We start from the raw sequence: 55,286 nt of genomic DNA on the forward strand, positions 1-55,286 counted from the left end.
CAAGGTGATCAAGCGGATGGCTTACGGCTACCGGGACAGCGAGTTCTTTTTCATGAAGATCAAGAATGACTTTCCCGGCAATCCGTGAAGAACCATAAAAAAACCCGCGTCCTTTCGGATGCGGGTTTTTTTCAGGTCGCCGATCAATTACTTGATCTTGGCTTCCTTGTACACCACGTGCTTGCGAACAACCGGATCATATTTCTTGATCTCGATTTTGTCCGGGGTGGTGCGCTTGTTCTTGTCGGTGGTGTAGAAGTGGCCGGTACCGGCACTCGAAACCAGACGGATCAATTCACGCATGATGTTCTCCCTTAAACCTTGGCGCCAGCTTTACGGATGTCAACCAGAACGGCGTCGATGCCGCGCTTGTCGATGATACGCATGCCTTTGGCGGAAACGCGCAGACGCACGAAACGCTTCTCGGATTCAACCCAGAAACGGTGGTGCTGCAGGTTCGGCAGGAAACGACGACGGGTTTTGTTGTTTGCGTGGGAAATGTTGTTCCCGGTTACTGGACCCTTACCAGTAACTTGACAGACTCTCGACATGACTCAGCCCTCTAAAACCACATGCCCAACCCGGCATGGGTTGGCCGCTTAATCTCTCAGTCTTTGGCGCCTGGGCGCCGTGATTCTGGAGGTCTTATCGACCGGATCCGCTTATGCGACAGGCCGAGCCCCTAGAAAAGAGCGCTGCTTTATACCAGAAAGACTTGGCTGCAACAACTGCGGATGCACATTGCCGCAAGCCAGAACGCGCCGGGCCAGCATAGCGGCAGGCCCCGCCAGCCGTCGACCGCTCGTCGCCAGTTTTGTAAAAAAGGGTGTGGTCATTTGCCGGCGGGCGCACTAGGGTAGGCCTTTTCCAGACTGCACTGGCAGATGGGCCACTGACAGCCAAGGAGCCACCATGCGTGTTGCCGCCCTTTCCTTATTGTTCAACTCTCTGTTCGCCGCCGGCGCCTTGTTCGCTGCCGGCGTTGCCCAGGCGGCGCCGCTGAGCGTTTGCAGCGAAGCCAGCCCTGAAGGCTTCGACGTGGTGCAGTACAACTCGCTGACCACCACCAACGCCACGGCTGACGTGCTGATGAACCGCCTGGTGGAGTTCGACGCAGCGCAAGGCAAGGTGGTGCCGAGCCTGGCGGCCAGCTGGACAGTGTCGGCCGACGGCCTGGTGTATGACTTCACCTTGCGCGATGACGTGAAATTCCACACCACCCCCTACTTCAAGCCAGGCCGCGAGCTGAACGCTGACGATGTGCTGTTCAGCTTCCAGCGCATGCTCTACCCCGCCCATGCCTGGCATAAGACAGCACCGGGCGGCTACCCGCATGCCCAGTCGCTGCAACTGGGCAGCCTGATCAAGGCAATCGAGGCCCCGGCGCCAAACACCGTGCGCTTTACCCTCAGCCACCCGGACGCCACGTTCCTGGCCACCCTGAGCATGGGCTTCGCCTCGATCTATTCCGCCGAATATGCCGACAAGTTGCTGAAGGCCGGCACGCCCGAGAAGCTCAACAGCCAGCCGATCGGCACCGGGCCGTTCGTGTTCCAGCGTTTCCAGAAGGACGCCGTGGTGCGTTATCGCGCCAACCCTGACTATTTCGCCGGCAAGCCAGCGGTCGACCCGTTGATCTTCGCCATCACCACCGATGCCAACGTGCGCCTGCAGAAGCTCAAGCGTGGCGAGTGCCAGGTGGCCCTGTCGCCCAAGCCGCTGGACATTGCCGAAGCGGGCAAGGATGGCAACCTGAAGGTAGCAACCACCCCGGCCTTCATGACCGCCTTCGTTGCCATCAACAGCCAGCACCCGCCGCTGGACAAGCCGGAAGTGCGCCAGGCCATCAACCTGGCCTTCGACAAGCAGGCCTACCTCAAGGCCGTGTTCGAAGATTCCGCAGTGGCCGCCAACGGCCCCTACCCGCCTAATACCTGGAGCTATGCCAAGGACCTGCCCGGCTACCCGCTGGACTTGAAGAAAGCCAAGGCGTTGCTGGCCAAGGCCGGTCTGGCAGAGGGTTTCAGCACCACCATCTGGACCCGCCCGTCGGGCAGCCTGCTCAACCCCAACCCCAGCCTTGGTGCACAGATGTTGCAAGCCGATCTGGCCAAGATCGGCGTAAAGGCCGAGATCCGCGTAATCGAATGGGGCGAGCTGATCCGCCGCGCCAAGGCCGGCGAGCATGACCTGCTGTTCATGGGCTGGGCAGGCGACAACGGCGACCCGGATAACTTCCTGAGCCCGCAGTTTTCCTGTGCGGCGGTAGAGTCGGGGACCAACTTCGCGCGTTTCTGCGACAACCGCCTGGACCAGCTGATCAGCGCCGGGCGCACTACCAACGACCAGAGCGTGCGCAGCCGGCTGTACCAGCAGGCGCAAGCGCTTATCCAGCAGCAGGCGCTGTGGGTGCCACTGGCGCACCCGACGGCTGCCACCCTGCTGCGCCAAGGGGTCGAAGGGTATCAGGTAAGCCCGTTCGGGCGGCTGGACTTCAGCAAGGTGTCGGTGACCAGGTAAACCTGCACCGGCCTCTTCGCGGGCTCGCCCGCTCCCACAGGGATAACACTGCCTTTGACGCTGTGGAGATCCTGTGGGAGCGGGTTTACCCGCGAAAGGGCCAGCACAGGTACACAACGACCTAAGCCACAATCCACCCCTGCTCAACCATCGACAAGGGCTCCCCTTCGCCAATGATGATGTGATCCAGCACCCGCACATCAATCAACGCCAACCCTCGTTTCAGCGACACAGTCAGATGCACATCATCCTGGCTCGGCTCACTGTTTCCCGAAGGATGGTTATGACACAGGATCAAGGCCGCAGCGTTATGCAGCAATGCGCGCCGCACCACCTCTCTCGGATACACACTGGTCCGGTCTATCGTGCCCCTGAACAGGATTTCGAACGCCAACGGCCTATGTTTGGTATCCAGAAACAGGCAGCCGAATACCTCACTGGCCTCATGTCGCAGCATCGCTTTCAAATAGCGCCTCACCGCTTCCGGGGTGTCCATGACTGATTCACGTTCAATCGAAGTTGCCAGGTGCCTACGCCCGATCTCCAGCAACGCCTGTAACTGACCATACCTTACCGGCCCCAAACCCAGTTCACCCATGAACGCTTCGCGGTCGGCCTCCAGCAACCGGCGCAAGCTACCGAATTTCACCAGCAAACCTCGTGACAGCTCCACGACATTGCACCCTCGTACACCTGAACCGAGAAATACCGCCAGTAACTCCGTATCGGTCAGGCTCCCGGCGCCTCGCTGCAACAGCTTCTCCCGCGGTCGTTCTTCAGCCGGCCACTCCCTGATATTCATCCCCGCCCCCTGCCCTTGCTGCGGCCTATTTCGACCCTGTGTTAATCTATTTCGCCTCGTACATGCGACGTTCTGCCGCAGGCATTTTCGAACGTCGCCGCCCGCTCTCACTGGAAAAAGGCAAGCCTATGCAGCGGCTGTATCGCAAGCGCATCGTTCTCGGCGTAGGGGGCGGCATTGCCGCCTACAAAAGCGCCGAGCTGATTCGCCGACTCCTGGAGCACGGCGCGCAGGTGCGCGTCGTCATGACCCGTGGTGGTGCCGAGTTCATCACCCCGCTGACCCTGCAGGCGCTGTCGGGCCACCCGGTGCACATGGACCTGCTGGACCCGGCCGCCGAAGCGGCCATGGGCCATATCGAACTGGCCAAGTGGGCCGACCTGGTGCTGATTGCCCCGGCTACCGCCGACCTGATGGCGCGCATGGCACAAGGCATGGCCGACGACCTGCTGACCACCCTGGTGCTGGCCACCGACGCCACCGTCGCCGTGGCCCCGGCCATGAACCAGGCCATGTGGCGCGACCCGGCCACCCAGGCCAACCTCGAACTGCTCAAGAGCCGTGGCATCCAGGTGTTCGGCCCGGCCTCCGGCAGCCAGGCCTGTGGCGACGTCGGCCTGGGCCGCATGCTCGAGGCCACCGACCTGGCCTGGTGCGCCGCAGAAAGCTTCAAGCGCCAGGCACTGACCGGCAAGCATGTGCTGATCACCGCCGGCCCGACCCAGGAAAACATCGACCCGGTGCGCTACATCACCAATCATAGCTCCGGCAAGATGGGCTTTGCGCTGGCCGAAGCGGCCGCCGAAGCCGGGGCTCGGGTAACCCTCGTCACCGGCCCTGTGCACCTGCCAACCCCCGACCGAGTCAGCCGCATCGACGTGGTCAGCGCGCGGGACATGCTCGCGGCCTGTGAAGCCGCCATGCCATGCGACCTGTTTATCGCCTCGGCGGCGGTTGCGGACTACCGCCCGGAAGTGGTTGCCGCACAAAAACTGAAGAAAGATCCTACGACCGGCGACGGCATGCTGCTGCAGATGGTGCGCAATCCCGATATCCTTGCCACCATCGCTGGCCGCGCCGACCGCCCGTTCAGCGTCGGCTTTGCCGCCGAAACCGAACACCTGCTCGATTACGCCACGCGCAAGCTCAAGGACAAGAACCTCGACCTGATCGTCGCCAATGATGTGGCCAACCCCAGCATCGGCTTCAACAGCGAAGAAAACGCCTTGACCGTGATCGACCGCCAGCAGCACCAGACTCTCTTCGCGCAGACCAGCAAGGGCAAGATTGCCCGGCAACTGGTCGCCTTCATCGCCGAACGGCTCAACCAGGTTCAATAAGTTACATGCACGCTCTTCAAGCCAAGATCCTCGACCCACGCCTGGGCAGCGAATTCCCGCTGCCAACGTACGCCACCCCCGGCTCCGCCGGCCTCGACCTGCGCGCCCTGCTCAAGGAGGACACTGTCCTTGAGCCAGGCCAGACCCTGCTGATCCCTACCGGCCTGTCGATCTACATCGGCGACCCGGGCCTTGCCGCAGTCATCCTGCCCCGCTCGGGCCTGGGCCATAAGCACGGCATCGTGCTGGGCAACCTGGTCGGCCTGATCGACTCGGACTACCAGGGCGAACTGATGGTGTCGTGCTGGAACCGCGGCAGCACCCCGTTCACCATCGCCGTTGGCGAGCGTATCGCCCAACTGGTGCTGGTACCGGTGGTACAGGCCCATTTCGACATTGTCGAAGCTTTCGATGAAAGCCAGCGTGGCGCTGGCGGCTTCGGTCACTCCGGCAACCACTGAGCCGGCAAATGACCGTTCAGGCCAAGGATGGCGAACTCTCTGGCGAAACCACCGTCCAAGCGTTCAGTTTGCGCCTGCCCAGAAAGCCTTTGACTAATGGAGCTTCCAGAGATGAACGACATGGCCCACCTGGTCCCCGCCGCATTGCCAGACAGCATTTTCCGCGCGTATGACATCCGCGGCGTGGTCGGCAAAACCCTTCACGCCGAAACCGCCTACTGGATCGGCCGCGCCATCGGCGCCCAGAGCCTGGCCCAGGGCGAACCGCAGGTTTCGGTAGGCCGTGATGGCCGCCTGTCCGGCCCGATGCTGGTCGAACAGCTGATCAAGGGCCTGGTCGATGCCGGCTGCCACGTCAGCGACGTCGGCCTGGTGCCCACCCCTGCACTGTATTACGCGGCCAACGTACTGGCCGGCAAGTCGGGCGTGATGCTGACTGGCAGCCACAACCCATCGGACTACAACGGTTTCAAGATCGTCATCGCGGGCGACACCCTGGCCAACGAACAGATCCAGGCCCTGCTGACCCGCCTGAAAACCAACGACCTGACCCTGGCCGAAGGCCGTGTGGAAAAAGTCGGGATCCTGGACCGCTACTTCCAGCAGATCGTCAGCGACGTGAAGCTGGCCAAGAAGCTCAAGGTGGTCGTTGACTGCGGCAACGGCGCTGCGGGTGTGATCGCACCGCAACTGATCGAAGCCCTGGGCTGCGAAGTGATCCCGCTGTTCTGTGAAGTCGACGGCAACTTCCCCAACCACCACCCGGACCCGGGCAAGCCGGAAAACCTCGAAGACCTGATCGCCAAGGTCAAGGAAACCGGTGCCGACATCGGCCTGGCCTTCGACGGTGACGGCGACCGTGTCGGCGTAGTGACCAACACCGGCAGCATCGTCTACCCCGACCGCCTGCTGATGCTGTTTGCCCAGGACGTACTGGCACGCAACCCGGGCGCCGAGATCATCTTCGACGTCAAGTGCACCCGCCGCCTGACCCCGCTGATCGAACAGCATGGTGGCCGCGCACTGATGTGGAAGACCGGTCATTCATTGATCAAGAAGAAGATGAAACAGACGGGTTCGCTGCTGGCCGGCGAGATGAGCGGTCATATCTTCATCAAGGAACGCTGGTACGGTTTTGACGATGGCATCTACAGCGCCGCGCGCCTCCTGGAGATCCTCAGCAAGGCCGGGCAGAGCGCCGAAAACCTGTTTGCTGCCTTCCCGAACGATATTTCCACGCCGGAAATCAATATTGATGTGACCGACGAGGGTAAATTCAGCATCATTGATGCACTGCAACGCGACGCCGACTGGGGCGAAGCCAACCTGACCACCATCGACGGTGTGCGGGTCGACTATCCCCACGGCTGGGGCCTGGTCCGCGCCTCCAACACCACCCCGGTGCTGGTGCTGCGCTTCGAAGCCGACAGCGATGCCGAATTGCAACGAATCAAGGATGTTTTCCGTACCCAGTTGCTGCGGGTTGAGCCTGAGCTGCAACTGCCGTTCTGACCGACTATCTGTTCCTTACAGGAGCCCTGCATGACCCTCGATCGCGATGCCGCTTCCCATGTAGCCGAGGTTTTGTCCGAAGCACTGCCTTACATCCGCCGCTTTGTCGGCAAGACCCTGGTGATCAAGTACGGCGGCAACGCGATGGAAAGCGAGGAGCTGAAAACCGGCTTCGCCCGTGACATCGTGCTGATGAAGGCTGTGGGCATCAACCCGGTGGTGGTCCACGGTGGTGGCCCGCAGATCGGCGACCTGCTCAAGCGCCTGTCGATCGAAAGCCACTTCATCGACGGCATGCGCGTCACCGACTCGGCGACAATGGACGTGGTAGAGATGGTGCTGGGTGGCCAGGTCAACAAGGACATCGTCAACCTGATCAACCGCCACGGCGGCAGCGCCATCGGCCTGACCGGCAAGGACGCAGAGCTGATCCGCGCCCGCAAGCTGACCGTCAGCCGCCAGACGCCCGAGATGACCACCCCGGAAATCATCGACATCGGCCACGTGGGCGAAGTGGTTAGCGTGAACACCGACCTGCTGAACATGCTGGTGAAAGGCGACTTCATTCCGGTTATCGCGCCGATCGGCGTGGGTGCCAACGGTGAGTCGTACAACATCAACGCCGACCTGGTAGCCGGCAAGGTGGCCGAAGCGCTGAAGGCCGAGAAGCTGATGCTGCTGACCAACATCGCCGGCCTGATGGACAAGCAGGGCCAGGTCCTGACCGGCCTGACCACCGAGCAGGTCAACGAGCTGATCGCCGATGGCACCATCTACGGCGGCATGCTGCCGAAGATCAAATGCGCGCTGGATGCGGTGCAGGGCGGCGTGAACAGCTCCCACATCATCGACGGCCGCGTGCCGAATGCCGTGCTGCTGGAAATCTTCACCGACAGCGGCGTGGGTACCCTGATTACCAACCGCAAGCCGCGCTGAGTCATCCGCCAGCCTGCACCGGCCTCTTCGCGGGCGCGCCCGCTCCCACAGGGATGGCGCCAAACCTGTGGGAGCGGGCATGCCCGCGAAGAGGCCCAAACAGGCGACACAAAAAAAGGCGACCTTCACACGAAGGTCGCCTTTTTCATTTCCAGGCCAGGATCAGATCCCGTACTGCGCCCGGTAAGCCTCGACAGCCGGCAGATGCTGCTTCAGCTGCGGGTCATCGGCCAGGAACTCCAGCACCTGGGTCAGCGAAACGATGCTGACCACCGGGATACCAAAGTCACGTTCCACTTCCTGGATTGCCGACAGCTCGCCATTGCCACGCTCTTCGCGGTTCAGCGCGATCAGCACGCCAGCAGCCTTGGCCTGCTGGGCATTGATGATCTGCATGACCTCACGAATGGCAGTACCGGCAGTGATCACGTCGTCGATGATCAGCACCTCACCGACCAGCGGTGCGCCAACCAGGCTGCCGCCTTCGCCGTGGTCCTTGGCTTCTTTGCGGTTGAAGCACCATGGCACGTCGAGCTGATGCTGGTCCGCCAAGGCCACGGCAGTAGTCGCCGCCAAAGGGATACCCTTGTAGGCCGGGCCAAACAGCACGTCGAACGGGATCTTGCTGTCGACGATGGCTGCAGCGTAGCAACGCCCCAGCTCGGCCAGTGCGGAACCGGTGTTGAACAGGCCGGCATTGAAGAAATACGGGCTGGTACGCCCCGATTTCAGGGTGAATTCACCGAAACGCAGTACCCCGCGATCGATGGCAAAACGGATAAAGTCGCGCTGATACGGCTGCATGAATAGTCCCGGACACCACGGATTTAGCTAAATGGGTTGAGCTCGGGTATCATACACGCACGAGATTTTTGGGGCCATTTATGCGGATCATCAGTGTGAACGTTAATGGCATTCAGGCTGCGGCCGAGCGTGGTTTGCTCAGCTGGCTACAAGCCCAGAATGCCGACGTCATCTGCCTTCAGGATACCCGCGCCTCGGCCTTTGAACTCGATGACCCAGCTTTCCAGCTCGATGGCTATTTCCTTTATGCCTGCGACGCGGAGGTGCCTGCCCAAGGTGGTGTGGCCCTTTACTCGCGCATGCAGCCCAAGGCAGTCATCACCGGCCTGGGCTTCGAGACAGCCGACCGTTACGGGCGTTACCTGCAAGCAGATTTCGACAAAGTCAGTATTGCCACCCTGCTGCTGCCTTCGGGCATGAACGGCGACGAAGACTTGAACCAGAAGTTCAAGTTGATGGACGACTTCGCCAAGTACCTGGACAAACAGCGTCGCAAGCGTCGCGAATACATCTATTGCGGCTCGTTCTACGTGGCGCAGCAGAAGCTCGACATCAAGAACTGGCGTGACAGCCAGCAGTCGCCGGGCTTCCTGGCGCCGGAACGCGCCTGGATGGATGCGATCACGGGCGAGATGGGTTACGTGGATGCCCTGCGCGAAGTCAGCCGTGAAGGTGACCAGTACAGCTGGTGGCCGGACAACGAGCAGGCCGAAATGCTCAACCTGGGCTACCGGTTCGACTACCAGATCCTCACCCCGGGCCTGCGCCGCTTCGTGCGTAACGCCCGCCTGCCGCGTCAGCCGCGCTTCTCGCAGCATGCGCCGCTGATCGTGGACTATGACTGGACGTTGACCATCTAAAAGCATGGGGCCGCTTCGCGCCCCTATCGCGACACAAGGCCGCTCCTACAAGGGTTATGCATTCCCCTGTAGGAGCGGCCTTGTGTCGCGATAGGGCTGCAAAGCAGCCCCAGCTTTATTTGATCGGCCGCCAGATCATCGGGTAGCGATACGGCTTGCCCTCATTGGCCCGCACCGCGGCAATGATGATCAGGATCAGCACCGCCACCGTCAGCATGGCGAACAGCACCAGCCCGATGACCACGAACATCAGCAAGAAGCAGATGAACCCGGCAATGGTCACGCTGATCTGAAAGTTCAGCGCCTCTTTGCCCTGGGCGTCGATGAAAGGGTCTTGCTCGCGCTTGAGGTGCCACAGCACCAGCGGGCCCAGCAGGTGCCCGAGCGGCACCACCAGGCCCAGCAGCGCGGAGAGGTGGCAGAACATTGCCCATTGCCGGATCTCGGCATTGGGCGGGGTGATCGACAGGTTCGAATCGCTCATGCCCCGCTCCTTCCTGGCTGGATCAGTCGGCCAGTGCGGCCTGCTGCAGTTCGAAGATCTCAGTCATGCCTTTCTGCGCCAGCGCCAGCATGGCGTTGAAGTCTTCCGGCTGGAACGGCGCACCTTCGGCAGTGCCCTGCACTTCGATGAAGCCACCGGCGCTGGTCATGACCACGTTCAGGTCGGTTTCGGCGGCGGAGTCTTCGAGGTAGTCCAGGTCGAGCACAGCTTCGCCCTGGTACATGCCCACCGACACGGCAGCGATCATGTGCTTTAGCGGGTTGCCGCCCTTCAGGCCGCCGCGCTTCTTGATCACCGCCAGGGCGTCGCACAGGGCGACCATGGCACCGGTGATGGATGCGGTACGGGTGCCGCCATCGGCCTGGATCACGTCGCAGTCGACGTACAGGGTGATGTCGCCCAGCTTGCTCATGTCCAGCGCAGCGCGCAGCGAGCGGCCAATCAGGCGCTGGATTTCCAGGGTGCGGCCACCCTGCTTGCCACGGCTGGCTTCGCGCTGGTTACGCTCACCGGTAGAACGCGGCAGCATGCCGTACTCGGCAGTCAGCCAGCCTTGGCCCTGGCCTTTGAGGAAGCGCGGCACACCGTTTTCCACACTGACCGTGCAGATGACCTTGGTGTCACCGAACTCGACCAGTACCGACCCTTCGGCGTGCTTGGTGTAGTTGCGGGTGATGCGGATCGAGCGGAGCTGATCGGCGGCGCGACCACTTGGACGTTTCATCTGGGATACCTGTACTGGGACTTTGAATCTGCCGAGCATTATAGAGCCCGCAGCGCAGGGAAGACATGCCTATTGTCGCGCCCTCCACAGCCCGTCGCCTTTTCCTACCCCGGCGTTCCCCCCTCTGTAACATAGGTGGATTGGGCGCCACGGCGCCACTGCGCTACAATCCTGCGCCTTGAAGCCGAGAGGCTCCCAACGTTCATTCAACTACGCGAGGTACTCCCCATGGTGCACAGCATGACCGCTTTTGCTCGTGTCGAGCGCGCCGGCAGCCAAGGCACCCTGGTCTGGGAACTGCGCTCGGTCAACCACCGCTACCTGGAACCCCACCTGCGTTTGCCCGAGGCCCTGCGCGACCTTGAAGGCGGCGTTCGTGAAGGCCTGCGCCAGGGCCTGTCGCGGGGCAAGGTGGAATGCACCTTGCGCCTCAACGAAGACAGCAACGGCAAGCCGCTGAAGGTAGACCGCGAGCGCGCCGCACAACTGGTCGCAGCCGCCGAGGAAGTGGCCGGGCTGATCAAGCAGCCGGCACCACTCAACCCGCTGGAGGTGCTGTCGTGGCCAGGCGTGCTGGTGGCCGACACCAGTGACCCGCAGGCGCTAAACGCCGAAGCCATGGCACTCTTCGACGAAGCACTGGCCGAACTCAAGGCCGGGCGCCAGCGCGAAGGCCAGGAACTGGCCCGGCTGATCAACGATCGCCTGGACAACATGACCAGCGAAGTCACCACCCTGCGCGCCCTGGTGCCGCAGATGCTGGCCGCGCAGCGGCAGAAGATTCTCGACCGCTTCGGCGACATGCAGGCCGAACTCGACCCACAGCGCCTGGAACAAGAGATGGTGCTGCTGGCACAAAAGAGCGACGTGGCCGAGGAGCTCGACCGCCTCAGCACCCACGTTACCGAAGTGCGCCGGGTACTCAAGGGCGGCGGCGCCGCAGGGCGTCGCCTGGACTTCCTGATGCAGGAACTCAACCGCGAAGCCAACACCCTCGGCTCCAAGGCCTTCGACCCACGCAGCACGCAAGCGGCGGTCAACCTGAAGGTATTGATCGAACAGATGCGTGAACAAGTACAGAACATCGAGTAAGGCCACCCCGACCATGAACCACAGCAGCGGCACCCTCTACATCGTTTCGGCCCCTTCGGGCGCCGGCAAGACCAGCCTGGTAACGGCCCTGACCAAGGACGACCGGCAGATCCGCGTTTCGGTCTCGCACACCACCCGCGCCATGCGCCCGGGCGAGGAACACGGGGTGAACTACCACTTCGTCGTCCACGAAGAATTCAAGGCGCTGATCGCGCAGGGCGACTTCCTGGAGCATGCCGAAGTGTTCGGCAACTTCTACGGCACCTCGCGCAGCGCGCTGCAGCAGACGCTGGATCAGGGCTACGACCTGATCCTGGAAATCGACTGGCAAGGCGCCCAGCAAGTGCGCAAGCTGATGCCCGAGGCGCGTTCGGTGTTCATCCTGCCACCGAGCCAGAAGGCCCTGCGCGAGCGTCTGGACGGCCGTGGCCAGGACAGCGAAGAGATCATCGCCGGGCGCATGAAGGAAGCGGTCAGCGAGATGGAGCATTACGACGAGTATGAGTACGTCATCATCAACGATGACTTCGACGTAGCGCTGGAAGACTTGAAGGCGGTGTTCCGCTCGAATCGCCTGGTGTTGAAGAAGCAGCAGCAGCGCAACAGCGAGTTGCTCAAAGAACTGCTCTCCTGAGGGACCGCATGGGGCTGCTTTGCAGCCCTTTCGCGACACAAGGCCGCTCCTACAGGGGATCGCGCAAGACTGACTGACGCGATCTTTTGTGGGAGCGGCCTTGTGTCGCGATAGGGGCGCAAAGCGCCCCCAGCTTTATTCCTGCAAAGGCAAGGTAGCCTGCTGACGCAGGGTAGCCCCCAGGAAGTAAGCCGGCGCGCGCATGCGCGATAGCATCATCAGCCCGATGCCCAGCACCGAGATGATCGCGGCAATCACGAATACCAGCCCCAGCCCGCCCACATGCGAGCCACTGCCGAAGTCCGGCGAGGCGCTGTCGATGGCGGTGCGCAAGAAGATCACCGACAAGATCACCCCCCCTACCAGCGGGCACAGGCCACGCATGATGAAGTGGCGCACGCTGTCGAACAGGCTGCCGCGGAAGTACCAGACGCAAGCAAACGCAGTCAGCGAATAGTAGAAGCAGATCATCATGCCCAGCGCGGTGATGGTATCGGCCAGCACGTTCTCGCTCAGGCTACGCATGGTCACGTAGAACAGGCCCGCTGCCACACCCGCACAGATGGTGGCATAGCGCGGGGTTTGCGAACGCGGGCAGACAGTGGCGAACTTCTGCGGTACGGCACCGTAGTACCCCATGGCCAACAAGGTACGCGCCGGCGCCACGAAGGTCGACTGCAGCGATGCCGCCGTGCTGGCCAGCACGGCGATGGACATCAGGATCGCCAACGGCCCCATCACCGGGCCGGCGAGGTGGGCAAAGACGTTCTCCTGGATGCGCGGGTTGTTCAGGCCCAGGCCCGTTTCGCTGATACCGGCAAACTGCAGGGTGGCGATGGCGGTAAACAGGTACAGGCCGAGGATCAGCATTACGGTCCAGGTGGCGGCCTTGCCGGGCACCTCTTCGCTGCCCACCGACTCTTCGCTCACGGTCAGGCACGTGTCCCAACCCCAGAAGATGAAGATCGACAGCGACAGCCCCGCGGCAAAGGCCGAAAACGACTCGACACCGAACGGGTTGAACCAGGCGAAGTCGAACTCCAGTGGCGGCGTCGCGGCGGTGCCGCCGAATGCGGCGACGGCAAAGCCGATCAACACCACCAACTGCAAGGCCACCAGGCCGTACTGCACGGTCATGGTGGTGGCAATGCCGCGACAGCAGATCCACACCGCCAGCGCAATGAACACGCAACAGGTGGTAATGTTGATCAGCAGGTTATCGGCCAATGCCGCCAGCTCATGCTGGCCGGTGATCTGGCCCAGGAACAGGTAGAAGAAGTCGACCGCCACCCCCGCCAGGTTCGACAGCACGATGGTGGTGGCCACCACCAACCCCCAGCCGCCAATCCAGCCGATCATCGGGCCGAAGGCCCGCGCAGACCAGGTAAACGAGGTGCCGCTGTCCGGCTCTGCCGAGTTCAGCTCACGGTAGCCCAGGGCCACCAGCAGCATCGGCAGGAAGCCGACGATGAACACGGCCGGCAGGTGGGCACCCACCTCGCGCACGGTCGGGCCAAGGGCGCCGGTCAGAGTGTAGACCGGAGCGATGGTGGAAATGCCCAGTACCACGGTAGCCAGCAAGCCCAGCCGGCCTTTGGCCAGACCCTTGCTGCTCTGGGTGTTACCCGCGTCGGCCACCACGTCGGGTGGGCGGCCGGCTTCTGTGTAATTGCTCATGAGTATTTGCCGTAAATTTTGGAATTGTTTTCGCAGGCCTTGCGCACAAGGCCTGCTTTCACTCATTGAAAGCTTGCTGCCGGGAACACGTCATCCAAGACCTTCGGCTGACGTCAGAATGCCTTCTGCCGTGCGCCCTCCCGCGCTGCGTAAGCAATGCAGGCCTCGCGAAACGCCTGGAACAGGCACAGCGAGACCGGGTTTTCGCTAAAGCGCCACTCCGGGTGCCACTGCACACCGAGCACAAAGCCCGGCGCATCGGGCATGGACACCGCTTCGATCAGGCCATCCGGGGCCCGTGCCTCGACGCGCAGGCCAGGGGCCAGGCGGTCGATGCCCTGGCTGTGCAGCGAGTTGACCTCGAACTGCGCCGCCAGGCCCAGGCGCTCGAACAACCCACCAGGCTCAATGCCGACAGGGTGACGAGGGCCGTATTGCACCTCCAGGGGTGCGTCCTCAGGTTCGCGGTGGTCGAGATAGCCGGGCAATTCCTGCACACGCTGATGCAGGCTGCCGCCAAGGGCCACGTTCAGTTCCTGGTAGCCACGGCAGATGCAGAACACCGGCACACCGGCGGCAATGGCCGCCTGCAGCAGCGGCAGGGTCAGCCGGTCACGCGCCAGGTCATGCCGGGTACCGGCCGCACTGGGGGCGCCATTGTAATGATGCGGTTCGATATTAGAAGGCGAGCCGGTAAAAACAATGCCGTGCAGACGGGCCAGCAGCGCTTGCGTATCGCTGCCCCCGTCACGGGCCGGCAAGATCAGCGGCAAGCCGGCAAAGCCGGCCGCCTCGACATACTTGTCGCCTACCGTGTGCGACGAGTTCTTCCCAACCTGCTGACGGCAGGCGCTGACACCGATCAAGGGGACCGCAGTTGCGCTCATGGGCTTACACCGTGTGCAGGTACCAGTTGTACTCAAGGTCGGAGATCGACACTTCGAACTCGGCCAGTTCGCTTTCCTTGCAAGCCACGAAGATATCGATGTAGTCCGGGCTGATGTATTGGTTGAGCACTTCGCTGTCATCCAGCGCGCGCAGGGCATCGCGCAGGTTGTTCGGCAGGCTTTGCTCCAGTTGTTCGTAGGAGTTGCCTTCGATAGGCGCATCCGGCTCGACCTTGTTGGTCAGCCCGTGATGCACGCCGGCCAGGATGGCCGCCAGCATCAGGTACGGGTTGGCATCGGCGCCGGCCACACGGTGTTCCAGGCGCACGTTGTCGCTGCTGTCGGTCGGCACACGTACGGCAACGGTGCGGTTGTCCAGGCCCCAGCTCGGTGCGTTGGGCACGTAGAACTGCGCGCCGAAGCGGCGATAGGAGTTGATGTTCGGGCACAGGAAAGCCATCGACGCCGGCATGGTCTCCAGCACGCCACCGATGGCGTGGCGCAGCGTGTCGCTTTGCAGCGGGTCGTCACTGGCGAAAATGTTCTTGCCGGTTTTCTTGTCCAGCAACGAAATGTGCACGTGCAGGCCGTTGCCTGCCTGGCCCGGGTAGGGCTTGGCCATGAAGGTGGTGTCCATTTCATGGTCGTAGGCCACGTTCTTGATCAGCCGCTTGAGCAGGATCGCGTAGTCGCAGGCCTTCAGCGGGTCTGCCACGTGGTGCAGGTTGACCTCGAACTGCGCCGGGGCGCTTTCCTTGACGATGGCGTCGGCAGGCAGGCCCTGCTCCTTGGCCGCTTCGAGCATGTCTTGCAGGCAGTCGGCGTATTCGTCGAGGTCGTCGATCAGGTACACCTGGGTCGACTGCGGGCGTTTGCCGGAAATGGGCGAACGCGGTGGCTGCGGGCGGCCGTTGAGGTTGTCCTGGTCGATCAGGTAGAACTCCAGCTCGAACGCAGCACAGATGGTCAGGCCCAGGTCGTCGAACTTGCTCACCACCTGACGCAGCACTTCACGAGGGTCGGCGAAGAACGGCGCGCCTTCGATCTCGTGCATGGTCATCAGCAGCTGGGCGGTGGGGCGTTTCTGCCACGGCTCGTCCGACAGCGTGCCAGGGATAGGGAAACAGATGCGGTCGGCATCGCCGATGTCCAGGCCAAGGCCGGTGCTTTCGACAGTGGAACCGTTGATGTCCAGGGCGAACAGCGAAGCCGGCAGGTTGATGCCTTTCTCGTACACCTTGTGCAGGCTGGCCCGCTCGATGCGCTTGCCACGTACCACGCCGTTCATGTCGGAGATCAGCAGGTCGACGTACTGCGTGTCCGGATGGGCCTGGAGGAAGTCATTCATCTCGCTGGAAGAACTGGCGCACGGGGTTACCGACGTCATGGCTGTACATCCTTTGATTTGCTGCGGCGATGTGGGGATACGGCTGGCGCCTCACGGGCGACGATGGTTGCAGCTGTTGTTCTTTTCACTTTCCCATCGTGGGGATTGGTTACCCGACCGGGCGCATTGATTCCGGGGGGCCGTTTCACTATAAAATGGCCCTGACGCAACAGACATTGGCAATTCGGCAAGCAGAGCGTGCACCAATGCAATATCAGATTACCCACGCCGACCTCTCCCTGGTCCTGGCACTGGAGCGTGGCCGCTCACTGGCCAAGGCCGCCGAGCTTCTGAAAGTCGACGTTTCGACCGTATTCCGCTCGATCCGCCGGCTCGAGTCAGCGCTGGGCACAGCCTTGTTCGTCAAGAGCCGCAAGGGCTACCTGCCCACCGACACCGCCCAGGCCCTGGCCGAACAGGCCGAGCGCGCCGAGCAGGCGCTGGAGGCGGCGCGCATCGCCATGACCAGCGGCGAGCAGGTGGTAAGCGGCACTGTGCGGCTGACCTGTACCGAAGCGGTGATGCACAGCCTGCTGCTGCCGGCGCTGGCCGAGTTCATGCCCAACTACCCGGCCCTGTCGCTGGAGATGGGCACCTCCAACACCTTCGCCAACCTCAGTCGCCGTGACGCCGACATTGCCCTGCGCCTGACCAACACGCCACCGGAACATCTGGTGGGGCGCAACCTGGGCTCTACCTCTTACGTTGTCTGCGGCCAGCCGCAGTGGCGCGATCGCCTGGCCGAGTCGCCCGTCAGCACACCGTGGATCGCCCCCGACGACTCGATGCAGGACCACCCCACGGTGGTCTGGCGCAACCAACAGTACCCAGGGCTGAGCCCTCGGTACCAGTGCAGCAGCATGTCGACCATCGCCCAGCTGGTGACTGCCGGGCTGGGCGTGGCGGCGCTGCCGGACTACATGGTGCATGCGCTGCCCGGTGTGGATGCGCTGAGCGGGCCGCTGGCCGGCTGCGACACCCAGCTGTGGCTGCTGACCCGGCCGGATTGCCGGGCGCTGCGCTCGGTGCAGACATTGTTCGAAGAGCTGACCCCGCGGTTGCGCGGCGCGATGCTCTGAGGTTATCGTCAGGTTCATGCAGTGAGGGTGTCTGTTCCGGCCCTTTCGCGGCTAAAGCCGCTCCCACGGGGTGCGGCGACAGGCCTAGGTATACAGCAGGCCGACAAAACAGCGCTTCCCTATTGGCTGGTGATTTTTTAAACTATCGAGTCCGCCTGCCCATTACTGGGCTGCACGCCCACCGCATTTGCTACTGAGGAAGACCATGGCCCGCGTAACTGTTGAAGACTGCCTGGAACACGTGGATAACCGCTTTGAGCTGGTCATGCTCTCGACCAAGCGCGCTCGCCAGCTGGCGACCGGCGGCAAAGAGCCACGCGTAGCGTGGGAAAACGACAAGCCAACCGTTGTTGCCCTGCGTGAAATCGCCGAAGGCATCGTCACCAACGAGTTCATCGCTGCTGAAGAGATCGTCACCGAGGATCCGGTCTTCGCCGCGTTCGAGGACGAGTCCAACGAGGCTGTCTGATTGATGCCAGGTCGACGTCGCACGGCGCAAGGCCCTCTTCCTCCGCAGGAGGTGAACCCATGCCGGGTATAGAAGCCTTGGCCGAACGGCTGTCGACCTACCTTGGCCCCGAACAGGTCAACCTGGTCCGGCGCGCCTATTTCTACGCCGAACAGGCCCACGACGGGCAGCGCCGCCGCAGCGGCGAGCCCTACGTGACCCATCCGCTGGCCGTGGCCAGCATCCTCGCCGACATGCACATGGACCATCAGAGCCTGATGGCGGCCATGCTGCACGACGTGATCGAAGACACCGGCATCGCCAAGGAAGCCCTCAGCCAGCAATTTGGCGAGACCGTGGCCGAACTGGTCGATGGGGTCAGCAAGCTGACTCAGATGAACTTCGAGACCAAGGCCGAGGCGCAAGCCGAAAACTTCCAGAAGATGGCCATGGCCATGGCCCGCGATATCCGCGTGATCCTGGTCAAGCTGGCCGACCGCCTGCACAACATGCGTACCCTGGAAGTGCTGTCTGGCGAAAAACGCCGGCGCATCGCCAAGGAAACCCTGGAAATCTACGCGCCCATCGCCAACCGCCTGGGCATGCACACCGTGCGCGTGGAGTTCGAAGACCTCGGCTTCAAGGCCATGCACCCGATGCGCTCGTCGCTGATTCACCGGGCGGTGAAAAGCGCACGCGGCAACCGCAAGGAGATCGTCGCCAAGATCGAGCAGTCGCTGGCGAACTGCCTGGCGGTCGACGGTATCCAGGGCGAGGTCAGCGGCCGACAGAAACACCTCTATGGCATCTACAAGAAGATGCGCGGCAAGCGCCGTGCCTTCAACGAGATCATGGACGTGTACGCCTTCCGCATCATCGTCGACAAGGTCGACACCTGCTACCGCGTGCTCGGCGCCGTGCACAACCTGTACAAACCGCTGCCAGGTCGCTTCAAGGACTACATCGCAATCCCCAAGGCCAACGGCTATCAGTCGTTGCACACCACGCTGTTCGGCATGCACGGCGTGCCCATCGAAATCCAGATCCGCACCCGCGAGATGGAAGAGATGGCCAACAACGGCATCGCCGCGCACTGGCTGTACAAGTCCAATGATGACGAGCAGCCCAAGGGCAGCCACGCCCGCGCCCGCCAGTGGGTCAAGGGCATCCTTGAACTGCAGCAACGTGCCGGCAACTCGCTGGAATTCATCGAAAGCGTGAAAATCGACCTGTTCCCGGACGAGGTCTACGTGTTCACGCCCAAGGGCCGCATCATGGAGCTGCCCAAAGGCTCCACGGCCGTCGATTTTGCCTATGCGGTGCACACCGACGTGGGCAACAGCTGCATCGCCTGCCGCATCAACCGCCGCCTGGCGCCGCTGTCCGAACCGCTGCAAAGCGGCTCGACGGTGGAAATCGTCAGCGCCCCGGGCGCACGGCCAAACCCGGCCTGGCTGAACTTCGTGGTGACCGGCAAGGCACGCACGCACATCCGCCACGCACTCAAGCAGCAGCGTCGCTCCGAGTCCATCAGCCTGGGTGAACGCCTGCTGAACAAGGTGCTCACCGGTTTCGACAGCAGCCTGGAGAAAATCCCGCAGGAACGTATCCAGGCGATCCTTGCCGAGTACCGCCAGGAACTGATCGAAGACCTGCTCGAAGACATCGGCCTGGGCAACCGCATGGCCTACGTGGTCGCACGCCGCCTGCTGTCGGCCGACGGCGAGCAGTTGCCCGCGCCGGAAGGCCCGCTGGCGATCCGTGGTACCGAAGGCCTGGTGCTGAGCTACGCCAAGTGCTGTACGCCCATCCCGGGTGACCCGATCGTCGGCCACCTGTCGGCTGGCAAAGGCATGGTCGTGCACCTTGAGAACTGCCGCAATATCAGTGAAATCCGCCACAACCCGGAGAAGTGCGTGCAGCTCTCCTGGGCCAAGGACATCACGGGCGAGTTCAATGTCGAATTGCGTGTCGAACTGGAGCACCAGCGCGGCCTGATCGCGCTGCTGGCCAGCAGCGTCAACGCCGCCGACGGCAACATCGAGAAGATCAGCATGGACGAACGCGACGGCCGTATCAGCGTGGTCCAACTGGTGGTCAGCGTGCACGACCGCGTGCACCTGGCGCGTGTGATCAAGAAGCTGCGTACCCTGACCGGTGTGGTCCGCATCACCCGCATGCGTACGTAGTCCGCCAACCGCAAGGAGTCATCATGAGCAAGACCGTCATCAACAGCGACAAGGCCCCAGCCGCTATCGGTACCTACTCGCAGGCGATCAAGGCCGGCAACACCGTGTACATGTCGGGCCAGATCCCACTGGACCCGAAGACCATGGAACTGGTCGAAGGCTTCGAAGCCCAGACCGTGCAGGTGTTCGAAAACCTCAAGGCCGTGGCTGAAGCCGCTGGTGGTTCGTTCAAGGACATCGTCAAGCTGAACATCTTCCTCACCGACCTGAGCCACTTCGCCAAGGTCAACGAAGTAATGGGCCGCTACTTCGAGCAGCCATACCCAGCCCGTGCCGCCATCGGCGTTGCCGCGCTGCCGAAAGGCGCCCAAGTCGAAATGGACGCCATCCTGGTCATCGAATGATGCCCCGGTGACGGGCGCCCTGCCCGTCACCCCTCCTCTGCAAGGTTACCCGTCATGCGTCAAGCATTGCCCCTCGCGCTGGCAGCCCTGCTACTGGGCGGCTGCGCCAGCCACAAACCTGAAGATTTCAACGGCACCTGGATCAACCAGGACGCCATCACTGCGGCTGTCAAAGGCGGCAGCTTGCGCCAGGCGCTGAATGAGCATGGCCCGGTGTTCGAGTGGAAGCTCGACGTCGCCAACCAGCAGGCCAGCTACAGCAATGGCTTCGAGGCCGCCGACGGCCAGCTGAGCGCCAATGAAAAGCAATGGCAAGCCAGTTTCGAAGGCGGCCAGACCGAACAGCTGTCGCTTGATGGTGACGAGCTGCTAACCGTCGATCAACGTGGTGCCAAGCAGGCCTTCGTACGCGCCAAGACGCCTGCGGCTGCCAATGCCCCGCTGGGTAGCAACTTCGAGAAGGCGTTGTACCAGGCCTACCTGGGTGGCAACTGGAAGATCACCGAAGGCCAAGGCAAAGGTGCCAGCGTGCGCTTCAGCGACACCGGCAACGTCACCGGCCTGCCCGGCCCGGACCGCTTCGCCCTGTGCCTGGCAGGCGACTGCGCGACCATGGGCGGCAGCAATGACAGCCTGTGGCTGGAGCGAAACCAGCGGGGTGCACCATTCATCATCAAGCGCGATGGCGACAAACTGGAGATTTTCCAGGCTGTGAACCGTGCACAGCCAGATGAAATGCCGGAGCTGGCGGCGGGCAAGCGTCAGTGGGTGCTGGAGCTCAACTGAAAACCCACGCGCACCCTGTAGGAGCGGCCTTGTGTCGCGATGGGGCGCGCAGCGGCCCCAAAATTTCAGCGTCGCCGCAAGGAATGCTGGGGCTGCTTCGCAGCCCTATCGCGACGCAAGGCCGCTCCTACAGGGACCGCATCAAGCCTGAGGCTGGTTTTTACCCTCCAGAATCGCGGCATACCCTTCCTTGTAACTCGGATACTCCGGCACCCAGCCCAAAGCCCGGGCCCGGGCATTGCTGCAGCGTTTGCTGCCAGTACGCCGCACCCGCTGCTCATCAGACCACTCGGTAACCCCTATGTACTCGCGTAGCCAGGCCACCACGTCGGCCAGCGGCGCCGGGTCGTCATCAACGCCAATGTAGTAGTCGTCCAGCACCTTGCCATCGGCATCGGCCTGCAGCAGGTGCGCCAGCAGGCTGGCGGCATCCTCGGCATGAATGCGGTTGCCGTACAGCGGCGGCTCCTCGGCCACGCGGTAACCTTGGCGCACCTGGCTCAGCAGCCATTCACGACCAGGGCCATAGATACCGGTCAGGCGCACCACGCTTGCCGGGATGCCGCTGCCCAGCGCCAGCTGTTCAGCCTCCAGCATCACCCGCCCGGAATAGCCCTCGGGCTCGGTGGCTGCACCTTCTTCGATCCATTCACCATCTTTTTGGGCATACACGCTGCTGCTGGAAACGAACAACAGGCGACGGGGGCGCTGGCCACGCTCGGCGAGCCAGGCCAGCACATGGCGCAGCCCTTCGACATAGGCGGCCTGGTAGCCCGCCTCGTCGTGCTGGCTGGCCGCCACGCAGTACACCAGGTAGTCCAGCGAACCCTGTGGCCAGGCTTGCGGAATCGACGGCTCGGCCAGATCGGCGGCAATCGGCGTAACCCCTGCAGGCAGTTGCCCGACCGACCGGCGCAGGCCGCTTACCTTCCAGCCTTTGGCCAGCATCTGCTTGGCAAAGCGCCCACCTACATCACCACATCCCACCACCATCACGGAAAGGTCTGACATCACAAAACTCCCTAGACCAATTGATAAGCCCGACCACGCTACACGATGGGTGGCTAGACCATAGGCGAAAAAAGCAACAAGATTACTTTTGTTAACAAGAATTACTTGCAATAATGGCTGCCAATTTGTTCTCGGCCTACTTCGAGGCCTTGGAGAACGTTCACTTTATTCTTCATCAGGTCCGGCCAGCATGACACGTACTCAACCTTCCGCTTCGCCAACCCCGTCGCGCGCCTGGCGCGCCATCGCCGCGCTGGCACTCAGCCTGGTGCTGGCCCCGGTGGCCATGGCCGATGAGCCAACCGCCCAGGCGGCCACGCCAGCCGCTGCTACCGCGCCGGCTGCTCCGGCTACCCCAGCGGCACCGGCCGCGGAAGGCCAGGCACCTGCTGGCGAAGCACAGGTTGCCGCCCCGGCAGATTCGCAGGTAGTGGTTGATCCCGCCACCGACGCACTGATTGAAGACACCTCGCTGGGCATGGCCCACGACCTGTCCCCATGGGGCATGTACAAGAACGCCGACATCGTGGTGAAGATCGTCATGATCGGCCTGGCGATTGCCTCCATCATCACCTGGACCATCTGGATTGCCAAAGGCTTCGAGCTGATGGGCGCCAAGCGTCGCCTGCGTGGTGAAATCGCCCAGCTGAAGAAATCCGCCAGCCTGAAAGAAGCCAGCGAAGTTTCCAACAAAGAAGGCACCCTGGCCCACACCCTGGTCCACGACGCCCTCGAAGAAATGCGCCTGTCGGCCAACGCCCGCGAAAAAGAAGGCATCAAGGAGCGCGTCAGCTTCCGCCTGGAGCGCCTGGTGCATGCCAGCGGTCGCACCATGAGCAACGGCACCGGCGTACTCGCAACCATCGGTTCCACTGCGCCTTTCGTCGGCCTGTTCGGTACCGTATGGGGCATCATGAACAGCTTCATCGGCATCGCCAAGACCCAGACCACCAACCTGGCCGTGGTTGCCCCTGGTATCGCCGAAGCCTTGCTGGCCACCGCCCTGGGCCTGGTCGCTGCAATCCCGGCTGTGGTCATCTACAACGTCTTCGCCCGCTCCATCGCTGGCTACAAGGCTCAGGTGTCCGACGCCTCCGCTCAGGTACTGCTGCTGGTCAGCCGTGACCTGGACCACCAGGGCAGCGATCGCGCCGCCCCGCACATGGTGAAAGTGGGGTAAGCCATGGGCCTGCATCTCAACGAAGGTGGCGACGACCTCGCCGAAAACCACGAAATCAACGTTACGCCGTTCATCGACGTAATGCTGGTGCTGCTGATCATCTTCATGGTGGCAGCCCCCTTGGCCACGGTCGACATCAAGGTCGACCTGCCGGCCTCCACCGCCAAACCGGCGCCGAGGCCCGAGAAACCGGTGTTCGTCAGCGTCAAGGCCGACCAGAAGCTGTACGTCGGCGACGATCAGGTTGCTGCACCCGACCAGCTTGGCCCGATGCTCGACGCCAAGACCAAGGGTGACAAGGAAACCACCATCTTCTTCCAGGCTGACAAAGGCGTGGATTACGGTGACCTGATGGAAGTGATGAACAACATGCGCGCGGCCGGCTACCTCAAGGTCGGTCTGGTAGGTCTCGAGACGGCAGCCAAGAAATGACGAAAACGCGCTCAAACATGGCGCGCTACGGTGGCAGCCTGCTGATCGTGCTGGGCGTGCACGTGGTCGCTGTGCTGCTGACGCTCAACTGGTCGGTGCCCCAGGCCATCGAGCTGCCCCCGGCAGCGATGATGGTCGAGCTGGCACCGTTGCCGGAGCCTGCGCCACCACCGCCACCGAAAGCGGCTCCACAGCCACCGGCACCGGTCGAAGAACTGCCGCTGCCAAAGCTGGTGGAAGCGCCCAAGCCCAAGATCGCCGTGCACAAGCCGCCTAAGCCGAAGGCCAAACCCCAGCCGCCAAAGCCGGAGAAAAAGCCTGAGCCGCCGACGGAAGCACCTCCAACCGAGCAAACGGTAGACGCACCGCCTAGCAACACGCCACCGCAGAAGTCCGCGGCACCGGCGCCGAGCATTGCGTCCAACAGCAACGCCTTGCCAACCTGGCAGAGCGACCTGCTGCGCCACCTGGCCAAGTACAAGCGTTACCCGGAAGACGCGCGCCGTCGCGGCCTGCAAGGCATCAACCGCCTGCGCTTCGTGGTCGACGCCGAAGGCAAGGTCGTGTCGTACGCCATGGCCGGTGGTTCGGGCAGTGCTGCACTGGACCGGGCGACCCTGGAAATGATCCGTCGGGCCGGCACGGTACCCAAGCCGCCACCTGAGTTGCTGAACAATGGCACGATCGAAGTCGTGGCACCGTTCGTCTACTCGCTGGACCGCCGCTGAGACTTTTGTTTCTGTCACAAATCGGCAAGTCTGATAACGTGCGTCTATCGATTGCAGCCGCTATGCTGGGCCCGCAACTTCATGGACGCACGTTATGACCCTCACAGAATTACGCTACATCGTCACACTCGCCCAGGAACAGCATTTCGGCCATGCCGCCGAACGCTGCCACGTGAGCCAGCCGACCCTGTCGGTCGGTGTGAAGAAGCTCGAGGATGAGCTTGGCGTTCTGATCTTCGAACGCAGCAAGAGCGCGGTGCGCCTGACCCCGGTCGGCGAAAGCATCGTCGCCCAGGCGCAGAAGGTACTGGAGCAGGCCCAAGGCATTCGCGAACTGGCCCAGGCCGGCAAGAACCAGCTCACTGCCCCGCTCAAGGTTGGCGCCATCTATACCGTCGGCCCGTACCTGTTCCCGCACCTGATCCCGCAACTGCACCGCGTGGCGCCGCAGATGCCGCTGTACATCGAAGAAAACTTCACCCATGTACTGCGCGAAAAATTGCGCAATGGTGAGCTGGACGCGGTGATCATCGCCCTGCCGTTCAACGAAGCCGATGTGCTGACCCTGCCGCTGTACGATGAGCCGTTCTGCGCCCTGATGCCGGCCGACCACCCGTGGACGGCAAAAAAGACCATCGATACCGCCATGCTCAACGACAAGAGCCTGCTGTTGCTGGGTGAAGGCCACTGCTTCCGCGACCAGGTACTGGAAGCCTGCCCGACCCTGAACAAGGGTGGCGAAGGCTCCAGGCACACCACGGTCGAGTCCAGTTCGCTGGAAACCATCCGCCATATGGTGGCCTCCGGCCTTGGCGTGTCGATCCTGCCGCTGTCTGCCGTGCACAGCCATCATTACGCCCCTGGCATCATCGAGGTTCGCCCGCTGACCGCCCCAGCACCGTTCCGCACCGTGGCCATTGCCTGGCGCGCCAGCTTCCCGCGGCCGAAGGCCATCGAGATCCTCGCCGACTCGATACGCCTGTGCTCGGTCGCCAAAGCCCCTGCGGAACAACCGGCCTGAGTCATGAGTGAGCTGTCGAAGGTCCCGGTCACGGTACTCAAGGGCGTTGGCGAAGCCATGGCGGAGAAGCTCGCCAAGGTGGGCCTGGAGAACCTGCAGGACGTGCTGTTCCACCTGCCCTTGCGCTACCAGGACCGCACCCGCGTGGTGCCGATTGGCCAATTGCGCCCAGGCCAGGATGCCGTGATCGAGGGTGTGGTCAGCGGTGCCGATGTGACCATGGGCAAGCGCCGCAGCCTGGTGGTACGCCTGGGTGACGGCACAGGTGTGCTGAGCCTGCGCTTCTATCACTTCAGCAACGCACAGAAAGAAGGCCTTAAACGTGGCACCCATCTGCGCTGCTACGGCGAAGCCCGCCCCGGCGCCTCGGGCCTGGAAATCTACCACCCGGAATACCGCGCGCTGAATGGTGACGAGCCACCGCCGCCGGTCGAGCAGACCCTGACGCCGATCTACCCGTCCACCGAAGGCCTTACCCAGCAACGCCTGCGCCTGTTGTGCCAACAGAGCCTGGGCCTGCTCGGCCCGCGCAGCCTGCCCGACTGGCTGCCTGACGAACTGGCCCGGGACTATCAGCTGGCGCCGCTGGACGATGCCATCCGCTACCTGCACAACCCGCCGGCCGACGCCGACCTCGACGAGCTTGCCGAAGGCCAGCACTGGGCCCAGCACCGCCTGGCCTTCGAAGAGCTGCTGACCCATCAGCTGTCGCAGCAACGCCTGCGCGAAAGCCTGCGCAGCCTGCGCGCGCCGGTGCTACCCAAGGCCACGCGCCTGCAGGCACAGTACCTGGCCAACCTGGGCTTCCAGCCAACCGGCGCGCAACAGCGGGTGGCCAACGAAATTGCCTACGACCTCAGCCAGCACGAGCCGATGATGCGCCTGGTGCAGGGCGATGTGGGGGCCGGCAAGACTGTGGTTGCCGCCCTGGCCGCGTTGCAGGCCCTGGAAGCGGGCTATCAGGTGGCGCTGATGGCACCCACCGAGATCCTCGCCGAACAGCATTACATCACCTTCAAGCGCTGGCTCGAGCCCTTGGGCATCGAAGTGGCCTGGCTGGCCGGCAAGCTCAAGGGCAAGGCACGGGCCGCTTCCCTTGAGCAGATTGCCAACGGTGCGCCGATGGTGGTCGGTACCCATGCGCTGTTCCAGGAAGAGGTGAAGTTCAAGCACTTGGCCCTGGCGATCATCGACGAACAGCACCGTTTTGGCGTGCAGCAACGCCTGGCCCTGCGCAAGAAGGGCGTGGCCGGCGAGCTGTGCCCGCACCAGCTGATCATGACCGCCACGCCTATTCCGCGCACCCTGGCCATGAGCGCCTACGCCGACCTGGATACCTCGGTACTCGACGAACTGCCACCCGGGCGCACGCCGGTCAACACCGTGCTGGTGGCTGACAGCCGCCGCTTCGAAGTGGTCGAGCGGGTTCGCGCTGCCTGCGCCGAGGGGCGTCAGGCTTACTGGGTGTGCACCCTGATCGAAGAGTCCGAAGAGCTGACCTGCCAGGCGGCCGAAAGCACGTACGAAGAGCTCGGCAGCGCCTTGGGCGAATTGCGTGTAGGGCTGATCCACGGCCGCATGAAGCCTGCGGAAAAAGCCGAGATCATGGCGCAGTTCAAAGCCGGTGAATTGCAACTGCTGGTCGCGACTACTGTCATCGAAGTTGGCGTGGACGTACCCAACGCCAGCCTGATGATCATCGAAAACCCCGAGCGCCTGGGCCTGGCCCAGTTGCACCAGCTGCGAGGCCGGGTTGGCCGGGGCAGTGCCGTCAGCCATTGCGTGCTGCTGTACCACCCGCCGCTGTCGCAGATCGGCCGCGAGCGCCTGGGGATCATGCGCGAGACCAACGACGGCTTCATCATCGCCGAAAAAGACCTGGAGCTGCGTGGCCCGGGCGAGATGCTGGGTACTCGGCAGACCGGCCTGCTACAGTTCAAGGTCGCCGACCTGATGCGCGACGCCGACCTGCTGCCAGCCGTGCGCGACGCCGCCCAGGCCCTGATCGCGCGCTGGCCGGAGCACGTCAGCCCGTTGCTCGACCGCTGGCTGCGTCATGGCCAACAATACGGGCAAGTGTGACGCCAGTCCCAGAATGGATCCAGATTTGCTCGCAGGCTGGTTATACTTCGCGTTTAAAAGAATCAGTGGATACGGACCATGACTGAAGTTGCCCTGGACACCGCAACCCCACACGCCCCCTCTGTTATCAGGCAGCTGCTGGATAAGGTTGGCGTCGCCTACCGAGAGGTGGTCGAACACTCGGAGCTGCCGGCCGCCTCGCGGGTGCAGGCAATCCTGCTTGACGATGAGATCGGCGCATTGATGGTGCTGTTCCCGCAGAGCAAGATGCTGGACCTCAACCGGCTGGAAGAACTGACCGGCCGCAAGCTCAAGGCGGTGCCACTGGCGCGCTTGAAACAGATGCTCGACAAGCACCAGCTGAAGAACTTGCCGGGTATTCCGGCACTGACCAGCTCACCTTGCCTCTACGAAGACAAGCTGCTGGCTGCCGAAAAATTGTATATCCAGTCTGGCGAAGCCGGGCTGTTGCTGGAAATCGAGCAGGAAGACTTCAAGCGCATGCTGAAAAAAGCCAGCGCTGGCAGTTTCGGCCAACCGGTCCGGGAAATCCGCCCCAACCTCAACCGCCCCGATGACGATACCCGGGAAATCACCACCGCCGTGCAGGCCTTCACGGCCCGGCGCATCCAGAAGCGCCTGGAAGAAACCATCGAGATCCCTCCACTGGCCGACACCGCGCAAAAGATCATCAAGCTGCGGGTAGACCCCAACGCCAGTATCGATGACATCACCGGCGTGGTCGAAACCGACCCGGCGCTGGCGGCACAGGTGGTGAGCTGGGCGGCATCGCCCTACTACGCTTCGCCGGGCAAGATCCGCTCGGTAGAGGATGCCATCGTGCGCGTGCTGGGCTTCGACCTGGTGATCAACCTGGCCCTGGGCCTGGCGCTGGGCAAGACGTTGAGCCTGCCGAAAGACCACCCGCAACAAGCCACGCCATACTGGCAGCAGTCGATCTACACCGCAGCGATCATCGAAGGCCTGACCCGCGCCATACCTCGGGCAGAACGCCCCGAGGCCGGCCTGACCTACCTGGCCGGGCTGCTGCACAACTTCGGCTACCTGCTGCTGGCGCACGTGTTCCCGCCACACTTCTCGCTGATTTGCCGCCACCTGGAGGTCAACCCGCACCTGAACCACACCTACGTGGAACAGCACCTGCTGGGCATCAGCCGCGAACAGATCGGCGCCTGGCTGATGAAGCTGTGGGACATGCCGGAAGAGCTCTCGACCGCACTGCGCTTCCAGCACGACCCGGCCTACGACGGCGAGTATTCGGCGTTCCCCAACCTGGTGTGCCTGGCCACCCGTTTGCTGCGTTCGCGGGGGATTGGTTCGGGGCCGCTGGAGGAGATTCCTGACGAGCTGCTGGAGCGCCTGGGGATTACCCGGGACAAGGCGGAGGATGTGGTGAACAAGGTGCTCGAGGCCGAGAACCTGTTGCGTGAACTGGCTTCGCAGTTCCACGCACCGCATTAAGCATCAACGCATAACCTGTGGGAGCGGGCAAGCCCGCGAACACCGGCGCAGCCGGTGCCAAGCACCGCGTCGCTTGATTCGCGGGCTCGCCCGCTCCCACAGGTTAAGCACCAGCACCTTTGCTGGTTTTCAGCCCTACTTCTTCTTCGGCTTCAGGTACTTCATCAACCCCTGGAACCACATCACCAACGCCGGATTGCCCTTGATCTGGATGTTCTTGTCCTGAATGCCCTGCATGAACGCCAACTGCTTGTTGCCCGCCTGCATCGTGGCAAAGCCATAGGCTGCGTCCTTGAAGGCAATGGCGAAGGCCGGCTGCGGGTGCGCGCCGCCCTTGCTGCTGATGCGCTCGTTATTGACGATGAAGTGCCGGGCGACATTACCGTCCAGGGTCTGCATCTGGAACACCAGGTCCTTGCCCTTGAGCTGTTGCTGGAACGCCGGATTGTTACGGCTGGCCCTGGCCATCAACAGCCCCATGGCCCAGAGAAGAAAGCGAAACTTCATCAACGCGCCTCGAATAAAAAGTGACTAAGCCGCGCAGTCTATACTTTTCAAGAACTATTTATGCAAGTTCGAAACATTTTGCCTGCACAAAGCACAACGGGCGCCCTGGGGCGCCCGCTTGGCTGACACTGGGGTTGTCAGAAGGCGATCACTTGCCTTTCTTGGCTGGCTTGACCGGGGCGTTGACGCTGTCGCGCAGGTTCTTGCCTGGCTTGAACGCCACGGTATTGCTGGCTTTGATCTTGACCGGCTCACCGGTTTGCGGGTTCTTGCCGGTACGCGCGCCGCGATGACGCTTTTCGAAGGTGCCGAAACCGACCAGGGTCACGGTGTCCTTGTCCAGGGCGCCGGTGATGCTGTCGAGAATCGCGTTCAAAACCTGATTGGCCTTTTCCTTGGTCAGATCGGCCTTATCGGCGATGACGGCGGCGAGTTCTGGTTTGCGCATAGTGAAGCCTCTTTGACGGAATTCTTGTTGTTATGCCGTGCTGCCTTTGGGAGCAGCGCTCAAGGCACCGCAGGCTCTAATCTGCGGCAGACGGAAGTGAGAATGGCACGTGCTCCGGGGCCGCGCCAGTATCTGGGCGGCCATTGTGCGGGCAACAACAGGATAAATCCGACAGAACGCCCTCTATTTAAGCCATTACCGCAGGTAACTGGCGATTCAGCGCCAGCTTCTCCATGACAGCGGCCCCGGTCAGGGCGTAGCCGAGCAACTGGCCGTCAGCGCCATGGCAGAGCACCTTGAGGTCACTGCCCTGCCCCTCCACTTGCCAATGGCCTTCCTGGCCCAAGGGTGGCGGCGAGACCACCAACGGGCAGGCCGGTGTTTTCACGGTGATCGGCATTGGCCCGTAGGCGACCGCGGTCGGCTTGCCGGCCAAGGTTTGCGCCAGCGCCCGGGCACAGCTCATCAGCGGCATCACGTAGAGCAGGTTGATGCCATCGACTTCGGCACAATCGCCGAGGGCGAAGATGTTGGCGTGGGACGTACGCAGCTCGCGGTCCACGCTGACGCCACGGTTGGTCTGCAAGCCGGCTGCGGCAGCCAGGTCGATGCGAGGGCGCAGACCGATGGCCGAAACAACCAGGTCGCAGGCGATGACGCTGCCATCGGACAGGTGTGCCTCCAGGCCGTTGGCTACTTGTTGTACACGGTTCAGCACCGGGCCCAGGTGGAAACGCACACCCAGGCCTTCCAGCCCGGCTTGCACGGCCGCCGCAGCGGCTGGGTGCAGCAGGGTCGGCATCACCTGTTCGCACGGCGCGACCACGTCCACCTGGAAGCCACCCACGCTCATGTCATTGGCAAATTCGCAACCGATAAGACCCGCGCCAAGAATCAGCACGCGTTGTTTGCCAGCGGCGGCGGCACGGAAGCGGGCATAGTCTTCCAGATCGTTGATCGGGAATACCCACTCACCCGCATCGCCTTCAATCGGCACCTGCACGGTCTGGGCGCCCCAGGCCAGCACCAGGTCGCGGTATTCAACGGCCTCTTCGCCGATCCACAGGCGTTTGTGGCCCGGGTCGATGCCGCTGATGCGGGTGTGGGTGCGGATCTCGGCGTTCAACTGCACGGCCATTGCGCCGGGTTCGGCCATGACCAGGCCATCGGCGCCTTTCTGCTTGGCAAAGCCCATGGAGAGCATGGGCTTGGAATAGGAACGACCGTCGTCGGCAGTGATCAGCAGCAGCGGCGTCTGCGCATCGAGTTTGCGAAATTCACGGGCCAGGTTGTAGCCCGCAAGGCCGGTACCGATGATTACCACAGGGGACGTCATGTCGTGCTTTCCTCGATTAGCCGATGGAGATCATTTCAAAGTCGCTTTTGCCGACACCGCAGTCGGGGCACAGCCAGTCTTCAGGCACGTCTTCCCAACGCGTGCCCGGGGCGATGCCGTCGTCTGGCCAGCCTTCGGCTTCGTCGTAGATCAGGCCGCAGACAATACACTGCCACTTTTTCATCAGGTCTTTTCCTCGGTGGAACTCAGGCTTTGTTTTATGGGCCTACGGCCCTGTTATAGGCATTATGCAAGCAGTCGGGGCAATCATGCTAAGCTCGCCGCCTCTCTGGTTGTAACAAGCAGACCGACGTGTCGTACGAATCCCCGCAAGCAGCCGCTGTGGCGTGGCTGCCGTATTCACAGCTGGCGACCGACATCGACCAGCCCACCCTTGACTGGCTGTTCGACGAGGGCTCGCTGACCCGCCGGCTGACCCGCCTGTCCTTTGATCACTTCTCTGTTACCCCGCTGTTCGAGGGCTGGCAGCCGCTGCGCGATGATGAATGCCAGGCGCTGGGCATTGCCACCGGCGCCGAAGGCTGGGTGCGTGAGGTGTACCTGCGCGGCCATGGCCAACCTTGGGTATTCGCCCGCAGCGTCGCCAGCCGCAGCGCCCTGGAGCGCGGCGGGCTGGACCTTGAAACCCTCGGCAGCCGCTCGCTGGGCGAGTTGCTGTTCTGCGACCAGGCGTTCATTCGCCACCCGATTGAAGTGTGCAGTTACCCACAGGCCTGGCTGCCAACCGAGGCCGCTCATGACGCACTGTGGGGGCGCCGCTCGCGCTTCGAGCGTGGCGGCCTGGAGCTGCTGGTGGCAGAAGTGTTCCTGCCGGCACTGTGGCAAGCGGCCAAGGAGGAGAACCGCTGATGTACCTGCAACTGCTCAAGTCGCTCAACCGCCTGCACCCGCGGGCCTGGGACTTCGTCCAGCTCAGCCGCATGGACCGGCCGATCGGTATCTACCTGCTGCTGTGGCCAACCCTGTCGGCGGTGTGGATCGCCGGCAACGGTTCACCGACCCTGGCCAATGTGCTGATCTTCGGCCTTGGCGTGGTGCTGATGCGTGCTGCAGGCTGCTGCATCAACGATTTTGCCGACCGCAAGGTGGACGGCCACGTCAAGCGCACCGCCGACCGGCCCTTGGCCAGTGGCCGGGTCCGGCCGCGCGAGGCACTGGCACTGTTCGCCATCCTGGTCGGGGTCAGCTTCCTGCTGGTGCTATGCACCAATAGCCGCACGGTGTGGCTGTCGTTTGGCGCGGTGGCGTTGGCGTTCTGCTACCCGTTCATGAAGCGCTATACCTATTACCCACAGGTGGTGCTGGGTGCTGCGTATTCCTGGGGCATTCCCATGGCCTTCACGGCGGCGGGTGGCGAACTGCCGGCCAGCGCCTGGCTGCTGTACATCGCCAACTTGCTGTGGACGGTGGGTTACGACACCTATTACGCCATGGTCGACCGTGACGACGACCTGAAGATTGGTGTGAAATCGACCGCGATCCTGTTCGGCGAGGCCGACCGCACCATCATCCTGACCTTGCAGCTGCTGTCACTGGGCTGCCTGCTGTTGGCGGGCAGCCGCTTCGAGCTCGGGGGCTGGTTCCACCTGGGGCTGCTGGGCGCTGCGGCGTGCTTTGCCTGGGAGTACTGGTCGACCCGCAAGCTGGACCGGGAGTCGTGCTTCAAGGCGTTTCTGCACAATCACTGGGCGGGGTTGCTGGTATTTATCGGGGTGGTGCTGGATTACGCGTTAAGCTGAATATTTTGGGGCTGCTTTGCAGCCCTTTCGCGACACAAGGCCGCTCCTACAGGAGTATGCGATCCCCTGTAGGAGCGGCCTTGTGTCGCGATGGGCCGCACAGCGGCCCCGGCAATCTCAGGGCTTGGCGATATGCCAGACGTCCTTCACGCCATCACCGGTCTTGTCCCCGGCCTTCTTGTCCTTGATGAAGGTATATAGCGGCTTGCCGTCGTAAGCCCACTGCATCGAACCGTCATCACGCTTGATCTGCGTCCACTTGCCGTCAGGCTTTTCACCATCCATGACCATCAACGGCGGCCAGTTGGTAGCGCAATCACCATTGCACATCGACTTACCACCCGCATCCTTGTCAAAGGTGTACAACGTCATGCCGGCATGATCGACCCACATGCCGTCCTTCTCCATGGCATGGTGGGCCGACGCCACCCCCGGGAGCGCCAGCGCAGCGAAAAGGGCCATCCAGCTCAGCGTTTGTCGTGTCATTGGATTCACCATTGTTTCGGGGGGAATTAGGTTCGGGTTGCCGCCGCTGCGGCCCTTTCAAGCCTAGTCCAGTCACGGAATGTCGCCAGAACGGCCAACACCCTGTCACACAGCTGCAATAATTCCGTTATCTAATGCGGGCCAAGACACCGAATCCAGGAGAGGTTTTGAGCATGGTTGGCAGAAACATTCTGATCGTCGACGACGAAGCGCCCATTCGCGAGATGATCGCCGTTGCCCTGGAAATGGCCGGCTATGACTGCCTGGAAGCGGAAAACTCCCAACAGGCCCACGCGATCATCGTCGACCGCAAACCGGACCTGATCCTGCTCGACTGGATGCTGCCAGGCACCTCCGGCATCGAGCTGGCCCGCCGCCTCAAGCGCGACGAGCTGACCGGTGACATTCCGATCATCATGCTCACCGCCAAGGGTGAAGAAGACAACAAGATCCAGGGCCTGGAAGTGGGCGCTGACGACTACATCACCAAGCCGTTCTCGCCGCGTGAGCTGGTAGCGCGCCTGAAAGCCGTGCTGCGCCGCACCGGCCCGAGCGACAGCGAAGCCCCGATCGAAGTCGGCGGCCTGCTGCTCGACCCGATCAGCCACCGCGTCACCATCGACGGCAAGCCGGCCGAGATGGGACCCACCGAATACCGCCTGCTGCAGTTCTTCATGACCCACCAGGAGCGCGCCTACACCCGTGGCCAGCTGCTGGACCAGGTGTGGGGTGGCAACGTGTATGTCGAGGAACGCACGGTTGACGTGCACATCCGCCGCCTGCGCAAGGCGCTGGGTGAAGCTTATGAAAATCTGGTACAAACCGTCCGGGGCACTGGCTACCGCTTCTCGACCAAGAGCTGATCGAGTTTAAAAGCGCCACGCTGCACGTTGTTGTACAAGGACCGTCAATTGAACCAGAACTGGCACGCGACCCTGATTCGCCACCTGCTGTTGCTGATTACTGTCTGCCTGATCGGTGGGCTGGTCAGTGGTTACTATGGCTGGAGCCTGGCCATCGGCCTGGCGCTCTACCTGGGTTGGACCCTCAAGCAACTGCTGCGCCTGCACGACTGGCTGCGCAATCATCAACCCGATGAAGCACCGCCCGATGGCTACGGCCTGTGGGGTGAGGTGTTCGACAGCATCTACCACCTGCAACGCCGCGACCAGCGAGTGCGTGGCCGCCTGCAGGCGGTGATCGACCGGGTGCAGGAGTCCACCGCCGCGCTGCGTGACGCCGTGATCATGCTCGACAGCGACGGCAACCTGGAGTGGTGGAACCGTGCCGCCGAAACCCTGCTGGGCTTCAAGACCCCACAGGACGGTGGCCAGCAGGTCACCAACCTGGTGCGCCACCCACGCTTCAAGGAGTACTTCGAAGCGGAGAACTACCTCGAGCCGCTGGAAATTCCCTCGCCGATCAACGACCGCATGCGTGTGCAACTGCACATCACCCGTTATGGCAACAACGAGCACTTGATGCTGGTGCGCGATGTCACGCGCATCCACCAGCTGGAGCAGATGCGCAAGGACTTCGTCGCCAACGTCTCGCACGAGCTGCGTACGCCGCTTACCGTGATCACCGGCTACCTGGAAACCCTGCTGGATAACGTCGAAGACGTGAACCCGCGCTGGAAGCGCGCGTTGCAGCAGATGAGCCAGCAAGGCTCGCGCATGCAGACGCTGCTCAACGACCTGCTGCTGCTGGCCAAGCTGGAAGCCACCGACTACCCGTCGGATAACCAGCCGGTGGCAGTCGATGCCTTGCTCACCGCCATCAAGAACGACGCCCAGGCGCTGTCCGGGCCACGCAACCAGCGCATCACGCTGGAAGCGGCGCCTGGCGTGAAGCTGAAGGGTAGCGAGTCTGAACTGCGCAGTGCCTTTTCCAACCTGGTGTTCAACGCGGTCAAGTACACCCAGGACGAAGGCAACATCCGTATCCGCTGGTGGGCAGATGCCCAGGGTGCACACTTGTCGGTACAGGACTCGGGGGTGGGCATCGACGCCAAGCACTTGCCGCGCCTGACCGAACGCTTCTACCGCGTTGATTCCAGCCGGGCGTCGAATACCGGCGGGACCGGGCTGGGGCTGGCGATCGTCAAGCATGTGCTGATGCGTCACCGCGGCAAGCTGGAAATCAGCAGTGTGCCGGGGCATGGCAGTACCTTTACCTGTCATTTTTTGCCGGCACAATTGGCCAACGGCAAGGCTTGAGGGCCTCGGGGCTGCTTTGCAGCCCATCGCGACACAAGGCCGCTCCTACAAGGGATCGCGCATCCCTTTGGGGACCAAAGAATTCGCTGCCCTTTGCTTTTGCGGCCCCAGCCGCTACATTGGATCCCCTGTGCCAGCAAAAGCTGGCACTTTTTTTCTCCTTATCTCAAAGACGGACCCCGTAAAAACTCCATCATGGACCCTTCCCCTGGTATCAGCCTCACCTCGTTATTCGCCGACTTCGGCATGATCATCTTTGCCTTGCTGCTGGTGCTGCTCAACGGCTTCTTCGTTGCCGCCGAGTTCGCCATGGTCAAGCTGCGCGCCACCCGCGTAGAGTCCATTGCCGAACAGCATGGCTGGCGCGGCAATATCCTGCGCAAGGTACACAACCAGCTCGACGCCTACCTGTCGGCCTGCCAGCTGGGTATCACCCTCGCCTCCCTGGGCCTGGGCTGGGTTGGCGAACCGGCGTTTGCCCACCTGCTGGAGCCGCTGCTCGCCTACTTTGGCGTCGACTCGCCCGAGCTGATCAAGGCCATCTCGTTCTTCATCGCCTTCTTCGTCATCTCCTACCTGCACATCGTGGTCGGTGAGCTGGCACCCAAATCCTGGGCCATCCGCAAACCCGAGCTGCTGTCGCTGTGGACGGCAGTACCGCTGTACCTGTTCTACTGGGCGATGTACCCGGCCATCTACCTGCTCAATGCCAGCGCCAACACCATCCTGCGCATAGCCGGCCAGGGCGAGCCAGGCCCGCACCACGAGCACCACTACAGCCGTGAGGAACTCAAGCTGATCCTGCACTCCAGCCGTGGCCAGGACCCAAGCGACCAAGGCATGCGCGTGCTGGCGTCGGCCGTGGAAATGGGCGAGCTGGAAGTGGTCGACTGGGCCAACTCGCGTGAGGACATGGTCAGCATCGACGCCCATGCACCGCTGAAGCAGATCCTGGCCCTGGTGCGCCGCCACAAGTTCAGCCGCTACCCGGTGTATGACGCAGAGCGTGAAGAATTCACCGGTTTGCTGCACATCAAGGACCTGCTGCTGGAGCTGGCCGAGCTGGAGCACTTGCCCGAGACCATCGACCTGGACGACCTCGCCCGGCCGCTGGAGCGCGTATCGCGGCACATGCCGCTGTCGCAACTGTTGGAGCAGTTCCGCAAAGGGGGTGCGCACTTCGTGCTGGTGGAAGAGGCCGACGGCAAGGTAATCGGCTACCTGACCATGGAAGACGTGCTGGAAGTGCTGGTGGGCGATATCCAGGACGAGCACCGCAAGACCGAGCGCGGCATCCTCGCCTACCAGCCGGGCAAACTGCTGGTACGCGGTGATACGCCGCTGTTCAAGGTTGAGCGCCTGCTGGGCATCGACCTCGACCACATCGAGGCAGAAACCCTGGCAGGGTTGGTCTACGAGACACTCAAGCGCGTACCTGAAGAAGAGGAAGTGCTGGAGGTCGAAGGGCTGCGCATCATCATCAAGAAGATGAAAGGGCCGAAGATCGTGCTGGCCAAGGTGCTGAAGCTGGATTGAGGGCCATGGGGCTGCTGTGCAGCCCATCGCGACACAAGGCCGCTCCTACAGGAAGGCGCAATTCCTGTGTAGGAGCGGCCTTGTGTCGCGAAAGGGCCGCAGAGCGGCCCCAAAAATCTCAAGGGTTTCCCGCAGTAAAATCCGGCAACCCGCTGATCGGCTTGTCGAACCGGTAAGGTATCGACTCCAGCGCCAACCCCACATTGCGCTGTACCACAAAATGAAGGTGCGGCCCGGTGCTGTTGCCGGTATTGCCCGACTTGGCCAGCACCTGCCCCTGGCGCACCCGCTGCCCCTCCGCTACCACCACCGAACCGCGCATCAGGTGCAGGTACACGCCCATGGTGCCATCGGGGTGCAGAATCCTGACAAAGTTGCCCGAAGGGTTGGGCGCCCGCCCGCTCTGGCTGTTCTCTGTCTTCACCACCACGCCCTCGCGCGCAGCAATGATGGTGGTGCCTTCGGGCATGGCGATATCCATGGCGTAGCGCCCTTTGGGCCCGAAGTGGCTGACCCGCCCGTTAGGCCCCTGGGTGACGCGAAACGGCCCACCAACCCAAGGGAACGCATAACGGAAGCCTTGGGGGCGCATACCCGGGTCACCCATGGCCTGCAGCAAGGTCGAACGGTAATTCAGCAGCAGCCCCGGCCGCCCCCGGAGCACGCTGAGCATTTGCGTGGTACGCGGCGGCAGCAACCTACGCACGATACGCGGGGCATCGCCGCCTTGTGCGTTCACCAGGTTGTCCAATCGCAACTCGACTTCAACGGGTACATGCAGCTCGTTGCGTGCCGAAAAACTCACGCCACCATCGAAGACCTTGGCGTTCAGCAGCACCTGGCCCTCCAACGTTTCGACCATAGGGTCGCGCAGCACCAAGGGCTTGGCGCCAGGGCCTGGCCGGTCGGAATAGGAGACCACACCGTAATCGTCGGTGATCTTGTAGAGGGTCACACCCAGGCTCGACGCCGAGACCATGAGCAATGCACAGAACAGCAGCAGGCGCGTGGGCATGATAGTGGCTTTTTGACAGTTTTGATTTGTCGAAGCCTAGCAGCGGGTTCTGTGGTGGGTATTGCAGTTGGTCGGATGGTGCAGGAGCAGCCCTGTGCTACCCCTGCAAAGCCGTCAGGCGCCTGGGGTGAAGTGCTTCTGCGCTGTCCCGCGGGCAATCAGCCGCGACAGGTAATCGAGCTTCTGGGCATCCTGATCGACGAACTTGAAGGTCAACTGCAGCCAGTCGCTGTCAGGTTTGGGCTCCAATGCGGCGACGGCATGCAGGTAACCGTTCAAACGCGCGACTTCGGCGCTCTCACCTTGTTCCAGGTCCAGCACAGCCCCTTCCAGCACCTGCGGCAACGCCGCGCTGCGGCGCACTACCAGCAGGGCTTCTTTCAGGCTCAGCGCCTTGATTACGCAAGGTTGCGTGCCGCTGGCCAGGCGCAACTGGCCTTGACCACGGCCGGTCGGTGCAGGCGCTGGCGGTGTGGGTGCGCTGACCAATGGCTTGGCCGCAGCGGGCACTGGTGCCGGTGCCGCCACCTTGGCCGCCTCTGGCTTGCCACCTGTCAGCGCACTGAGCGAATCGTTGGCGAATGCCGAGTTGACCCGCGCCGGGCCGATGGCCGTCAGGCTCTCGAGCTTGCCGATCTTGGCCAGTGCCTTTTTCACCTTGGTCAGCAGCTGCTCGTTGGTGAACGGCTTGCCGACAAAGTCGGAAACGCCCGCCTGTATCGCCTGGATGACGTTTTCCTTGTCGCCACGGCTGGTCACCATGATGAACTGCAGGTTTTTCAGCGCAGGCTGCTGACGGCACCAGGTGAGCAGTTCCAACCCAGACATTTCCGGCATTTCCCAGTCGCACAGGACCAGGTCGAATGCTTCCTTGTCCAGCATCGCCATGGCCTTGCGACCGTTGACGGCGTCGTCGATGGCCATGCCCGGGAAGGCATTGCGCAGGCACTTGCGGACCAGGTCACGGATAAACGGGGCGTCATCCACGACCAGCACATTCACTTTACTCATCGATACTCCTTTTGATCCCGACTAGCCTACTGCCAAATAGTGGCCACTTGCTACAACCTGGTCACGCCGGGACTTCTTCGCATCGTTCGCGGGTGCCTGCCGGCTCCTCGACCGCAAACGAAAACGCCCGGCCTAGGCCGGGCGTGGATGCTCGGGAGCAACCTTATTTATCGTCAGATTCGCCCGGAACATTAGCCTTTTCGGCGTCGGCGACAGCGGTACCCTGCACCTCTGCCGTCATGCGCTTGAGGCCCATGTGGCGCACATCGGTACCGCGAACCAGGTAGATCACCAGCTCGGAGATGTTGCGTGCGTGGTCACCGATACGCTCCAGCGAGCGCAGCACCCAGATCACGCTCAGTACCCGCGAGATCGAGCGCGGGTCTTCCATCATGTAAGTCACCAGCTCGCGCAGGGCGGTCTTGTACTCGCGGTCGATGGTCTTGTCGTACTGGGCCACCGACAATGCCAGGTCGGCGTCGAAGCGGGCAAAGGCGTCCAGCGCATCGCGAACCATGTTGCGTACCTGGTCGCCAATGTGGCGCACCTCGACGTAGCCGCGCGGCGACTCGCCTTCTTCGCACAACTGGATGGCGCGGCGGGCAATCTTGGTGGCCTCGTCGCCGATGCGCTCCAGGTCGATTACCGACTTGGAAATGCTGATGATCAGGCGCAGGTCGGAGGCTGCCGGCTGGCGACGGGCGAGGATGCGCAGGCATTCCTCGTCGATGTTGCGCTCCATCTGGTTGATCTGCTCGTCGACTTCGCGCACTTGCTGGGCCAGGCCCGAGTCGGCCTCGATCAGCGCGGTGACCGCATCGTTGACCTGCTTCTCCACCAGGCCACCCATGGCCAGCAGGTGGCTGCGTACCTCTTCGAGCTCGGCGTTGAACTGCTGGGAAATGTGGTGGGTAAGGCTTTCTTTGTTGATCATCGTTCGCTCCGCGAAGAAGCTGCAAGCTTCAAATTGTTCGTGTCATTCCCTGCTTTCGGCGTCGCCTGCTTCGCGGGCATGCCCGCTCCCACATGGGGCGGGGACAGCCTGAAGACTGTGGCTGTTAACCGTAGCGACCGGTGATGTAGTCTTCGGTCTGCTTCTTGGCCGGGTTGGTGAACAGGGTGTCGGTATCCCCGAATTCGACCAGTTTGCCCATGTACATGAACGCGGTGTAGTCCGAAACACGGGCCGCCTGTTGCATGTTGTGGGTCACGATGACGATGGTGTACTTGGATTTCAATTCGTAGATCAGTTCTTCGACCTTCAGGGTCGAGATCGGGTCCAGTGCCGAGCACGGTTCATCGAGCAGCAGCACTTCCGGCTCGACGGCGATGGTGCGGGCAATGACCAGACGCTGCTGCTGGCCACCGGACAAGCCCAGCGCCGATTCGTGCAGGCGGTCCTTGACCTCGTCCCACAGTGCCGCACCCTTCAGCGCCCACTCCACCGCTTCGTCCAGCACGCGCTTCTTGTTGATGCCCTGGATACGCAGGCCGTAGACCACGTTCTCGTAAATGGTCTTGGGGAACGGGTTGGGCTTCTGGAACACCATGCCCACACGGCGGCGCAGCTCGGCCACGTCTTCGCCCTTGCGGTAGATGTTGTTGCCGTACAGGTTGATGGCGCCTTCTACGCGGCAGCCGTCAACCAGGTCGTTCATGCGGTTGAAGGTGCGCAGCAAGGTCGACTTGCCACAGCCGGACGGGCCGATGAAGGCGGTCACGCGCTGCTTGGGAATGTTCATGCTGACGTCGAACAGCGCTTGTTTGTCGCCGTAGAACAGGCTCAGGCCCGGCACTTCGATGGCCACGGTTTCTTCGGCCAGTTGCAGGCTCTGCTTGTTGCGACCCAAGGCAGACATGTCGATGCCGTGGGTATGGGAATCTTGCTGCATGGTCAACTCCATACGCTATCAATTCGTTTCAAAGGGCCGCACGGCTCACCGGCGGCACGCTTGCAATCAGGCTCAGCTGTCCAGCGCCTTGTACTTCTCGCGCAGGTGGTTACGGATCCACACCGCCGACAGGTTGAGGGCAGCAATCACCAGCACCAGCAACAGCGCGGTCGCGTACACCAGCGGCCGTGCGGCTTCGACGTTCGGGCTCTGGAAGCCGACGTCATAGATGTGGAAGCCCAGGTGCATGATCTTCTGGTCCAGGTGCAGGTACGGGTAGTTGCCGTCCACCGGCAGCGACGGCGCCAGCTTCACTACACCCACCAGCATCAGCGGCGCCACTTCACCGGCGGCACGGGCCACGGCGAGGATCATGCCGGTCATCATGGCCGGGCTGGCCATGGGCAAGACGATCTTCCACAGCGTCTCGGCCTTGGTTGCGCCCAGGGCCAGCGAGCCCTCGCGCACGGTACGCGGAATGCGCGCCAGGCCTTCTTCGGTGGCCACGATCACCACCGGTACGGCCAGCAGCGCCAGGGTCAGCGATGCCCACAGCAGGCCCGGGGTACCCAACGTCGGCGCCGGCAATGCTTCGGGGAAGAACAGGCGGTCGATCGAGCCACCCAGCACGTAGACGAAGAAGCCCAGGCCGAACACGCCGTAGACGATCGCGGGCACGCCGGCCAGGTTGTTCACCGCAATGCGGATCAGGCGTGTGACCGGGCCTTGCCTGGCGTACTCACGCAGGTAGACAGCCGCCAGCACGCCGAACGGGGTGACGATCACGGCCATGATCAGGGTCATCATCACGGTGCCGAAGATGGCCGGGAAAATACCCCCTTCGGTGTTGGCTTCACGTGGGTCGTCGCTGAGGAACTCCCAGACCTTGGCAAAGTAGGTGCCCAACTTGGTGAAGCCGGACATGCCGTTCGGCTGGATGGCGTGCACCACCTTGCTCAGGTTGATTTCCACTTCACGGCCATTGCCATCGCGGGCCACCAGGCTGTCGCGGGCGAAGGCCTGGTGCAGGCCGCTCAAACGGTCTTCGATGGCCTTGTAACGGCTGTTCAATTCGGCGCGGTCGGCGTCCATGTCGGCCTGGGCGGCGGCGTCCAGCTTGCCGTCCAGCTCCAGCTTGCGGGCCTGCAGACGCAGGCGCTCAAGGCCATGGTTGATGGCACCGATGTCTTTCTTCTCCAGCTGCTGCAACTCACCGTTGAGCTGGTTGGCACGCTTGAGGCGGGCTTGCAGTTCGTGCCAGGCAGCCTGGCCTTCGGCAACCACGCGGCCTTCTTCCTTGACGCTGACCAGGTAACCGTAGAAGTTGCCCCACTCGCGGCGCTCCAGGGCAATCAGCTCGGCCGGGCGTTTTTCGTCAACCAGCCAGTCACCGACCACCCAGGTGAAGTCGCTGCCGTTGAGGTCGCGGTTACCGACCTTGATAAGCTCGCGGGTCATGAACTCCGGGCCTTGGTCCGGTACCGGCAGGCCGGCGCCTTTCAGGCGGGCTCGGGGTACTTCTTCCTTTTGCACCACTTCGCCAATGACAACGTGGTCAGCCTGGCCCGGCACCTTGTAGGTGGCCTGCACCAGATCAGCCGGCCAGAAGTGGCCCAGGCCGCGCACAGCAATCACTGCCAGCAAGCCGACGGTCATGATCACCGCCATGGCCACCGCACCGCCGCTCATCCAGACGCCTGGGGCACCGCTCTTGAACCAGCCTTTGAGGGAATCCTTTTTCACGGATCGCTACCTTTCTATCAAAGCGACGAGTATTTCTTGCGCAGACGCTGGCGAATCAGCTCGGCCAAGGTGTTCATCACGAACGTGAACATCAGCAGCACCAGGGCGGCCAGGAACAGCACGCGATAGTGGCTGCCGCCGACTTCCGATTCCGGCATTTCCACGGCCACGTTGGCGGCCAGGGTGCGCATGCCCTCGAACAGGTTCATCTCCATCACCGGGGTGTTGCCGGTGGCCATCAGCACGATCATCGTTTCGCCCACCGCACGGCCCATGCCGATCATCAGCGCCGAGAAGATACCCGGGCTGGCGGTGAGGATGACCACGCGGGTCAGGGTCTGCCAGGGCGTCGCCCCCAGGGCCAGGGAGCCCAGGGTCAGGCTGCGTGGCACGCTGAACACGGCGTCTTCGGCAATGGAGTAGATGTTCGGGATAACCGCGAAGCCCATGGCGATACCGACGACAAGGGCGTTGCGCTGATCGTAGGTGATACCAAGGTCATTGGTGATCCACAGGCGCATGTCACCGCCGAAGAACCAGCTTTCCAGGTGCGGGCTCATGGTCAGGGCAAACCAGCCGGTGAACAGGATGACCGGGATCAGGATCGCCGCTTCCCAGCCATCCGGCACCCGCAGGCGGATCGACTCTGGCAGGCGCGTCCAGGTGAAACCGGCCAGCAGGATGCCGAACGGCATCAGCAGGAACAGGCTGAACACACCCGGCAGGTGGCCTTCCAGGTACGGGGCCAGGAACAGGCCGGCGAAGAAGCCGAGGATCACCGTCGGCATGGCCTCCATCAGCTCGATCACCGGCTTGACCTTGCGGCGCATGCCCGGGGCCATGAAGTAGGCGGTGTAGATGGCGGCGGCAATGGCCAGCGGGGCGGCCAGGATCATCGCGTAGAACGCGGCCTTCAAGGTACCGAAGGTGAGCGGCGACAGGCTCAGCTTGGGCTCGAAGTCAGTGTTCGAGGCGGTCGATTGCCAGACGTATTTCGGCTCGTCGTAGTTCTCGTACCACACCTTGCCCCACAGCGCGCTGAAGGAGATTTCCGGGTGCGGGTTGCGCAGGCTCAGCGGCAGCAGCTTGCCACCTTGTTCAATGATGATGCGGTTGGCGCGTGGCGACAGGGCCAGGATGCCTGGGCCTTCGGCAGCCGGCTCGACCAGCAGGGTACGGTGCGCGGTGCTGTGGAATACGCCCAACTTGCCTTCGGCGTCCAGCGCGATAAAGCCTTTGCGGCGCTCTTCGGCGTCGATCTGCACGATAGGCGCCTTGCCCATCTGGAAAGTACGAATTTGCTTGAAGCGCGATTCGCCATCCGGATCGCGGGCCATGAACCATTGGGCCAGGCCGCCCTTGGAGTCACCGATGATCAGCGAGATGCCACCGACCAACTGGCCAGTGGCGGTCACTTCGGTGTCGGCACTTTCGGACAGTTTATAGCGGCCATTGAGGCTCTTGTCGCGCAGGCTGAACACATCGGCCGTGGCGCGGCCGTTGATCACGTACAGCCATTGCTGACGCGGGTCGATGAAGATGTTCTTCACTACCTCGGTCATCTGCGGCAGGACGATGCGGTTCTGCTCGGTGGTGACCTCTTCGGTCATCATGTTTTCGCTGCGGGTCAGCTCCAGCACCTGCAGTTGCGCGCCGGTGGAGCCGGCCAGTACCAACGTGTCGCCATTGACGTTGACGCTGACGTGATCCAGCGCACGGCCTTGTTCGTCGAGCACGAACGGCTGCTCGCCATACGGGTAGTCGATGTTGGGGGTGATGGTCTTCTTGTTGTCCGGGTAGGTGATCTTGTAGGTGTGGTGGAACACCAGCGCCTGGCCATTGGACAAGCCCAGCACCACCAGCGGACTGCCCGGCTGATCAGCACTGATCGACGTGACCTGGGTGCCTGCCGGCACGGGCAGGTCGACACGTTTGAGCTCGTTACCGGTCTTGGTATCGAAGAACAATGCCTGGCCCTTGTCCGAAACCCGCATGCCCACCAGGTTCTGCTCTTCAAGCGCGATCATCAGCGGCTTGCCGGCATCCTGCTGCAGCCAGGTCGGCGCCAGGGCCTGCTTGCTGGTCAGGTGGGCACCCTGGAACAGTGGCAGCACCACATAGGCCAGGTAGAAGAAGATCAGGGTGATGGCCGCCAATACGGCAAGCCCGCCCACCAGTACATACCAGCGGGTCAGGCGGTCCTTGAGCGCACGCATGCGGCGCTTGCGTTGCAACTCGGGCGTATTGAAATCAATGCGCACGGGCTGGGAGTTTTGGGTCATGTTGGAATTGGCCAGATCATTCATGCGCACACCCTAGCGGTCCCGTGTGACAAAAACATTACAAAGTGGTGACGCGCGAAAGCCCGCCGCACAGGATACCTGGCTTCGGACTTGGAATTCGTGGAAGAGGCCGGGCAGTGGCACCGGCCTCTTCTTCAGTTACTTACTTCTTTGCAACGTTACCGGCGTGCGACAGACCCAGGTCAGCCAGGGTCTTGTCGACGACTTTGGCCGGCAGCGGGATGTAGCCATCCTTCACCACGACCTGCTGGCCAGCTTGCGACAGCACCAGCTTGACGAACTCGGCTTCCAGCGGGGCCAGAGGCTTGTTCGGGGCCTTGTTGACGTACACGTACAGGAAGCGCGACAGCGGGTAGCTGCCGTTCAGGGCGTTGGCTTCGTTGTCTTCAACGAACTCGCCGCCTTCTTTCTTGGCCAGGGCTACGGTCTTGACGCTTGCGGTCTTGTAACCGATGCCCGAGTAGCCGATGCCGTTCAGCGAAGAGCTGATCGACTGCACGACCGAAGCCGAGCCAGGCTGTTCGTTGACGTTAGGCTTGAAGTCGCCTTTGCACAGGGCTTCTTCCTTGAAGTAGCCGTAGGTGCCCGATACCGAGTTGCGGCCGAACAGCTGGATTGGCTTGTTGGCCAGGTCGCCGGTCACACCCACGTCGCCCCAGGTCTTGATCTCGGCCTTGCCACCGCACAGGCGAGTGGAGGAGAAGATGGCGTCAACCTGAGCCATGGTCAGGCCTTTGATCGGGTTGTCCTTGTGCACGAACACAGCCAGGGCGTCGACAGCGACCGGGATGGCAGTCGGCTTGTAGCCGTACTTCTGCTCGAAGGCCTGCAGCTCGACGTCTTTCATCTTGCGGCTCATCGGGCCGAGGTTGGCGGTGCCTTCGGTCAGCGCGGGTGGCGCGGTGGAGGAGCCGGCAGCCTGAATCTGGATGTTTACGTTCGGATATTCCTTCTTGTAGGCCTCGGCCCACAGCGTCATCAGGTTCGCCAGGGTGTCGGAACCTACGCTGGAGAGGTTGCCCGATACACCGGTGGTCTTGGTGTAGGTCGGGATCGACGGATCGACGGCGGCTACCGCGTTGGCGGTTGCAACGCCCGCGGCGGCGAAGGTAAGGGCCGCCATCAAACGCTTCAGTTTCATGCCTTGCTCCTAGCAGGAATATTGGGGTGTTGGATGGAACGGGCCCAAGTATCGGTAGGCCGCATGAACACGATATGACTTGAATGTGACAATTGGATGAAAGGCCATCACTGCAAGCAGGTCTGGCCTCTTCGCGGCTAAAGCCGCTCCCACAGAGACTTGCACAGACCTCAAACCCAGCGCCGCACCTGTGGGAGCGGCTTTAGCCGCGAAGGGGCCAGCAGCCCCGGCGCAGATCAGCGCTTGTTGGCGAGCAGGTACAGCCCCACAGCCAGACCAACAGCACACAGCCCCGCCACATAATAGGCAGGCGCCATCGGGCTCACTTTCAGCAGCGCGGTCACCACCATCGGCGTCAAACCGCCGAAGATCGCGTAGGCCACGTTGTAGGAGAACGACAGCCCACTGAAACGCACCACCGCCGGGAACGCCTTGACCATCACATAAGGCACCGCACCGATCACACCCACGCACAGGCCGGTCACGGCATACAGCGGGAACAGCAGCTCAGGGTGGGTCGGCAAGCTGTGATAGAAGGTCCAGGAACTGGCCAGCAGCAGCAGGCTGCCGATCACGAACACCCGGCCCGCACCAAAGCGGTCGGCCAGGCTGCCAGCCCCGATGCAGCCGAAGCTGAGCAGTACGATGGCCATGCTGTTGGCCTTGAGCGAGTCGATCGGGCTGATGTGGTAGAAGCTCTGCAGCAGCGCGGGAGTCATCAGGATGACCACGACGATGCCGGCCGACAGCATCCAGGTCAGCAGCATCGACAGGATGATCGGGCCACGGTGGTCACGCAGCACGGCGCGCAATGGCAGCTCTTCGGCCAGCGCCTTGCGCTGCTGCATCTCGGCGAACACCGGGGTTTCGTGCAGCCAGCGGCGCAGGTACACCGAGAACAGCCCGAACACACCGCCAAGCAGGAACGGGATCCGCCAGGCGTAATCAGCCACTTCTTCGGCGCTGTACACGCTGTTGATGAGGGTCGCCACCAGCGAGCCCAGCAGAATGCCCGCCGTCAGCCCCGCGGTCAGGGTGCCGCAGGCGTAGCCGGTATTGCGCGCCGGCACGTGTTCGGACACGAACACCCAGGCGCCCGGGACCTCGCCTCCGATTGCCGCGCCCTGTATCACGCGCATCAGCAGCAGCAGGATCGGCGCCCACATGCCGATCTGGGCATAAGTGGGCAGCAGGCCCATGATCAGGGTTGGCAGGGCCATCATGAAGATGCTCAAGGTGAACATCTTCTTGCGCCCCAACAGGTCGCCGAAGTGGGCCATGACGATGCCGCCCAACGGCCGCGCCAGGTAGCCGGCGGCGAAAATGCCGAAGGTTTGCATCAGGCGCAGCCACTCAGGCATGTCGGCCGGGAAGAACAGCTTGCCGACCACCGTGGCGAAGAACACGAAGATGATGAAGTCGTAGAACTCCAGCGCGCCGCCCAGGGCGGACAGTGAGAGGGTCTTGTAGTCACTGCGGGTCAGCGGCCGCGAGGGCTGCTCGATACTGCTGGGCACGGAAGTCATCGCTCGTTGTTCTCTTTGTAGGGCATGCAGGCCGCTTGGCACGCGGCTTCTGGATTAGGGGACAGGCGAAGATAGCAAATTGCCGAGCTGCGCCGAAAGCGATACAAAATCCATACAGATATTCATGAATGCGCGGTCGTCGCTGGCCGTTATGCTCTATATACTGGCAGTTCGTAGGAAAAGGTTGCTGCTCGCGTGGGATGTTGTGCGAAAACGCCGGTCTTTATGTCAGACGGTTTCGCAGAGTTTCCCTACGGCCGTCCAGTGAAACGAAATCGGCGTAGTATGTTTCCAGCTGAATCGTTTACCCGGCCTTTGCGCCACACCAACGAAAAGCGTCACGGGTCAGAGGCCCCATCGCATGATTGAGCTCGAACAAGAAGATCCCATCCCGCAAGGCGACTTGGCCCTGCAAATTACTGCACTCCCACGCGAGACCAACGGGTTTGGCGACATCTTTGGCGGCTGGCTGGTCGCCCAGATGGACCTGGCCGGCACCGCGATGGCCAGCCGTGTCGCCGGCGGCCGCGTGGCAACCGTGGCCATTGATCGCATGGCCTTCCTGGTACCGGTAGCGGTGGGCGCGCAATTGTCGTTCTACACCCAGACCCTGGAAATCGGCCGCAGCTCGATCCGGATGATGGTCGAAGTGTGGAGCGACGATCCGCTTTCCAGCGAATGGCGCAAGGTCACCGAGGCGGTATTCGTCTTCGTCGCCATCGACGGCAGTGGCCGCACCCGCTCTGTGCCTCGTCGCTGAGCAACGCCAGCGGTAAACTCATTGCATGTGCCCGGGTCCAAGGCCCACTGGCTATCAATGAGATGAATGCAATGGCTACCTACCAGGTCGTAACCGAGAAACATGGCGAACTGAACTGCTGGCGAATCAGCAGCGACCGCGCCGAACTCCTGATCGCCCAGCAGGGCGCGCAGATCCTCAGCTACCAGCGGGTGGGCGAGCCACCGCTGCTGTGGCTGAGCGACCAGGCCATCTTCCGCAAGGGCAAGTCGGTACGTGCCGGGGTACCGGTGTGCTGGCCGTGGTTCGGCAACTTGCAGCGCAACCCCCAGGCCGTGCAGGCCATGTACCACGGCGAGCAGGCCCCTGCCCATGGTCTGGCGCGCTCGCGAGACTGGCAGTTGCTGGGTATCGAAGAAGCAGGCGACGGCCTGCGCATTGAATTCGAACTGCCTGAAGCACAAGGCGACCTGCCCGACTGGCCCCATGACGTCGAGCTGAAGCTCATGGTGCATCTGGGAGAAGAACTGGTACTTAAGCTGACCAGCCGCAACATGGGTAATACCCCGGTGACCATCAGCCAGGCCCTGCACAGCTACTTTGCAGTCAGCGATGTACGCCAGGCGCGGGTCGAAGGGGTCGAGGGGCTGGGCTATATCGAAACCCTTGCTGACTGGGAACAGCGCCAGCAGCAGGGGGCGCTTGAATTTGCCGGGGAGACTGACCGGATCTACCTCGACACCCCGCAAACCCTGAGCATTGTCGACCCGCATTGGGGGCGGCGGATTACCTTGACCAGCAGCGGGTCACGCTCGGCGGTGATCTGGAACCCCTGGACCGAGCGGGCCAAGGAGCTGGCGGACATGGCCGATGACGGGTGGCAGCGGATGCTGTGCATCGAGACGGCGAATGTGTGGGATGACCTGGTGGTATTGAAGCCTGGGGGCAGTCATTCGCTGGGCGTAGCGGTGACTAGCGAAGCGGTTTGAGCTGAGGCCCTTGGGGCCGCTGCGCGGCCCATCGCGACACAAGGCCGCTCCTACAGGCGATCGCGTTCCCTTGTAGGAGCGGCCTTGTGTCGCGATGGGCTGCAAAGCAGCCCCTTTTCAAGGCGATCAGAGGTCGGCGTCTTCCACCACCCTCACCTTCCCTGCATCCAAGGCATAGGCCGCATCGGCCAGGTCATTGCTGACCTTTTCCACCTTCAGCGTGCCGCTGACCCACAGCGGCGTGTAGATGTCATCGATCTTGAGGCCTTTCGGGTAGCGCACCAACACCAGCTGGTTCGGCGGCGGTGGCGGTACGTGGATGCACGCGCCCGGGTACGGTACCAGGAAGAACAGCGTGCTGTTGCCCTTGGCATCGCTTTCCAGCGGCACCGGGTAGCCGCCCAGGCGGATGTCCTTGCCGTTCATGGCCGCCACGGTCTTGGTGGAGTACATCACCGCCGGCAAGCCCTTGCTCTGCTTCAAGCCGCCCTTGTCGGTAAAGGTGCCCATGGCTTCCGGCGAGTTGTGGTCGATTTCAGGCATTTGCTCGAGCGCCTTCTGGTCCGACTTGGGCATCAGCTCCAGCCAGTCGGTTTCGGGCAGTTCGGCATGGGCCAGGGCGCTGGCCAACAGCAGGGGAACAAGGAAAAAGGCACGCATGGAAATGCTCGGCAACTCGGATGAATTGCCGGGCATTCTAACCACTATTCAGCGTTTCTTGATGAATCCGTAGATCACCAGAAGGACCACGGCACCGACCAGCGCGCCAAAGAAGCCCGCCGCCTGTCCGGCCTGATAAATACCCAGTGCCTGGCCGCCATAGGTGGCCAGCAGGGAGCCGGCAATACCCAGCAGGATGGTCATGATCCAGCCCATGCTGTCGTCACCCGGCTTGATGAAGCGGGCCAGCAAGCCGACGATGAGGCCGATGAAGATGGTTCCAATGATGCCCATGGCAATCCCTCTGCAGTTCGAAGATGGAACAAGCCAAAGCCTAGACAGCGCTCAGGCTTGTTGCCATTTTCAGAGGGCAAGCCGGTGGCAGAAGTTCGATCAGTTGCTGATCAGGGCTTCTACTTCGGCAATCTTGCGCTCGAGGGTAGCCATGTCATGGCAGCGCAGGGTGGCATGGCCAACCTTGCGGCCTACCTTGAAGGCCTTGCCGTAGTGGTGCAGGTGGCAGTCACCGATGGCGACAACCTTGTCCACAGCCGGTACTTCACCAATGAAGTTGAGCATCGCGCTCTCGCCCACCTTGGCCGTGGAACCCAGCGGCAGGCCGGCGACAGCGCGCAGGTGGTTCTCGAACTGGCTGCACTCGGCGCCTTCAATGGTCCAGTGCCCGGAGTTGTGCACACGTGGGGCGATTTCGTTGGCCTTCAGGCCACCGTCGACTTCGAAAAACTCGAAGGCCATCACGCCTACATAGTCCAGCTTCTGCAGCACCCGGCCAACATAGTCTTCGGCCAGGGCCTGCAGCGGATGCGCCTGGCTGGCCACCGACAGGCGCAGGATGCCGCTTTCGTGGGTGTTGTGCACCAGCGGGTAGAAGCGGGTTTCGCCATCACGGGCACGCACGGCCACCAGCGACACTTCACCGGTGAACGGCACGAAGCCTTCCAGCAGGCATGGCACGCTGCCCAGCTCGGCGAAGGTGTCTACCACGTCTTCTGGAGTGCGCAGCACCTTCTGGCCTTTGCCGTCGTAGCCCAGGGTGCGGGTTTTCAGCACGGCCGGCAGGCCGATGCTGGCTACCGCGGCGTCCAGGTCTGCCTGCGAGAGGATGTCGGCGAAGGCCGGGGTCGGGATACCCAGGTCGCGGAACATGCTTTTCTCGAACAGGCGGTCGCGGGCGATGCGCAGCGCTTCGGCGCTTGGGTAAACCGGCACGAACTGCGAGAGGAAGGCCACGGTCTCGGCCGGGACGCTTTCGAACTCGAAGGTGACCAGGTCGACTTCGTCGGCCAGCTGGCGCAGGTGGCCCTGGTCACCGTAGTCGGCACGCAGGTGCTCGCCCAATGGCGCGGCGCAGGCGTCCGGTGCCGGGTCGAGGAAGGCGAAGTTCATGCCCAGCGGGGTGCCCGCCAGAGCCAGCATGCGGCCCAGCTGGCCGCCACCGATTACACCGATCTTCATGGGTTGAGCCTCAAGCCTGGCGCGGGTCTGGGTTGTCCAGCACGGTGTCGGTCTGTTCCGTGCGGAACTGCTTCAACGCCGCGTGGAACTGCGGGTACTTGGCGCCCAGGATACTGGCCGACAGCAGCGCAGCGTTGACGGCACCGGCACGGCCGATGGCCAGGGTGGCAACCGGCACGCCGGCTGGCATCTGCACGATCGACAGCAGCGAATCGACGCCCGACAGCATCGACGACTGCACCGGCACGCCCAGCACCGGCAGGTGGGTCTTGGCGGCGCACATGCCTGGCAGGTGGGCTGCGCCACCGGCACCGGCGATGATCACCTCGATGCCACGGCCTTCGGCCTCCTCGGCATACTGGAACAGCAGATCCGGGGTGCGGTGGGCGGAAACCACCTTCACTTCGTAGGGAATGCCGAGTTTTTCCAGCATATCGGCGGTGTGGCTAAGGGTGGACCAATCGGACTTGGAGCCCATGATCACGCCAACCAGTGCACTCATCGTCGAGCCTCTTCGCTTGTGCGCCCGTGGGCGCGTCAAAAAACAACAAGCCACGCGGGACGACCGGCGTGGCTTGTTTGCTGATCAGGACCGGACGCATCCGGTCGAAAGGCCGCGCAGTATACCGTAAGGTGGTGCGTTTAAGGCACCCCGGCGACCAACTGTCGCCCCTTATTTTTCGGGGCTTTGGCTGACTTTTGGGTCAACCGCCGCCGCACCTTCCAGCTTGCGCCACAGCAGCCGTACGTTGGCCTTGCGTACCAGGGCGCAACGGTACAGGCGGATCTCCAGTGGTACGTGCCACTGGCTGCCGCCACAGATGGCCAGTTCGCCCCGTTCCAGTTCGCCCCGCATCGACAGGCGCGGTACCCAGGCAATGCCCATGCCTTCCAGCGCCATGCTCTTGAGACTGTCGGCCATGGCCGTTTCATAGACGGTGGTATAACGCAGGTTGCGCTGACGCAGCAGCAAATTGACCGAGCGCCCAAGGAAAGCGCCTGCGGTATAGGCCAGCAGCGGCACACTGCCCTCGCCTTCCAGGTCGAACAGCGGCTTGCCTTCGGCATCCACGGCGCACACCGGCAACATTTCCGTGGTGCCCATGTGAAGCGACGGGAAAATCTCGGCGTCCATCTGCAAGGCCGCGTCCGGGTCATAGAAGGCCAGCATCAGGTCGCAGCCACCTTCACGTAATGCGTGCACGGCATCTCCGACGTTAGTCGCAACCAGGCGGGTGGCGATGTTCAAGCCGTCATTGCGCAACTGAGCCACCCAGCGGGGGAAAAAGCCCGACGCCAGGGAGTGCGCCGCAGCCACCTGAACCACCTCGCCCTGCCCGCCTTCAAGATGATGCAAATGGCGCAGAATTTCGCTCAACTGGTCGACAACAGTGCGGGCCGTGACAAGAAAAAGCTGGCCAGCCTCGGTCAGCTCGATCGGCGTGCGGGAACGATTCACCAACTGCAGGCCCAACGCTGCTTCAAGGCTGCGAATGCGCCGGCTAAAGGCCGGCTGGGTAACGAACCGCCGCTCTGCCGCCTGGGAAAAACTGCGGGTGGAGGCCAGTGCGCTGAAATCTTCCAGCCATTTGCTTTCAAGGTTCACGAAGCACATCTCCTGGCGTGCACCAAAATGGAACACGCTCGAATGTCAATTGGCGTCACATGAAACACTATGCCGTTTGTGCATAGGTTAGCGTGCAACAGCATTGGCCGCAAAATCACCTTCAGGCCTAGGATTGGCGCCATTCCGGCATGTGCCGGGTCAAAATCGAGATGATATACATCATGTCCTCCGCTGCATCGTTCCGCGTCGAAAAAGATCTGTTGGGTACCCTTGAAGTTCCTGCTGATGCCTACTACGGCATCCAGACCCTGCGCGCTGCCAACAACTTCCACCTCTCCGGCGTTCCGCTGTCGCACTACCCGAAACTGGTAGTCGGCCTGGCGATGGTCAAGCAGGCTGCTGCTGACGCCAACCGTGAGCTGGGGCACCTGAGCGATGCCAAGCACGCCGCCATCAGCGCCGCTTGCGGCCGACTGATCAAAGGCGACTACCACGAGCAGTTCGTGGTGGACATGATTCAAGGCGGTGCTGGTACTTCCACCAACATGAACGCCAACGAAGTCATCGCCAACATCGCGCTGGAGGCCATGGGCCACCAGAAGGGTGAGTACCAGTACCTGCACCCGAACAACGATGTGAACATGGCGCAGTCGACCAACGACGCCTACCCGACCGCTATCCGCCTGGGCCTGCTGCTGGGTCACGACGCCCTGCTGGCCAGCCTCGACAGCCTGATCCAGGCCTTCGCTGCCAAAGGTAAAGAGTTCGACCACGTACTGAAGATGGGCCGTACCCAGCTGCAGGACGCCGTGCCGATGACCCTGGGCCAGGAATTCCGCGCCTTCGCCACCACCATGACCGAAGACCTGCAGCGCCTGCGCTCGCTGGCCCCGGAACTGCTGACCGAAATCAACCTGGGCGGTACCGCCATCGGCACCGGCATCAACGCCGACCCTGGCTACCAGGCCCTGGCCGTTCAGCGCCTGGCCACTATCAGCGGCCAGCCGCTGGTACCGGCTGCCGACCTGATCGAAGCCACTTCCGACATGGGTGCCTTCGTGCTGTTCTCCGGCATGCTCAAGCGTACCGCAGTCAAGCTGTCGAAGATCTGCAACGACCTGCGCCTGCTGTCCAGCGGCCCGCGCACCGGCATCAACGAAATCAACCTGCCAGCGCGTCAGCCAGGCAGCTCGATCATGCCAGGCAAGGTCAACCCGGTTATCCCGGAAGCCGTCAACCAGGTGGCCTTCGCCATCATGGGCAACGACCTGGCCCTGACCGTCGCCGCCGAAGGTGGCCAGCTGCAGCTGAACGTGATGGAACCGCTGATCGCCTACAAGATCTTCGACTCGATCCGCCTGCTGCAACGCGCCATGGACATGCTGCGCGAGCACTGCATCGTCGGCATCACTGCCAACGAACAGCGCTGCCGTGAACTGGTCGAGCACTCGATCGGCCTGGTCACCGCCCTGAACCCGTACATTGGCTACGAAAACGCCACCCGTATCGCCCGCGTTGCCCTGGAAACCGGCCGCGGCGTACTGGAACTGGTGCGTGAAGAGAAGCTGCTGGACGAAGAGATGCTCAACGACATCCTGCGCCCGGAAAACATGATCGCCCCCCGTCTGGTTCCGCTGAAGGCGTAACCCGACCGCTGCAAACAGTCTCACCAGGTTAAGGGACTAGACACCTCTCAACCTTTCAAGGCCCGAGCCAATGCTTCGGGCCTTTTTTTGCCTGATGGATTTTGGGGCTGCTGCGCAGCCCAATCGCGACACAAGGCCGCTCCCACAAAAGGCCTGCGTACACCGATCAATGTGGGAGCGGCCTTGCGTCGCGATAGGGCCGCAAAGCGGCCCCCGGATAACGGCACACAACTTGCTCCATAATACGTCCCAGCCCAACGGGATTACCCAAATGCTGCACAGCCACCTCACCACCCTCAACGC

55 protein-coding genes and 1 pseudogene (1 of these 56 running past the window's edge) are annotated in these 55,286 nt (G+C 62.6%); 28 read left to right on the forward strand and 28 right to left on the reverse strand.

Annotated elements, in window-relative coordinates; all coding sequences use genetic code 11:
- Positions 1-147: 147 nt before the first annotated feature.
- Both rpmG and rpmB read right to left on the reverse strand, forming a co-directional pair.
- Complete coding sequence (gene rpmG / locus ACQKPZ_RS19890) at positions 148-303, reverse strand: 50S ribosomal protein L33 (RefSeq protein ID WP_003253507.1); 156 nt, start codon at positions 301-303, stop codon at positions 148-150.
- An 11-nt stretch (positions 304-314) separates the two neighbouring features.
- Positions 315-551 carry a 50S ribosomal protein L28 gene (gene rpmB, locus ACQKPZ_RS19895; protein ID WP_003253504.1) on the reverse strand — a complete coding sequence of 79 codons (237 nt, stop codon included), beginning with the start codon at positions 549-551 and terminating at the stop codon, positions 315-317.
- Positions 552-912: 361 nt separating this feature from the next.
- On the opposite strand from rpmB, the gene ACQKPZ_RS19900 reads away from it, so the two are divergent.
- Complete coding sequence (locus ACQKPZ_RS19900) at positions 913-2,520, forward strand: ABC transporter substrate-binding protein (protein ID WP_427541356.1); 1,608 nt, start codon at positions 913-915, stop codon at positions 2,518-2,520.
- A 121-nt stretch (positions 2,521-2,641) separates the two neighbouring features.
- On the opposite strand, the gene radC is transcribed toward ACQKPZ_RS19900, so the two are convergent.
- Positions 2,642-3,322 (reverse strand): RadC family protein, encoded by a 681-nt coding sequence (gene radC / locus ACQKPZ_RS19905; RefSeq protein ID WP_427541359.1) that lies wholly within the window; start codon positions 3,320-3,322, stop codon positions 2,642-2,644.
- 128 nt (positions 3,323-3,450) lie between these two features.
- Between radC and coaBC the strand changes: the two genes are divergently transcribed.
- The 4 genes and pseudogenes from coaBC to argB all read left to right on the forward strand — a co-directional run bounded on the left by coaBC (position 3,451) and on the right by argB (position 7,571).
- Complete coding sequence (gene coaBC, locus ACQKPZ_RS19910) at positions 3,451-4,662, forward strand: bifunctional phosphopantothenoylcysteine decarboxylase/phosphopantothenate--cysteine ligase CoaBC (protein ID WP_391131415.1); 1,212 nt, start codon at positions 3,451-3,453, stop codon at positions 4,660-4,662.
- Positions 4,663-4,667: 5 nt separating this feature from the next.
- Positions 4,668-5,123 carry a dUTP diphosphatase gene (gene dut, locus ACQKPZ_RS19915; protein WP_427541362.1) on the forward strand — a complete coding sequence of 152 codons (456 nt, stop codon included), beginning with the start codon at positions 4,668-4,670 and terminating at the stop codon, positions 5,121-5,123.
- Between the two features lie 144 nt (positions 5,124-5,267).
- Positions 5,268-6,635: pseudogene (locus ACQKPZ_RS19920) on the forward strand (phosphomannomutase/phosphoglucomutase); the annotation flags it as partial.
- A 30-nt stretch (positions 6,636-6,665) separates the two neighbouring features.
- Positions 6,666-7,571: an acetylglutamate kinase gene (gene argB, locus ACQKPZ_RS19925; RefSeq protein ID WP_004575216.1), complete on the forward strand. Its 906-nt coding sequence runs from the start codon at positions 6,666-6,668 to the stop codon at positions 7,569-7,571.
- A gap of 162 nt (positions 7,572-7,733) precedes the next feature.
- Here argB and pyrE read toward each other — a convergent pair whose 3' ends face one another.
- Positions 7,734-8,375 carry an orotate phosphoribosyltransferase gene (gene pyrE, locus ACQKPZ_RS19930; protein WP_427541365.1) on the reverse strand — a complete coding sequence of 214 codons (642 nt, stop codon included), beginning with the start codon at positions 8,373-8,375 and terminating at the stop codon, positions 7,734-7,736.
- 80 nt (positions 8,376-8,455) lie between these two features.
- Between pyrE and ACQKPZ_RS19935 the strand changes: the two genes are divergently transcribed.
- The gene (locus tag ACQKPZ_RS19935) at positions 8,456-9,235 is read left to right on the forward strand and encodes an exodeoxyribonuclease III (RefSeq protein WP_172229251.1); all 780 of its coding nucleotides are present in this window, start codon (positions 8,456-8,458) and stop codon (positions 9,233-9,235) included.
- A 115-nt stretch (positions 9,236-9,350) separates the two neighbouring features.
- On the opposite strand, the gene ACQKPZ_RS19940 is transcribed toward ACQKPZ_RS19935, so the two are convergent.
- Positions 9,351-9,719, reverse strand: a complete 369-nt coding sequence (locus ACQKPZ_RS19940) for a DUF4870 domain-containing protein (RefSeq protein WP_403194856.1) — start codon at positions 9,717-9,719, stop codon at positions 9,351-9,353.
- 22 nt (positions 9,720-9,741) lie between these two features.
- On the reverse strand, positions 9,742-10,464 hold the full coding sequence (rph, locus tag ACQKPZ_RS19945; protein ID WP_009681991.1) for a ribonuclease PH: 723 nt from the start codon (positions 10,462-10,464) through the stop codon (positions 9,742-9,744).
- Positions 10,465-10,692: 228 nt separating this feature from the next.
- Here rph and ACQKPZ_RS19950 point away from each other — a divergent pair, with 228 nt between their 5' ends.
- Positions 10,693-11,556 carry a YicC/YloC family endoribonuclease gene (locus ACQKPZ_RS19950; protein WP_391131394.1) on the forward strand — a complete coding sequence of 288 codons (864 nt, stop codon included), beginning with the start codon at positions 10,693-10,695 and terminating at the stop codon, positions 11,554-11,556.
- 13 nt (positions 11,557-11,569) lie between these two features.
- Positions 11,570-12,190: a guanylate kinase gene (gene gmk / locus ACQKPZ_RS19955; RefSeq protein WP_427541368.1), complete on the forward strand. Its 621-nt coding sequence runs from the start codon at positions 11,570-11,572 to the stop codon at positions 12,188-12,190.
- Positions 12,191-12,325: 135 nt separating this feature from the next.
- Here the strand turns inward: gmk and ACQKPZ_RS19960 are convergent, their stop codons facing one another.
- The 3 genes from ACQKPZ_RS19960 to ACQKPZ_RS19970 form a co-directional block, all read right to left on the reverse strand.
- Positions 12,326-13,867, reverse strand: a complete 1,542-nt coding sequence (locus ACQKPZ_RS19960) for an APC family permease (protein ID WP_427541371.1) — start codon at positions 13,865-13,867, stop codon at positions 12,326-12,328.
- Positions 13,868-13,980: 113 nt separating this feature from the next.
- A complete protein-coding gene (locus ACQKPZ_RS19965) occupies positions 13,981-14,754 on the reverse strand; it encodes a gamma-glutamyl-gamma-aminobutyrate hydrolase family protein (protein ID WP_427541374.1) in 774 nt (257 codons plus the stop codon).
- A 4-nt stretch (positions 14,755-14,758) separates the two neighbouring features.
- Positions 14,759-16,141, reverse strand: a complete 1,383-nt coding sequence (locus ACQKPZ_RS19970) for a glutamine synthetase family protein (protein ID WP_391131386.1) — start codon at positions 16,139-16,141, stop codon at positions 14,759-14,761.
- Between the two features lie 206 nt (positions 16,142-16,347).
- On the opposite strand from ACQKPZ_RS19970, the gene ACQKPZ_RS19975 reads away from it, so the two are divergent.
- The 5 genes from ACQKPZ_RS19975 (at position 16,348) to ACQKPZ_RS19995 (ending at position 21,047) form a co-directional block, all read left to right on the forward strand.
- On the forward strand, positions 16,348-17,220 hold the full coding sequence (locus tag ACQKPZ_RS19975) for a LysR family transcriptional regulator (RefSeq protein WP_391131384.1): 873 nt from the start codon (positions 16,348-16,350) through the stop codon (positions 17,218-17,220).
- A 205-nt stretch (positions 17,221-17,425) separates the two neighbouring features.
- Positions 17,426-17,689: a DNA-directed RNA polymerase subunit omega gene (gene rpoZ, locus ACQKPZ_RS19980; protein ID WP_012312123.1), complete on the forward strand. Its 264-nt coding sequence runs from the start codon at positions 17,426-17,428 to the stop codon at positions 17,687-17,689.
- A gap of 59 nt (positions 17,690-17,748) precedes the next feature.
- On the forward strand, positions 17,749-19,857 hold the full coding sequence (spoT, locus tag ACQKPZ_RS19985; protein WP_391131381.1) for a bifunctional GTP diphosphokinase/guanosine-3',5'-bis pyrophosphate 3'-pyrophosphohydrolase: 2,109 nt from the start codon (positions 17,749-17,751) through the stop codon (positions 19,855-19,857).
- A 23-nt stretch (positions 19,858-19,880) separates the two neighbouring features.
- The gene (locus ACQKPZ_RS19990; protein WP_009684531.1) at positions 19,881-20,261 is read left to right on the forward strand and encodes a RidA family protein; all 381 of its coding nucleotides are present in this window, start codon (positions 19,881-19,883) and stop codon (positions 20,259-20,261) included.
- 54 nt (positions 20,262-20,315) lie between these two features.
- On the forward strand, positions 20,316-21,047 hold the full coding sequence (locus ACQKPZ_RS19995) for a hypothetical protein (RefSeq protein WP_427541377.1): 732 nt from the start codon (positions 20,316-20,318) through the stop codon (positions 21,045-21,047).
- 141 nt (positions 21,048-21,188) lie between these two features.
- Here the strand turns inward: ACQKPZ_RS19995 and ACQKPZ_RS20000 are convergent, their stop codons facing one another.
- Positions 21,189-22,058, reverse strand: a complete 870-nt coding sequence (locus ACQKPZ_RS20000) for an SDR family oxidoreductase (RefSeq protein ID WP_427541380.1) — start codon at positions 22,056-22,058, stop codon at positions 21,189-21,191.
- A 190-nt stretch (positions 22,059-22,248) separates the two neighbouring features.
- On the opposite strand from ACQKPZ_RS20000, the gene exbB reads away from it, so the two are divergent.
- The 6 genes from exbB (at position 22,249) to ACQKPZ_RS20030 (ending at position 28,983) form a co-directional block, all read left to right on the forward strand.
- Positions 22,249-23,238, forward strand: a complete 990-nt coding sequence (exbB, locus tag ACQKPZ_RS20005; RefSeq protein WP_427541383.1) for a tonB-system energizer ExbB — start codon at positions 22,249-22,251, stop codon at positions 23,236-23,238.
- A gap of 3 nt (positions 23,239-23,241) precedes the next feature.
- A complete protein-coding gene (gene exbD / locus ACQKPZ_RS20010; protein ID WP_003253367.1) occupies positions 23,242-23,670 on the forward strand; it encodes a TonB system transport protein ExbD in 429 nt (142 codons plus the stop codon).
- Positions 23,667-24,398 (forward strand): energy transducer TonB, encoded by a 732-nt coding sequence (locus tag ACQKPZ_RS20015; RefSeq protein WP_391131372.1) that lies wholly within the window; start codon positions 23,667-23,669, stop codon positions 24,396-24,398. The genes exbD and ACQKPZ_RS20015 overlap by 4 nt, the downstream gene beginning before the upstream one ends.
- A gap of 94 nt (positions 24,399-24,492) precedes the next feature.
- Positions 24,493-25,419 carry a hydrogen peroxide-inducible genes activator gene (locus ACQKPZ_RS20020; RefSeq protein WP_286111794.1) on the forward strand — a complete coding sequence of 309 codons (927 nt, stop codon included), beginning with the start codon at positions 24,493-24,495 and terminating at the stop codon, positions 25,417-25,419.
- A 3-nt stretch (positions 25,420-25,422) separates the two neighbouring features.
- Positions 25,423-27,501 (forward strand): ATP-dependent DNA helicase RecG, encoded by a 2,079-nt coding sequence (gene recG, locus ACQKPZ_RS20025; RefSeq protein WP_427541386.1) that lies wholly within the window; start codon positions 25,423-25,425, stop codon positions 27,499-27,501.
- 78 nt (positions 27,502-27,579) lie between these two features.
- Complete coding sequence (locus ACQKPZ_RS20030; protein WP_427541389.1) at positions 27,580-28,983, forward strand: HDOD domain-containing protein; 1,404 nt, start codon at positions 27,580-27,582, stop codon at positions 28,981-28,983.
- A 135-nt stretch (positions 28,984-29,118) separates the two neighbouring features.
- Here ACQKPZ_RS20030 and ACQKPZ_RS20035 read toward each other — a convergent pair whose 3' ends face one another.
- The 4 genes from ACQKPZ_RS20035 to ACQKPZ_RS20050 form a co-directional block, all read right to left on the reverse strand.
- On the reverse strand, positions 29,119-29,490 hold the full coding sequence (locus ACQKPZ_RS20035; protein WP_391131365.1) for a helicase: 372 nt from the start codon (positions 29,488-29,490) through the stop codon (positions 29,119-29,121).
- 148 nt (positions 29,491-29,638) lie between these two features.
- Positions 29,639-29,938 carry an HU family DNA-binding protein gene (locus ACQKPZ_RS20040; RefSeq protein WP_016712717.1) on the reverse strand — a complete coding sequence of 100 codons (300 nt, stop codon included), beginning with the start codon at positions 29,936-29,938 and terminating at the stop codon, positions 29,639-29,641.
- Between the two features lie 187 nt (positions 29,939-30,125).
- Positions 30,126-31,274, reverse strand: coding sequence for an NAD(P)/FAD-dependent oxidoreductase (locus ACQKPZ_RS20045; RefSeq protein ID WP_427541392.1), 1,149 nt, complete (start codon positions 31,272-31,274; stop codon positions 30,126-30,128).
- A gap of 16 nt (positions 31,275-31,290) precedes the next feature.
- On the reverse strand, positions 31,291-31,458 hold the full coding sequence (locus ACQKPZ_RS20050) for a rubredoxin (protein ID WP_003253349.1): 168 nt from the start codon (positions 31,456-31,458) through the stop codon (positions 31,291-31,293).
- Between the two features lie 128 nt (positions 31,459-31,586).
- Between ACQKPZ_RS20050 and ACQKPZ_RS20055 the strand changes: the two genes are divergently transcribed.
- Positions 31,587-32,144, forward strand: coding sequence for a chorismate--pyruvate lyase family protein (locus ACQKPZ_RS20055; protein WP_427541395.1), 558 nt, complete (start codon positions 31,587-31,589; stop codon positions 32,142-32,144).
- Positions 32,144-33,034 carry a 4-hydroxybenzoate octaprenyltransferase gene (gene ubiA / locus ACQKPZ_RS20060; RefSeq protein WP_427541398.1) on the forward strand — a complete coding sequence of 297 codons (891 nt, stop codon included), beginning with the start codon at positions 32,144-32,146 and terminating at the stop codon, positions 33,032-33,034. The genes ACQKPZ_RS20055 and ubiA overlap by 1 nt, the downstream gene beginning before the upstream one ends.
- Positions 33,035-33,151: 117 nt before the next feature.
- Here the strand turns inward: ubiA and ACQKPZ_RS20065 are convergent, their stop codons facing one another.
- Positions 33,152-33,520 (reverse strand): COG4315 family predicted lipoprotein, encoded by a 369-nt coding sequence (locus ACQKPZ_RS20065; protein WP_427541401.1) that lies wholly within the window; start codon positions 33,518-33,520, stop codon positions 33,152-33,154.
- 173 nt (positions 33,521-33,693) lie between these two features.
- Between ACQKPZ_RS20065 and phoB the strand changes: the two genes are divergently transcribed.
- From phoB to ACQKPZ_RS20080, 3 genes are all read left to right on the forward strand, one after another.
- Positions 33,694-34,383, forward strand: a complete 690-nt coding sequence (phoB, locus tag ACQKPZ_RS20070; protein WP_003253341.1) for a phosphate regulon transcriptional regulator PhoB — start codon at positions 33,694-33,696, stop codon at positions 34,381-34,383.
- 48 nt (positions 34,384-34,431) lie between these two features.
- Entirely contained in the window at positions 34,432-35,739 is a 1,308-nt protein-coding gene (phoR, locus tag ACQKPZ_RS20075) for a phosphate regulon sensor histidine kinase PhoR (protein ID WP_427541404.1), read from the forward strand.
- Positions 35,740-35,934: 195 nt separating this feature from the next.
- A complete protein-coding gene (locus ACQKPZ_RS20080; RefSeq protein ID WP_391131352.1) occupies positions 35,935-37,275 on the forward strand; it encodes a hemolysin family protein in 1,341 nt (446 codons plus the stop codon).
- 118 nt (positions 37,276-37,393) lie between these two features.
- Here the strand turns inward: ACQKPZ_RS20080 and ACQKPZ_RS20085 are convergent, their stop codons facing one another.
- From ACQKPZ_RS20085 to ACQKPZ_RS20120, 8 genes are all read right to left on the reverse strand, one after another.
- Positions 37,394-38,290, reverse strand: a complete 897-nt coding sequence (locus tag ACQKPZ_RS20085) for a peptidoglycan DD-metalloendopeptidase family protein (protein WP_391131350.1) — start codon at positions 38,288-38,290, stop codon at positions 37,394-37,396.
- 114 nt (positions 38,291-38,404) lie between these two features.
- Positions 38,405-39,301 carry a response regulator gene (locus ACQKPZ_RS20090; RefSeq protein WP_427541407.1) on the reverse strand — a complete coding sequence of 299 codons (897 nt, stop codon included), beginning with the start codon at positions 39,299-39,301 and terminating at the stop codon, positions 38,405-38,407.
- A 163-nt stretch (positions 39,302-39,464) separates the two neighbouring features.
- Positions 39,465-40,235 carry a phosphate signaling complex protein PhoU gene (gene phoU / locus ACQKPZ_RS20095; protein WP_391131346.1) on the reverse strand — a complete coding sequence of 257 codons (771 nt, stop codon included), beginning with the start codon at positions 40,233-40,235 and terminating at the stop codon, positions 39,465-39,467.
- Between the two features lie 124 nt (positions 40,236-40,359).
- Positions 40,360-41,193, reverse strand: coding sequence for a phosphate ABC transporter ATP-binding protein PstB (gene pstB, locus ACQKPZ_RS20100; RefSeq protein WP_086976581.1), 834 nt, complete (start codon positions 41,191-41,193; stop codon positions 40,360-40,362).
- 72 nt (positions 41,194-41,265) lie between these two features.
- Positions 41,266-42,882, reverse strand: coding sequence for a phosphate ABC transporter permease PstA (pstA, locus tag ACQKPZ_RS20105; RefSeq protein WP_427541451.1), 1,617 nt, complete (start codon positions 42,880-42,882; stop codon positions 41,266-41,268).
- Positions 42,883-42,953: 71 nt separating this feature from the next.
- Positions 42,954-45,242: an ABC transporter permease subunit gene (locus ACQKPZ_RS20110; RefSeq protein ID WP_427541410.1), complete on the reverse strand. Its 2,289-nt coding sequence runs from the start codon at positions 45,240-45,242 to the stop codon at positions 42,954-42,956.
- A gap of 139 nt (positions 45,243-45,381) precedes the next feature.
- Positions 45,382-46,380, reverse strand: a complete 999-nt coding sequence (locus ACQKPZ_RS20115) for a phosphate ABC transporter substrate-binding protein PstS (RefSeq protein WP_400737806.1) — start codon at positions 46,378-46,380, stop codon at positions 45,382-45,384.
- A 236-nt stretch (positions 46,381-46,616) separates the two neighbouring features.
- The gene (locus ACQKPZ_RS20120) at positions 46,617-47,906 is read right to left on the reverse strand and encodes an MFS transporter (RefSeq protein WP_427541413.1); all 1,290 of its coding nucleotides are present in this window, start codon (positions 47,904-47,906) and stop codon (positions 46,617-46,619) included.
- 361 nt (positions 47,907-48,267) lie between these two features.
- On the opposite strand from ACQKPZ_RS20120, the gene ACQKPZ_RS20125 reads away from it, so the two are divergent.
- Both ACQKPZ_RS20125 and ACQKPZ_RS20130 read left to right on the forward strand, forming a co-directional pair.
- A complete protein-coding gene (locus ACQKPZ_RS20125; RefSeq protein WP_016712731.1) occupies positions 48,268-48,666 on the forward strand; it encodes an acyl-CoA thioesterase in 399 nt (132 codons plus the stop codon).
- 71 nt (positions 48,667-48,737) lie between these two features.
- Positions 48,738-49,634 carry a D-hexose-6-phosphate mutarotase gene (locus ACQKPZ_RS20130; protein ID WP_427541416.1) on the forward strand — a complete coding sequence of 299 codons (897 nt, stop codon included), beginning with the start codon at positions 48,738-48,740 and terminating at the stop codon, positions 49,632-49,634.
- A 126-nt stretch (positions 49,635-49,760) separates the two neighbouring features.
- On the opposite strand, the gene ACQKPZ_RS20135 is transcribed toward ACQKPZ_RS20130, so the two are convergent.
- The 5 genes from ACQKPZ_RS20135 to ACQKPZ_RS20155 all read right to left on the reverse strand — a co-directional run bounded on the left by ACQKPZ_RS20135 (position 49,761) and on the right by ACQKPZ_RS20155 (position 53,376).
- On the reverse strand, positions 49,761-50,294 hold the full coding sequence (locus tag ACQKPZ_RS20135; protein WP_161751323.1) for a DUF3299 domain-containing protein: 534 nt from the start codon (positions 50,292-50,294) through the stop codon (positions 49,761-49,763).
- A 48-nt stretch (positions 50,295-50,342) separates the two neighbouring features.
- Positions 50,343-50,588, reverse strand: a complete 246-nt coding sequence (locus ACQKPZ_RS20140) for a GlsB/YeaQ/YmgE family stress response membrane protein (protein ID WP_010955824.1) — start codon at positions 50,586-50,588, stop codon at positions 50,343-50,345.
- Between the two features lie 99 nt (positions 50,589-50,687).
- Entirely contained in the window at positions 50,688-51,770 is a 1,083-nt protein-coding gene (locus ACQKPZ_RS20145; protein ID WP_427541419.1) for a 5-(carboxyamino)imidazole ribonucleotide synthase, read from the reverse strand.
- 10 nt (positions 51,771-51,780) lie between these two features.
- Positions 51,781-52,272, reverse strand: a complete 492-nt coding sequence (gene purE, locus ACQKPZ_RS20150) for a 5-(carboxyamino)imidazole ribonucleotide mutase (protein ID WP_009684500.1) — start codon at positions 52,270-52,272, stop codon at positions 51,781-51,783.
- Positions 52,273-52,443: 171 nt separating this feature from the next.
- Positions 52,444-53,376, reverse strand: a complete 933-nt coding sequence (locus tag ACQKPZ_RS20155; protein WP_427541422.1) for a LysR substrate-binding domain-containing protein — start codon at positions 53,374-53,376, stop codon at positions 52,444-52,446.
- Between the two features lie 182 nt (positions 53,377-53,558).
- Here ACQKPZ_RS20155 and aspA point away from each other — a divergent pair, with 182 nt between their 5' ends.
- Positions 53,559-54,983 carry an aspartate ammonia-lyase gene (aspA, locus tag ACQKPZ_RS20160; RefSeq protein WP_346644335.1) on the forward strand — a complete coding sequence of 475 codons (1,425 nt, stop codon included), beginning with the start codon at positions 53,559-53,561 and terminating at the stop codon, positions 54,981-54,983.
- A gap of 271 nt (positions 54,984-55,254) precedes the next feature.
- On the forward strand, positions 55,255-55,286 hold the 5' portion of the coding sequence (locus tag ACQKPZ_RS20165) for an AraC family transcriptional regulator (protein WP_427541424.1). It continues 961 nt past the right edge of the window; only the first 32 of its 993 coding nucleotides appear in the window; it begins with the start codon at positions 55,255-55,257; the stop codon falls past the right edge of the window.

This window comes from Pseudomonas sp. NPDC089547, assembly GCF_050280665.1.
Lineage (GTDB): Bacteria > Pseudomonadota > Gammaproteobacteria > Pseudomonadales > Pseudomonadaceae > Aquipseudomonas.

What these genes read in the sequence shown, in the direction of transcription:
- ACQKPZ_RS20085 (WP_391131350.1), bottom strand. Translation starts at nt 38,290, where the DNA reads ATGCCCACGCGCCTGCTGCTGTTCTGTGCATTGCTCATGGTCTCGGCG.
- ACQKPZ_RS20140 (WP_010955824.1), bottom strand. Translation starts at nt 50,588, where the DNA reads ATGGGCATCATTGGAACCATCTTCATCGGCCTCATCGTCGGCTTGCTG.
- ACQKPZ_RS20110 (WP_427541410.1), bottom strand. Translation starts at nt 45,242, where the DNA reads ATGAATGATCTGGCCAATTCCAACATGACCCAAAACTCCCAGCCCGTG.
- ACQKPZ_RS20040 (WP_016712717.1), bottom strand. Translation starts at nt 29,938, where the DNA reads ATGCGCAAACCAGAACTCGCCGCCGTCATCGCCGATAAGGCCGATCTG.
- ACQKPZ_RS20120 (WP_427541413.1), bottom strand. Translation starts at nt 47,906, where the DNA reads ATGACTTCCGTGCCCAGCAGTATCGAGCAGCCCTCGCGGCCGCTGACC.
- rpmG (WP_003253507.1), bottom strand. Translation starts at nt 303, where the DNA reads ATGCGTGAATTGATCCGTCTGGTTTCGAGTGCCGGTACCGGCCACTTC.
- ACQKPZ_RS20145 (WP_427541419.1), bottom strand. Translation starts at nt 51,770, where the DNA reads ATGAAGATCGGTGTAATCGGTGGCGGCCAGCTGGGCCGCATGCTGGCT.
- ACQKPZ_RS20130 (WP_427541416.1), top strand. Translation starts at nt 48,738, where the DNA reads ATGGCTACCTACCAGGTCGTAACCGAGAAACATGGCGAACTGAACTGC.
- ACQKPZ_RS19960 (WP_427541371.1), bottom strand. Translation starts at nt 13,867, where the DNA reads ATGAGCAATTACACAGAAGCCGGCCGCCCACCCGACGTGGTGGCCGAC.
- rpoZ (WP_012312123.1), top strand. Translation starts at nt 17,426, where the DNA reads ATGGCCCGCGTAACTGTTGAAGACTGCCTGGAACACGTGGATAACCGC.
- rpmB (WP_003253504.1), bottom strand. Translation starts at nt 551, where the DNA reads ATGTCGAGAGTCTGTCAAGTTACTGGTAAGGGTCCAGTAACCGGGAAC.
- ACQKPZ_RS20080 (WP_391131352.1), top strand. Translation starts at nt 35,935, where the DNA reads ATGGACCCTTCCCCTGGTATCAGCCTCACCTCGTTATTCGCCGACTTC.
- ACQKPZ_RS19975 (WP_391131384.1), top strand. Translation starts at nt 16,348, where the DNA reads ATGCAATATCAGATTACCCACGCCGACCTCTCCCTGGTCCTGGCACTG.
- spoT (WP_391131381.1), top strand. Translation starts at nt 17,749, where the DNA reads ATGCCGGGTATAGAAGCCTTGGCCGAACGGCTGTCGACCTACCTTGGC.
- ACQKPZ_RS20135 (WP_161751323.1), bottom strand. Translation starts at nt 50,294, where the DNA reads ATGCGTGCCTTTTTCCTTGTTCCCCTGCTGTTGGCCAGCGCCCTGGCC.
- ACQKPZ_RS19965 (WP_427541374.1), bottom strand. Translation starts at nt 14,754, where the DNA reads ATGAGCGCAACTGCGGTCCCCTTGATCGGTGTCAGCGCCTGCCGTCAG.
- exbD (WP_003253367.1), top strand. Translation starts at nt 23,242, where the DNA reads ATGGGCCTGCATCTCAACGAAGGTGGCGACGACCTCGCCGAAAACCAC.
- ACQKPZ_RS19940 (WP_403194856.1), bottom strand. Translation starts at nt 9,719, where the DNA reads ATGAGCGATTCGAACCTGTCGATCACCCCGCCCAATGCCGAGATCCGG.
- ACQKPZ_RS20035 (WP_391131365.1), bottom strand. Translation starts at nt 29,490, where the DNA reads ATGAAGTTTCGCTTTCTTCTCTGGGCCATGGGGCTGTTGATGGCCAGG.
- ACQKPZ_RS19995 (WP_427541377.1), top strand. Translation starts at nt 20,316, where the DNA reads ATGCGTCAAGCATTGCCCCTCGCGCTGGCAGCCCTGCTACTGGGCGGC.
- purE (WP_009684500.1), bottom strand. Translation starts at nt 52,272, where the DNA reads ATGAGTGCACTGGTTGGCGTGATCATGGGCTCCAAGTCCGATTGGTCC.
- ACQKPZ_RS20065 (WP_427541401.1), bottom strand. Translation starts at nt 33,520, where the DNA reads ATGACACGACAAACGCTGAGCTGGATGGCCCTTTTCGCTGCGCTGGCG.
- gmk (WP_427541368.1), top strand. Translation starts at nt 11,570, where the DNA reads ATGAACCACAGCAGCGGCACCCTCTACATCGTTTCGGCCCCTTCGGGC.
- recG (WP_427541386.1), top strand. Translation starts at nt 25,423, where the DNA reads ATGAGTGAGCTGTCGAAGGTCCCGGTCACGGTACTCAAGGGCGTTGGC.
- pstB (WP_086976581.1), bottom strand. Translation starts at nt 41,193, where the DNA reads ATGCAGCAAGATTCCCATACCCACGGCATCGACATGTCTGCCTTGGGT.
- ACQKPZ_RS20045 (WP_427541392.1), bottom strand. Translation starts at nt 31,274, where the DNA reads ATGACGTCCCCTGTGGTAATCATCGGTACCGGCCTTGCGGGCTACAAC.
- ACQKPZ_RS20125 (WP_016712731.1), top strand. Translation starts at nt 48,268, where the DNA reads ATGATTGAGCTCGAACAAGAAGATCCCATCCCGCAAGGCGACTTGGCC.
- aspA (WP_346644335.1), top strand. Translation starts at nt 53,559, where the DNA reads ATGTCCTCCGCTGCATCGTTCCGCGTCGAAAAAGATCTGTTGGGTACC.
- coaBC (WP_391131415.1), top strand. Translation starts at nt 3,451, where the DNA reads ATGCAGCGGCTGTATCGCAAGCGCATCGTTCTCGGCGTAGGGGGCGGC.
- pstA (WP_427541451.1), bottom strand. Translation starts at nt 42,882, where the DNA reads ATGAGCGGCGGTGCGGTGGCCATGGCGGTGATCATGACCGTCGGCTTG.
- ACQKPZ_RS20020 (WP_286111794.1), top strand. Translation starts at nt 24,493, where the DNA reads ATGACCCTCACAGAATTACGCTACATCGTCACACTCGCCCAGGAACAG.
- ACQKPZ_RS20115 (WP_400737806.1), bottom strand. Translation starts at nt 46,380, where the DNA reads ATGAAACTGAAGCGTTTGATGGCGGCCCTTACCTTCGCCGCCGCGGGC.
- dut (WP_427541362.1), top strand. Translation starts at nt 4,668, where the DNA reads ATGCACGCTCTTCAAGCCAAGATCCTCGACCCACGCCTGGGCAGCGAA.
- ACQKPZ_RS20030 (WP_427541389.1), top strand. Translation starts at nt 27,580, where the DNA reads ATGACTGAAGTTGCCCTGGACACCGCAACCCCACACGCCCCCTCTGTT.
- ACQKPZ_RS19935 (WP_172229251.1), top strand. Translation starts at nt 8,456, where the DNA reads ATGCGGATCATCAGTGTGAACGTTAATGGCATTCAGGCTGCGGCCGAG.
- ACQKPZ_RS19950 (WP_391131394.1), top strand. Translation starts at nt 10,693, where the DNA reads ATGGTGCACAGCATGACCGCTTTTGCTCGTGTCGAGCGCGCCGGCAGC.
- ACQKPZ_RS19990 (WP_009684531.1), top strand. Translation starts at nt 19,881, where the DNA reads ATGAGCAAGACCGTCATCAACAGCGACAAGGCCCCAGCCGCTATCGGT.
- rph (WP_009681991.1), bottom strand. Translation starts at nt 10,464, where the DNA reads ATGAAACGTCCAAGTGGTCGCGCCGCCGATCAGCTCCGCTCGATCCGC.
- ACQKPZ_RS20090 (WP_427541407.1), bottom strand. Translation starts at nt 39,301, where the DNA reads ATGAGTAAAGTGAATGTGCTGGTCGTGGATGACGCCCCGTTTATCCGT.
- ACQKPZ_RS20000 (WP_427541380.1), bottom strand. Translation starts at nt 22,058, where the DNA reads ATGTCAGACCTTTCCGTGATGGTGGTGGGATGTGGTGATGTAGGTGGG.
- phoB (WP_003253341.1), top strand. Translation starts at nt 33,694, where the DNA reads ATGGTTGGCAGAAACATTCTGATCGTCGACGACGAAGCGCCCATTCGC.
- exbB (WP_427541383.1), top strand. Translation starts at nt 22,249, where the DNA reads ATGACACGTACTCAACCTTCCGCTTCGCCAACCCCGTCGCGCGCCTGG.
- argB (WP_004575216.1), top strand. Translation starts at nt 6,666, where the DNA reads ATGACCCTCGATCGCGATGCCGCTTCCCATGTAGCCGAGGTTTTGTCC.
- pyrE (WP_427541365.1), bottom strand. Translation starts at nt 8,375, where the DNA reads ATGCAGCCGTATCAGCGCGACTTTATCCGTTTTGCCATCGATCGCGGG.
- ubiA (WP_427541398.1), top strand. Translation starts at nt 32,144, where the DNA reads ATGTACCTGCAACTGCTCAAGTCGCTCAACCGCCTGCACCCGCGGGCC.
- ACQKPZ_RS19900 (WP_427541356.1), top strand. Translation starts at nt 913, where the DNA reads ATGCGTGTTGCCGCCCTTTCCTTATTGTTCAACTCTCTGTTCGCCGCC.
- ACQKPZ_RS19970 (WP_391131386.1), bottom strand. Translation starts at nt 16,141, where the DNA reads ATGACGTCGGTAACCCCGTGCGCCAGTTCTTCCAGCGAGATGAATGAC.
- radC (WP_427541359.1), bottom strand. Translation starts at nt 3,322, where the DNA reads ATGAATATCAGGGAGTGGCCGGCTGAAGAACGACCGCGGGAGAAGCTG.
- ACQKPZ_RS20050 (WP_003253349.1), bottom strand. Translation starts at nt 31,458, where the DNA reads ATGAAAAAGTGGCAGTGTATTGTCTGCGGCCTGATCTACGACGAAGCC.
- ACQKPZ_RS20015 (WP_391131372.1), top strand. Translation starts at nt 23,667, where the DNA reads ATGACGAAAACGCGCTCAAACATGGCGCGCTACGGTGGCAGCCTGCTG.
- phoU (WP_391131346.1), bottom strand. Translation starts at nt 40,235, where the DNA reads ATGATCAACAAAGAAAGCCTTACCCACCACATTTCCCAGCAGTTCAAC.